At 61.6% G+C, this 56,574-nt stretch carries 53 protein-coding genes (2 of these 53 only partly in view); 24 read left to right on the plus strand and 29 right to left on the minus strand.

Features of this window, described 5'->3' with window-relative positions; genetic code table 11:
* On the plus strand, positions 1–209 hold the 3' end of the coding sequence (cysK, locus tag ACO08A_RS10490) for a cysteine synthase A (RefSeq protein ID WP_422041030.1). The gene continues 751 nt to the left of window position 1, outside the view; 209 of the gene's 960 nt are visible here — the last part of the coding sequence; its start codon lies beyond the left edge, outside the window; the stop codon is at positions 207–209.
* A 96-nt stretch (positions 210–305) separates the two neighbouring features.
* Here cysK and ACO08A_RS10495 read toward each other — a convergent pair whose 3' ends face one another.
* From ACO08A_RS10495 to ACO08A_RS10515, 5 genes are all read right to left on the minus strand, one after another.
* The gene (locus tag ACO08A_RS10495) at positions 306–2,105 is read right to left on the minus strand and encodes an NAD(P)/FAD-dependent oxidoreductase (protein WP_422041031.1); all 1,800 of its coding nucleotides are present in this window, start codon (positions 2,103–2,105) and stop codon (positions 306–308) included.
* A 155-nt stretch (positions 2,106–2,260) separates the two neighbouring features.
* The gene (locus tag ACO08A_RS10500) at positions 2,261–4,009 is read right to left on the minus strand and encodes a sigma-54-dependent Fis family transcriptional regulator (RefSeq protein ID WP_422041032.1); all 1,749 of its coding nucleotides are present in this window, start codon (positions 4,007–4,009) and stop codon (positions 2,261–2,263) included.
* A gap of 116 nt (positions 4,010–4,125) precedes the next feature.
* On the minus strand, positions 4,126–4,719 hold the full coding sequence (locus tag ACO08A_RS10505; protein WP_422041033.1) for a GNAT family N-acetyltransferase: 594 nt from the start codon (positions 4,717–4,719) through the stop codon (positions 4,126–4,128).
* 8 nt (positions 4,720–4,727) lie between these two features.
* A complete protein-coding gene (locus ACO08A_RS10510) occupies positions 4,728–5,045 on the minus strand; it encodes a heavy metal-binding domain-containing protein (protein WP_306145884.1) in 318 nt (105 codons plus the stop codon).
* A 100-nt stretch (positions 5,046–5,145) separates the two neighbouring features.
* The gene (locus ACO08A_RS10515; protein WP_422041034.1) at positions 5,146–6,672 is read right to left on the minus strand and encodes a YifB family Mg chelatase-like AAA ATPase; all 1,527 of its coding nucleotides are present in this window, start codon (positions 6,670–6,672) and stop codon (positions 5,146–5,148) included.
* 304 nt (positions 6,673–6,976) lie between these two features.
* Between ACO08A_RS10515 and ACO08A_RS10520 the strand changes: the two genes are divergently transcribed.
* Positions 6,977–7,240 carry a hypothetical protein gene (locus tag ACO08A_RS10520; RefSeq protein ID WP_422041035.1) on the plus strand — a complete coding sequence of 88 codons (264 nt, stop codon included), beginning with the start codon at positions 6,977–6,979 and terminating at the stop codon, positions 7,238–7,240.
* A gap of 105 nt (positions 7,241–7,345) precedes the next feature.
* Here ACO08A_RS10520 and ACO08A_RS10525 read toward each other — a convergent pair whose 3' ends face one another.
* A complete protein-coding gene (locus tag ACO08A_RS10525; protein ID WP_421980510.1) occupies positions 7,346–7,576 on the minus strand; it encodes a hypothetical protein in 231 nt (76 codons plus the stop codon).
* A 340-nt stretch (positions 7,577–7,916) separates the two neighbouring features.
* Between ACO08A_RS10525 and ACO08A_RS10530 the strand changes: the two genes are divergently transcribed.
* Positions 7,917–8,738, plus strand: coding sequence for a cyclase family protein (locus ACO08A_RS10530; protein WP_422041036.1), 822 nt, complete (start codon positions 7,917–7,919; stop codon positions 8,736–8,738).
* Between the two features lie 424 nt (positions 8,739–9,162).
* On the opposite strand, the gene polA is transcribed toward ACO08A_RS10530, so the two are convergent.
* The 3 genes from polA to ACO08A_RS10545 all read right to left on the minus strand — a co-directional run bounded on the left by polA (position 9,163) and on the right by ACO08A_RS10545 (position 14,435).
* Positions 9,163–12,138 carry a DNA polymerase I gene (gene polA, locus ACO08A_RS10535; RefSeq protein WP_422041037.1) on the minus strand — a complete coding sequence of 992 codons (2,976 nt, stop codon included), beginning with the start codon at positions 12,136–12,138 and terminating at the stop codon, positions 9,163–9,165.
* A 609-nt stretch (positions 12,139–12,747) separates the two neighbouring features.
* A complete protein-coding gene (locus ACO08A_RS10540; protein WP_422041038.1) occupies positions 12,748–13,779 on the minus strand; it encodes an acyltransferase family protein in 1,032 nt (343 codons plus the stop codon).
* Positions 13,780–13,913: 134 nt separating this feature from the next.
* On the minus strand, positions 13,914–14,435 hold the full coding sequence (locus ACO08A_RS10545; RefSeq protein ID WP_422041039.1) for an FxsA family protein: 522 nt from the start codon (positions 14,433–14,435) through the stop codon (positions 13,914–13,916).
* Between the two features lie 238 nt (positions 14,436–14,673).
* Here ACO08A_RS10545 and ACO08A_RS10550 point away from each other — a divergent pair, with 238 nt between their 5' ends.
* The 10 genes from ACO08A_RS10550 (at position 14,674) to ACO08A_RS10595 (ending at position 29,670) form a co-directional block, all read left to right on the plus strand.
* Positions 14,674–15,399, plus strand: coding sequence for a Tim44/TimA family putative adaptor protein (locus ACO08A_RS10550; protein ID WP_421980503.1), 726 nt, complete (start codon positions 14,674–14,676; stop codon positions 15,397–15,399).
* A 107-nt stretch (positions 15,400–15,506) separates the two neighbouring features.
* A complete protein-coding gene (locus ACO08A_RS10555; protein ID WP_422041040.1) occupies positions 15,507–16,628 on the plus strand; it encodes a murein transglycosylase A in 1,122 nt (373 codons plus the stop codon).
* Between the two features lie 3 nt (positions 16,629–16,631).
* A complete protein-coding gene (locus ACO08A_RS10560) occupies positions 16,632–17,201 on the plus strand; it encodes a Smr/MutS family protein (protein ID WP_422041041.1) in 570 nt (189 codons plus the stop codon).
* Between the two features lie 4 nt (positions 17,202–17,205).
* Positions 17,206–17,577 carry a helix-turn-helix transcriptional regulator gene (locus ACO08A_RS10565; RefSeq protein WP_319384897.1) on the plus strand — a complete coding sequence of 124 codons (372 nt, stop codon included), beginning with the start codon at positions 17,206–17,208 and terminating at the stop codon, positions 17,575–17,577.
* 201 nt (positions 17,578–17,778) lie between these two features.
* Positions 17,779–20,613, plus strand: a complete 2,835-nt coding sequence (locus tag ACO08A_RS10570; RefSeq protein ID WP_422041042.1) for a [protein-PII] uridylyltransferase — start codon at positions 17,779–17,781, stop codon at positions 20,611–20,613.
* A gap of 32 nt (positions 20,614–20,645) precedes the next feature.
* Positions 20,646–22,208, plus strand: a complete 1,563-nt coding sequence (gene murJ, locus ACO08A_RS10575) for a murein biosynthesis integral membrane protein MurJ (protein ID WP_422041043.1) — start codon at positions 20,646–20,648, stop codon at positions 22,206–22,208.
* 120 nt (positions 22,209–22,328) lie between these two features.
* On the plus strand, positions 22,329–23,408 hold the full coding sequence (trpS, locus tag ACO08A_RS10580; RefSeq protein ID WP_422041044.1) for a tryptophan--tRNA ligase: 1,080 nt from the start codon (positions 22,329–22,331) through the stop codon (positions 23,406–23,408).
* Positions 23,409–23,606: 198 nt separating this feature from the next.
* Positions 23,607–26,012: a response regulator gene (locus ACO08A_RS10585; RefSeq protein WP_422041045.1), complete on the plus strand. Its 2,406-nt coding sequence runs from the start codon at positions 23,607–23,609 to the stop codon at positions 26,010–26,012.
* A gap of 294 nt (positions 26,013–26,306) precedes the next feature.
* Positions 26,307–27,245 carry a GNAT family N-acetyltransferase gene (locus ACO08A_RS10590; protein ID WP_422041739.1) on the plus strand — a complete coding sequence of 313 codons (939 nt, stop codon included), beginning with the start codon at positions 26,307–26,309 and terminating at the stop codon, positions 27,243–27,245.
* Between the two features lie 145 nt (positions 27,246–27,390).
* Entirely contained in the window at positions 27,391–29,670 is a 2,280-nt protein-coding gene (locus tag ACO08A_RS10595; protein ID WP_422041046.1) for a transglycosylase domain-containing protein, read from the plus strand.
* Positions 29,671–29,673: 3 nt separating this feature from the next.
* On the opposite strand, the gene ACO08A_RS10600 is transcribed toward ACO08A_RS10595, so the two are convergent.
* The 8 genes from ACO08A_RS10600 to rph form a co-directional block, all read right to left on the minus strand.
* Complete coding sequence (locus ACO08A_RS10600) at positions 29,674–30,231, minus strand: AAA family ATPase (RefSeq protein ID WP_422041047.1); 558 nt, start codon at positions 30,229–30,231, stop codon at positions 29,674–29,676.
* Positions 30,232–30,254: 23 nt separating this feature from the next.
* On the minus strand, positions 30,255–30,689 hold the full coding sequence (locus ACO08A_RS10605; protein ID WP_422041048.1) for a hypothetical protein: 435 nt from the start codon (positions 30,687–30,689) through the stop codon (positions 30,255–30,257).
* Positions 30,690–30,773: 84 nt separating this feature from the next.
* Positions 30,774–31,511 carry a M48 family metallopeptidase gene (locus tag ACO08A_RS10610; protein WP_422041049.1) on the minus strand — a complete coding sequence of 246 codons (738 nt, stop codon included), beginning with the start codon at positions 31,509–31,511 and terminating at the stop codon, positions 30,774–30,776.
* A gap of 134 nt (positions 31,512–31,645) precedes the next feature.
* Positions 31,646–32,086 carry a DUF2852 domain-containing protein gene (locus tag ACO08A_RS10615; protein WP_422041050.1) on the minus strand — a complete coding sequence of 147 codons (441 nt, stop codon included), beginning with the start codon at positions 32,084–32,086 and terminating at the stop codon, positions 31,646–31,648.
* Between the two features lie 265 nt (positions 32,087–32,351).
* The gene (phaZ, locus tag ACO08A_RS10620) at positions 32,352–33,923 is read right to left on the minus strand and encodes a polyhydroxyalkanoate depolymerase (RefSeq protein WP_422041740.1); all 1,572 of its coding nucleotides are present in this window, start codon (positions 33,921–33,923) and stop codon (positions 32,352–32,354) included.
* 320 nt (positions 33,924–34,243) lie between these two features.
* Complete coding sequence (gene hemW, locus ACO08A_RS10625) at positions 34,244–35,407, minus strand: radical SAM family heme chaperone HemW (RefSeq protein ID WP_422041051.1); 1,164 nt, start codon at positions 35,405–35,407, stop codon at positions 34,244–34,246.
* 5 nt (positions 35,408–35,412) lie between these two features.
* The gene (gene rdgB / locus ACO08A_RS10630) at positions 35,413–36,051 is read right to left on the minus strand and encodes an RdgB/HAM1 family non-canonical purine NTP pyrophosphatase (RefSeq protein ID WP_422041052.1); all 639 of its coding nucleotides are present in this window, start codon (positions 36,049–36,051) and stop codon (positions 35,413–35,415) included.
* A gap of 12 nt (positions 36,052–36,063) precedes the next feature.
* Positions 36,064–36,777, minus strand: coding sequence for a ribonuclease PH (gene rph, locus ACO08A_RS10635; RefSeq protein ID WP_422041053.1), 714 nt, complete (start codon positions 36,775–36,777; stop codon positions 36,064–36,066).
* A 197-nt stretch (positions 36,778–36,974) separates the two neighbouring features.
* Here rph and hrcA point away from each other — a divergent pair, with 197 nt between their 5' ends.
* Genes hrcA through ACO08A_RS10650 form a run of 3 tightly spaced genes read left to right on the plus strand, consistent with a single transcriptional unit; the run spans position 36,975 to position 39,329 of the window.
* Positions 36,975–38,024 carry a heat-inducible transcriptional repressor HrcA gene (gene hrcA / locus ACO08A_RS10640; RefSeq protein WP_421980487.1) on the plus strand — a complete coding sequence of 350 codons (1,050 nt, stop codon included), beginning with the start codon at positions 36,975–36,977 and terminating at the stop codon, positions 38,022–38,024.
* Between the two features lie 46 nt (positions 38,025–38,070).
* Complete coding sequence (locus ACO08A_RS10645) at positions 38,071–38,874, plus strand: HesA/MoeB/ThiF family protein (protein WP_422041054.1); 804 nt, start codon at positions 38,071–38,073, stop codon at positions 38,872–38,874.
* A 47-nt stretch (positions 38,875–38,921) separates the two neighbouring features.
* Positions 38,922–39,329 carry a carboxymuconolactone decarboxylase family protein gene (locus ACO08A_RS10650; RefSeq protein ID WP_422041055.1) on the plus strand — a complete coding sequence of 136 codons (408 nt, stop codon included), beginning with the start codon at positions 38,922–38,924 and terminating at the stop codon, positions 39,327–39,329.
* 84 nt (positions 39,330–39,413) lie between these two features.
* Here ACO08A_RS10650 and secB read toward each other — a convergent pair whose 3' ends face one another.
* A complete protein-coding gene (gene secB / locus ACO08A_RS10655; RefSeq protein WP_422041056.1) occupies positions 39,414–39,920 on the minus strand; it encodes a protein-export chaperone SecB in 507 nt (168 codons plus the stop codon).
* Positions 39,921–40,096: 176 nt separating this feature from the next.
* Between secB and ACO08A_RS10660 the strand changes: the two genes are divergently transcribed.
* The 4 genes from ACO08A_RS10660 to ACO08A_RS10675 all read left to right on the plus strand — a co-directional run bounded on the left by ACO08A_RS10660 (position 40,097) and on the right by ACO08A_RS10675 (position 45,890).
* Positions 40,097–41,422, plus strand: coding sequence for an ActS/PrrB/RegB family redox-sensitive histidine kinase (locus ACO08A_RS10660; protein ID WP_422041057.1), 1,326 nt, complete (start codon positions 40,097–40,099; stop codon positions 41,420–41,422).
* A 97-nt stretch (positions 41,423–41,519) separates the two neighbouring features.
* Positions 41,520–42,077: an ActR/PrrA/RegA family redox response regulator transcription factor gene (locus ACO08A_RS10665; RefSeq protein ID WP_306145850.1), complete on the plus strand. Its 558-nt coding sequence runs from the start codon at positions 41,520–41,522 to the stop codon at positions 42,075–42,077.
* 100 nt (positions 42,078–42,177) lie between these two features.
* Entirely contained in the window at positions 42,178–44,004 is a 1,827-nt protein-coding gene (locus tag ACO08A_RS10670) for a hypothetical protein (RefSeq protein ID WP_422041058.1), read from the plus strand.
* Between the two features lie 194 nt (positions 44,005–44,198).
* Entirely contained in the window at positions 44,199–45,890 is a 1,692-nt protein-coding gene (locus ACO08A_RS10675; protein WP_422041059.1) for a methyl-accepting chemotaxis protein, read from the plus strand.
* Positions 45,891–45,987: 97 nt separating this feature from the next.
* Here ACO08A_RS10675 and coaA read toward each other — a convergent pair whose 3' ends face one another.
* Genes coaA through hisB form a run of 9 tightly spaced genes read right to left on the minus strand, consistent with a single transcriptional unit; the run spans position 45,988 to position 51,237 of the window.
* On the minus strand, positions 45,988–46,953 hold the full coding sequence (gene coaA, locus ACO08A_RS10680) for a type I pantothenate kinase (protein WP_421980480.1): 966 nt from the start codon (positions 46,951–46,953) through the stop codon (positions 45,988–45,990).
* Between the two features lie 40 nt (positions 46,954–46,993).
* On the minus strand, positions 46,994–47,317 hold the full coding sequence (locus tag ACO08A_RS10685) for a phosphoribosyl-ATP diphosphatase (RefSeq protein ID WP_422041060.1): 324 nt from the start codon (positions 47,315–47,317) through the stop codon (positions 46,994–46,996).
* Between the two features lie 23 nt (positions 47,318–47,340).
* Entirely contained in the window at positions 47,341–48,120 is a 780-nt protein-coding gene (gene hisF, locus ACO08A_RS10690; RefSeq protein WP_421980478.1) for an imidazole glycerol phosphate synthase subunit HisF, read from the minus strand.
* Entirely contained in the window at positions 48,117–48,860 is a 744-nt protein-coding gene (gene hisA / locus ACO08A_RS10695; protein ID WP_422041061.1) for a 1-(5-phosphoribosyl)-5-[(5-phosphoribosylamino)methylideneamino]imidazole-4-carboxamide isomerase, read from the minus strand. The genes hisF and hisA overlap by 4 nt, the downstream gene beginning before the upstream one ends.
* Positions 48,861–48,865: 5 nt before the next feature.
* The gene (locus tag ACO08A_RS10700; protein ID WP_319384869.1) at positions 48,866–49,153 is read right to left on the minus strand and encodes a DUF1330 domain-containing protein; all 288 of its coding nucleotides are present in this window, start codon (positions 49,151–49,153) and stop codon (positions 48,866–48,868) included.
* Between the two features lie 18 nt (positions 49,154–49,171).
* Positions 49,172–49,459 (minus strand): DUF1330 domain-containing protein, encoded by a 288-nt coding sequence (locus ACO08A_RS10705; RefSeq protein ID WP_422041062.1) that lies wholly within the window; start codon positions 49,457–49,459, stop codon positions 49,172–49,174.
* Positions 49,460–49,475: 16 nt separating this feature from the next.
* On the minus strand, positions 49,476–50,129 hold the full coding sequence (gene hisH / locus ACO08A_RS10710) for an imidazole glycerol phosphate synthase subunit HisH (RefSeq protein WP_422041063.1): 654 nt from the start codon (positions 50,127–50,129) through the stop codon (positions 49,476–49,478).
* Positions 50,126–50,629 carry a DUF2628 domain-containing protein gene (locus ACO08A_RS10715; protein ID WP_422041064.1) on the minus strand — a complete coding sequence of 168 codons (504 nt, stop codon included), beginning with the start codon at positions 50,627–50,629 and terminating at the stop codon, positions 50,126–50,128. The genes hisH and ACO08A_RS10715 overlap by 4 nt, the downstream gene beginning before the upstream one ends.
* Before the next feature lie 14 nt (positions 50,630–50,643).
* The gene (gene hisB / locus ACO08A_RS10720; RefSeq protein ID WP_421980472.1) at positions 50,644–51,237 is read right to left on the minus strand and encodes an imidazoleglycerol-phosphate dehydratase HisB; all 594 of its coding nucleotides are present in this window, start codon (positions 51,235–51,237) and stop codon (positions 50,644–50,646) included.
* Between the two features lie 177 nt (positions 51,238–51,414).
* Between hisB and ACO08A_RS10725 the strand changes: the two genes are divergently transcribed.
* Both ACO08A_RS10725 and pyrF read left to right on the plus strand, forming a co-directional pair.
* Positions 51,415–52,260, plus strand: coding sequence for an SDR family NAD(P)-dependent oxidoreductase (locus ACO08A_RS10725; RefSeq protein WP_422041065.1), 846 nt, complete (start codon positions 51,415–51,417; stop codon positions 52,258–52,260).
* Between the two features lie 69 nt (positions 52,261–52,329).
* Positions 52,330–53,058 carry an orotidine-5'-phosphate decarboxylase gene (gene pyrF, locus ACO08A_RS10730; protein ID WP_422041066.1) on the plus strand — a complete coding sequence of 243 codons (729 nt, stop codon included), beginning with the start codon at positions 52,330–52,332 and terminating at the stop codon, positions 53,056–53,058.
* Between the two features lie 82 nt (positions 53,059–53,140).
* On the opposite strand, the gene ACO08A_RS10735 is transcribed toward pyrF, so the two are convergent.
* Together ACO08A_RS10735 and rocF are read right to left on the minus strand one after the other, a co-directional pair.
* Positions 53,141–54,226: an ornithine cyclodeaminase gene (locus tag ACO08A_RS10735; protein ID WP_422041067.1), complete on the minus strand. Its 1,086-nt coding sequence runs from the start codon at positions 54,224–54,226 to the stop codon at positions 53,141–53,143.
* Positions 54,227–54,237: 11 nt separating this feature from the next.
* Positions 54,238–55,179 carry an arginase gene (gene rocF, locus ACO08A_RS10740; protein ID WP_422041068.1) on the minus strand — a complete coding sequence of 314 codons (942 nt, stop codon included), beginning with the start codon at positions 55,177–55,179 and terminating at the stop codon, positions 54,238–54,240.
* Between the two features lie 127 nt (positions 55,180–55,306).
* Here rocF and ACO08A_RS10745 point away from each other — a divergent pair, with 127 nt between their 5' ends.
* Complete coding sequence (locus tag ACO08A_RS10745; RefSeq protein ID WP_422041069.1) at positions 55,307–55,747, plus strand: Lrp/AsnC family transcriptional regulator; 441 nt, start codon at positions 55,307–55,309, stop codon at positions 55,745–55,747.
* Between the two features lie 83 nt (positions 55,748–55,830).
* On the plus strand, positions 55,831–56,574 hold the 5' portion of the coding sequence (locus ACO08A_RS10750) for a methylated-DNA--[protein]-cysteine S-methyltransferase (RefSeq protein ID WP_422041070.1). It continues 174 nt past the right edge of the window; the window shows 744 of its 918 coding nt (coding positions 1–744); its start codon is at positions 55,831–55,833; its stop codon lies beyond the right edge, outside the window.

Raw genomic sequence — 56,574 nt, forward strand, 5'->3', positions numbered from 1 at the left:
TCCAGACCGTTTCCAACGAGGATGCCTTTGCCATGGCGCGCGAAGTCGCAAGGACTGAAGGAATCCCCGTCGGCATTTCCTCCGGCGCGGCGTTGACCGCCGCGATCAGGATCGGCCAGGGTGCGGACATGGACGGCAAGACCATTGTCGTCATCATCCCGTCTTTCGCGGAACGGTACCTGTCGACAGCGCTGTTCGAGGGGCTTTGAAGCTCCAAAACACCTGCTCTCAATGAAGAAAACGAGGGGCGTTGCCCTCGTTTTCAAGTCTACGTGCCGAACTTTGCCGGCACATACGAATAAGCGTCACGACAGGTGATAGACTTCCTGGAGCCCGTAGACCGGTGTGTCGAGGCCTTCCATGCGCGCTTTCAGCTGAAGCGACAGGAACTGCGAATAGTGCCGTGACTGGTGCAGGTTGCCGCCGTGGAACCACAGCGCCTGCTGCTGGGTCGGTTTCCACATGTTGCGCTGTTCGCCTTCCCAGGGACCCGGATCCTTGGTCGTGTCGGACCCGAGGCCCCACACCTTGCCGACCCGATCGGCCATCTCCTGGCCCATCAGGTCGGCCACCCAGCCGTTCATCGAGCCATAGCCGGTCGCATAGACGATGACGTCCGCTTCCAGCTTACTGCCGTCGTCCAGAACGACACCGTCCTCGACAACCTCGGTCACCTGACCGCGTTTCAGCTTGATTTCACCGTCGATGATGAGCTGGCTCGCTCCGATATCGATGTAGTATCCGGAGCCGCGGCGCAGGTATTTCATGAAGAGGCCGCTGTCGTCGTCGCCCCAGTCAAGCCAGAAGCCCGCCTTTTCGAGCCCGTCATAGAAGTCCGCATCGCGTTTCTTCATCTCCGCGTAAGCAGGGATCTGGAACTGATGAAGAATGCGGTAGGGCAGCGAGGCAAAGATGAGATCGGCCTTTTCCGTGGTCATGCCCGCCCGGACCGCCTCTTCGGAGTAAAGGGCACCGAGCCCGACATCCATCAGCGTGTCGGACTTCACGATATGGGTCGATGAGCGCTGGACCATGGTGACATCGACGTCGTTCTCCCAGAGCGCAGCGCAGATGTCGTGGGCGGAATTGTTGGACCCAACGACAACCGCCTTCTTGCCGCGATAGGCATCCGGACCCGGATGCTTCGAGGAATGGTGCTGGTCGCCCCGGAATTTGTCCATGCCCGGAAACGCAGGCACATTCGCCTTGCCGGACATGCCGGTCGCCATCACCAGCTGCTTCGGACGCAGGACGACTTCCTCGCCGTCCCGGTCGACGACAATCGTCCACTCACCGGTCGCCTCGTCATAGCTGGCGGACTTGGCAACGGAGCGGGTCCAGTAATTCAGCTCCATGACCTTGGTGTACATTTCAAGCCAGTCGCCAATCTTGTCCTTCGGGCTGAAGATCGGCCAGTTTTCCGGGAATTTTATATAAGGCAGATGGTCGTACCAGACCGGATCGTGGAGGCAGAGGGACTTGTAGCGATTGCGCCAGCTGTCGCCGGGGCGGTCATTCTTTTCCACGATGATGGTCGGAACCCCGAGCTGCCGAAGACGCGCGCCGAGCGCGATGCCGCCCTGGCCACCGCCGATGATCACGCAATAGGGCTGCTTGCTGTAACCCAGCTCCGCATCTTCCCTCTCGCGTTCCTCCTTCCAGGTGGTGCGATGCTTGCCGGCGCCGTGTTTTGCGCCGAGCGGCCGCTGGAAGCCCTTCGGTTCCTCGTGGCCCTTGAGCTCCACCATGGTTGTCAGCAACGTCCAGATCTTGTCGTCCTTCAGGCGGATAAGACCGAAACAGCGCGCCAGTTTCGTCTCGAACTGGATCCATGCGGTGATCACACCGCCTTCCTCGGTCGGAACTTCACCTTCCGCAAGCGTCCAGTTGCTTGGGCCGACTGCACCGAGCTGGCTGGTGAGCATGTCGCGCACCTGGTCCTTGCCCTCGACGGTCTTCAGGTTCCAGGTGAAGGCCACGAGATCGCGCCAGTAGCAGTCATCCTGGAAAAGATTGACCGCGGCCTCGACATCGCCGGCCGCCAACGCATCGCCGAAGGTTTTGAGAAAGGTTTCGGTCTGGTGAACCAATGGTGTGTCTAGCATTTCGTTCCTCCCGTTCATTCATGGGGAGAAGAATTGCAGAGCCGGGAGGGCTTGCGCCATGGCGGACTTGGCAGTTTGGCCGAGGACGTGTCACAAAAGCGTTTTGATGTTGCGCGCGCAACAAGACGCAACACGGAAAGATCGGCGAGGGGCGCTCAGTTCGGGCGGACGAGCCCGGCCTTGCGCATCCGGCGCAGCACCGTGGAGCGGTTTACGCCCAGCCGCCGAGCGACCAGCGACATGTTGCCGTTGCAGGCTTCCAGCAGGGCCTCGAGGTCGTCGACTGGATCGGCTGCGGTCTGCTCCGACATGGCCGGCGGCGGCAGGTCCGGCAGATCGATCACGGAGCCGTCCGCCAGCGCCATCGCCACCTCGAGCGTTGTCGAGAGTTCCCGGATGTTCCCGGGCCAATGGCGGCTGTTGAGTTCTGCGCGGGCGGCGGGCGAGAGCCGGAAATCCTTTGGTGAGCGCCGCAAGAGGCGATCCGTGAGCCAGTCGAAATCCTTGCGGTGCCTGACCGGCGGAACGGAAATCACCGCACCGGCGAGCCGGAAGTAGAGTTCGGGCCGGATCGCCTTGAGACTGTCGGCGGTGACGTCATCCTGGCGCGCGGTGGCAACCACACGCAGGTCGCTGCGCGCTTCCAGAAGTGCCAGTAGGACGGACTGGCCATCATCGTCCAGACGTTCGATGCCGCGCAGAAAAAGCGTCCCTGCCGCTCCGTCTGCGATCGCATCGACCTTTTCCTTGCGCAGATCCGAGCAGCAGAGCGTGTGAAAGGAGCGATTGGCCGGGCCGAGGACATGGACGGCCCTGGCCAGTGTCTCCTTGCCTGTCCCGGTTTCGCCGGAAAGCAGGAGCGGCACCTGGGTCGCGGCCAGTTTCTCCACCTTCCCGGCCAGCTGGATCAGGGCCGGATCGGGACCGCAAAAACTGCGCAAGGGGCCGGACAGGGCTCCGATCGCGTGCGGCCGCGAAACACGGGATGTCTGCGGCGCGATTGCGTGGCCGTAAAGCCCGCGGCCATCGCGCAGTCTGAGCACCCTTTCCTCCGTCGGGCGGCCGCGCATGAATTCCGGCAGGTCGTCGATTTCCAGATCCATGTGCATGTCGATGCGGGTGCCGATGAGATCGGCCGTTCCGCCAGGCGAAAGAAACTCCAGAGCGCCGCGGGTCATGCCGGTGATGTGACCGCTTTCATCGAGCGCCACAGCGGCTTCGGGATCAACCTCCAGAAATTCCGATGATGTCGAAAACCGCAACACCCACTCTCGACGCGTCATCGCCATGAGGTTGGCCATTTCCACGCGGCGGGCGGATGCCTTCACAAGGTTCATCGCCAGGTTCTGGCTCGATTTCGGGCTGGGTGAGCGCAACAGCGAGATATCCAGCACGGCGGCAAGCTTGCCGCTGGTATCGAAAATCGGCGCGGCGGTGCAGGAAAGAGGGGTGTGTGACAGGCCGAAATGATCGCCCTGGTGAATGGTGACCGCTTCGCCAGTCACGATGCAGGAGCCGACGCCGCAGGTGCCCGCGAGATCCTCTGACCAGTCGGAGCCGAGATAAAGACCTGCGCGGCGCAGCTCTTCCTCGAAGCGGAGATCGCCGAAGAAGTCGACACTGATGCCCTTCGCGTCCGCCAGAAGCAGAACGTAGTTGTGCCCGGCGACCTGTTTGAACAGGGTTTGCAGGCCGGATCGCGCCGTTGCGATCAGGCGTTCGGACTGTTCCTGGTGCTCCTTGAGCTGCTGTTCGGTGACGACATGCGGCCCTTCCGGCCGCGTCGGATCCATGCCGTAGGTCTGCACACAGCGCCGCCAGCTTTCGGAGACAAGCTCATCCCTGCCGGTCTCCTGTCCCTTCAGGACCCGGTCGATTTCGCTGACATGTTCGACGTCGCGCATGCCATCCTCCCTTGGCATTGCGCGCCACGATAGCGCGACAAGGGGCGGACGCACAACATGTGCGAAGGTGCCGGTCTCATGATTGCAGCCGCGGTAACTGTCCTTTCGGCGCGGCTCTACGGGATTGGTCTTTCCATGCGCGTCGCGGAGGAAAATCCGAAGACATGCCTGAAGGGCCCCATCTGTGCCTCGGAAACGGGAATGAACCCCATGCGCTCGTAGAGGGCGCGGGCCCGGACATTCCGGTCGATGACATCGAGGCGGACGCGGTGCAGACCGTCCTCGGCGGCCTTGCGGAAGATCGCCTGCAAGAGCGCGGTGCCGACCCCCTTGCCGCGGGCCGCCTCGCTGACGAATATCCCGTCCATCAAAAGGGAGTCGGGCTCCGTCTCGCGTTCCAAAAGGTCCAGCAGCAATCCGCGCCAGAGGCCGCCGAAGCGGCCATAGACGGCAATCATCTGCGAGAGCGTTCCGCGAATGAAAGCACCTTCGCGGGTCTTGAAGCCGGCGAGGCCGAGGAGGGAGCCGTTGCGGGAGACCGCGCCAAAGGAAAAGGCGGGATCCAGCGCATCCTCGAGAAAGGTCAGCGCCTTGGTCTCCGGGTTCATGACCTTCTCCAGCTTGCCCCGGAAGGCGGACCAGAAAAGCGCGGCCGCAACCGGCCGCTGGTCATCCGGGAAACCGGGCTGAACCCTGAATTCAGAAGACATGCCGCTGACTAGCGGATCCAGACGGCCGTGCCGGTCGCACTGACCATCAGCATGGACCCGTTCTGTCCGACCGTCTCGTAGTCGAGGTCGACGCCGATGACGGCGTTCGCACCCATTGCCTGGGCCTGCTGGCACATTTCATCGACGGCGATCTTGCGGGCCTTGGCGAGCTCTTCCTCGTAGGCGCCCGACCGGCCTCCGACAATGTCGCGAATACCGGCAAACAGATCCTTGAAAAGGTTCGCGCCGAGTATGGCCTCGCCCGTCACCAGTCCCCTGTAGTCGAGATCCTTGCCCTGAATGGTATTCGTCGTCGTGACCAGCATGTGCTGTCTCCCTCCATTGATGACACGCTGAGACATGGGGCCATTCGGCCTCGTCTGCAATCGGATTCTCGCCTGCGGTGCCGGAATAACGAAACTTACCCTAGGCCGCCTGCCGCGACAGGTCGCGTCCGCGATAACTCAACGCCTCTGCAAGGTGGATGCGGGAGACCCTGTCCTTGCCATCCAGATCCGCCAGGGTCCGGGCCAGCTTGAGCACCCGGTGGTATCCGCGGGCGCTCAGCTGAAGCTTTTCGGCGGCATCGCGCAGGAAGGCCAGGCCCAATTCGTCGGGCTGCGTCATGGTTTCGACCACCGACGCGGGCGCCTGGGCGTTTGTCCGGCAGATCACGCCGAGATCGAAGAACCGCCGTTCCTGGATCCGGCGCGCCTCGGCAACCCGCGCGGCGACGCTTTCGGACGGTTCGGCCTCGGCCGGGCCGATCAGGTCGGCCGCAGTCACGGCCGGCACGTCTATCCGGAGGTCGATTCGGTCCAGAAAGGGTCCGGAGACGCGAGCCTGGTACTCGGCGGCACACCGCTCTCCGCGGCGGCAGACGTGGCCCGGTTCGCCAGCATTGCCACAGCGGCACGGGTTCATGGCGGCGATCAATTGAATGCGGGCGGGATAGGTGACCCGATGGTTGGCCCGGGCAATCACCGCTTCACCCGTTTCCAGGGGCTGGCGCAGGCTGTCGAGCACCTGCGGGTTGAATTCGGGCAGTTCGTCGAGAAACAGGACACCGTTATGGGCGAGCGATACCTCGCCGGGTTTTGCCCGGAGGCCCCCGCCGATGAGTGCCGCCATCGACGCGGAATGGTGCGGCGACCGGAACGGCCGCTTGTCGGTGAGTTTTCCTTCCGCCAGTTCCCCGGCAAGCGAGGCGATCATGGACACCTCCAGCAACTCGCGGGGTGTCAGCGGCGGCAGGATGGACGGCAGGCGGCTTGCGAGCATGGACTTGCCCGATCCGGGCGGACCGGTCATGAGCAGGTTGTGACCGCCGGCGGCGGCGACCTCCAGGGCACGGCGCGCGCTTTCCTGTCCCTTGACCTCGGCCAGGTCGGGCAGGTTCCCGGCGTTGCCGTGCAGTTTCGCCGCCGGGCGCGACAGGACCTGTGTGCCCTTGAAGTGATTAGCGAGCTGTATCAGGGAGCGCGGGGCGAGAATGTCCATGTCCGCATCGGCCCAGGCGGCCTCGCCGCCACTGGCCTCGGGACAGATCAACCCCTTGCCGAGCCCGTTTGCGCCCATCGCTGCCGGAAGAACACCGGCCACGGGGGCGAGCGTTCCGTCGAGACCCAGTTCGCCGAGCACGGCATATCCGTCCAGAAATTCTCCCGGGATCGCGCCGATCGCCGCCATCACGCCCAGCGCGATGGGCAAATCGTAGTGGGAGCCTTCCTTGGGCAGGTCGGCGGGAGCCAGATTGACAGTGACGCGTTTGGCCGGAAGCGCCAGACCGGACGCAGAGAGTGCCGCGCGGACACGTTCTCGGCTTTCCGCGACAGCCTTGTCCGGCAAACCGACGACGTTGAAGGCGACCATGCCCGGACCGACGTGAACCTGCACGTCGACGGGAACAGCCTCGATCCCCTGAAAGGCGACCGTCGTGACCCGGCTGACCATGCCCCCTCCTCTACCTAAAGGTGTATTGGGAAGGAAACACAATAATTGCAGCAGTTCAAGAACAAATATGGAACGCCCGGATCCCTGCTTCGCCTGTGCCCGGACTACGCACGAAAAGGGTGGCAGCGTTCCTGTCCCCAGCGAGGCCGTTCATGCGCGTTGCGCGCCTGTCAAGTGTGACCCGGCGCACAAAAGCGTCGGGTTTTGACGCAAGGGCAGTCAACAGGTGACACCCGTCACACCGAATTTCGCCGGCAGGCCCCATTTCTGTTTCAGCGCAACCCGCTCAACAGGAGGAAATGACATGCCGTACTTCAACGATCACACTGTAAACGTATCATTCGACACCGACACGGACGACATGGGCCTGTCAGCCCACCGGTTCGGTGACGTTGACGCCATCATGGACACCCTGAGCGACGATCTCCGTGATGTTCTCGATCAAGTCGATCTCGATTTCGGGGATGACGGGTCTGACGACTTTGACCTTCTCGAGGATGATGATTGGTCAGATTTTGGTGTCGAAGCGCTGGAAGGCGACGATCCCTACAACGATATCGCGATCTGAGGGTCGGTTCAGAATGTCCGCCATGGCGCCACGCTGCGTCCGCCCGTCGTCGGCGGCATTCATCTCCTGCGGCCGGAGACGTCCGGACCGCAAGTGTCTGTTGCTTCAGGACGCGTAGATGCGGAAGGTGCGCCCCGAACCCGAATATCCGTCTGCGCCTGCCAGAACCTTGTCGAGATATGCAGGCATCTCAAAGGTTTCGCTCACGGACAGGCCGTTGGTTTCGAGCCATTCCGAAACCAGCTCGATCATCCTGTCAGGATCTTTTTCGAACATTGCCCTGCAAAGCTCGGTGTCGATCTGAAGTTCATCGTTCGTCGCATTTGAAACGATCATGGGTACACCACTTCGGATTTTCTTATCTAAGCACCGCACTATAATGCCTGCCGACTGCAATAAAAACCAGAACTATGCGGCTCCGCAGCCGCACAGGATCAGAAAAGGGTGTTGTGCCTGTGTTGGTGCACCGCACCGAACCCGGGACCTGGCGAAGCGCGCGCCTTGACCCGGCACCTCCCGCCCGCCCGATCTCCGCCAAGCGAAACACAGCGGCACGTTCATTGAGGGTCCGCTCGCATCAAGTCCGCCGGTGAACCGGACATTAACAATTTTTGACTCGCATTTTCCCCGGGCGAAAGGCAGCATTCCCCTTGGTAAACAACGGGAAGGACATGCCATGTGCGATCTATGCGTCATCAATTCGGTCAAGAACCGCATGCTGTCACGGCGGGATTTCTTCAAGGCGACGGCCGTCGGCGCCGGGCTTGCCGCAACAGCCGCAGCGACGGGCGCCATGCCCGCGATGGCGCAAACGCCTTCCAAGATCACCGACATGACCCACGAGCTTTACGAGACCTTCCCGACGTTCGGGGGAGAGCAGCAGTTCTTCAAGGAAAAGCTCGTTGATTTCGCCAAGGACGGCTACAACCTCTTCAACCTCACCTACAATGAGCATACCGGTACCCACATGGATGCGCCCTTGCATTTTTCCGAAGATGGCCAGTCCGTCGCGGAAATACCGGTCGAAAACCTCGTTGCTCCGCTCTGCATCATCGACATCAAGGCCAAGGCGACCGAAAACGCGGATGCCCAGGTGACCCCGGACGACCTCAAGGCGTGGATTTCGGCTAACGGGGACATTCCGGACGGTGCCTGTGTCGCCATGAATTCCGGGTGGGGCGTTCAGGTTCCGACGGACAAGTTCCGCAATGCCGACGAGAACGGCGTGATGCATTTCCCCGGCTTCCACATCGAAGCCGCGCAGATGCTGATGGACGAGGCGAACGTGGTCGGACTTGCGGTGGACACGCTGTCGCTCGACTTCGGCCCGTCGCCTGATTTCGCCGTGCACTATGCCTGGCTGCCCAGCAACCGCTGGGGCATTGAATGCATCGCCAATCTCGACGCGCTCCCGGCAAGCGGCGCAACGCTGATCGTCGGCGCTCCGAAATTCCGGGGCGGCACGGGCGGACCGTCGCGGGTGATGGCGATGGTTTAGGTCCCTTTTGGCGGTTTCACCGCCGTGTCGTCCAGGGCGTGGCCCGGGACCCGAGATTGTTTTGCTTTGATGCGGTTCGCGCAGTGTCATCCGGGATGCCTCCGGTGGAGGTGACGCAGGATGCCGGTTTCCACAAACCCCCTCATCCTGAGGAGAACCAAAGGTCCGTCTCGAAGGATCGGCGGCGGGCGCAGGCGTGAGTCGCCCATCCTTTGAGACGCGCGAATGCGCTCCTCAGGATGAGGTCAGGTGGCGGTCACCACCCCCTGTTCGTCATTCCGGACAAGTGCAGCGGAGATCCGGGACCGGAGAGCCGCTGCATTTCCATCGCCAAAGAAACCGGTGGCTCCCCGATCCCGGCTCGCGCTCCGCTTGGCCGGGATGACAATCCTTTGGGACAACGCTTAAAACCGAAGCAACTGAACTAGTGCGCCTCATCCCAGTTGTCGGCCGCGCGGGCGTCGACTTTCAGGGGGACGGACAGCTTCAGCACCGGTTCGCAGGCGTTTTCCATGACGTCCCGGATGACCGGCAGGGTGTCATCGACTTGGGCGTCGGGAACCTCGAAGATCAGTTCGTCATGCACCTGCAGCAGCATCTGCGCGTCGAGCCTGGCATCCGCCAACCGGTCTTCCATGCGCACCATGGCGCGGCGCAGAATGTCGGCGGCGGAACCCTGGATCGGTGCGTTGATGGCCGCGCGCTCGTAGAAGGAGCGCATGTTCGGGTTCTTGGTGTTCACCTCAGGATAATGCGCCTTGCGGCCGAAGATGGTGTTCACGTACCCGTCCGCGTGCACCTGCTTCTTGGTGGCTTCCATGTAGTCGCGAATGCCGGGGAAGCGCTCGAAATAGGTCTTGATATAGTCCCCGGCCTCGCCGCGTGAGATGCCGAGCTGGTTGGCGAGACCAAAGGCGGAAATGCCGTAGATGATGCCGAAATTGATCGCCTTGGCCTGACGGCGCACCATCGGATCCATGCCTTCGATCGGCGTTCCGAACATTTCGCTTGCGGTCATGGCGTGAATGTCGAGCCCGTCCTCGAACGCCTTTTTCAGCTGCGGAATGTCGGCGATATGCGCCAGCACGCGCAATTCGATCTGGCTGTAGTCGGCGGAAACGAGCTTGTGCCCCTTGGTCGAGATGAAAGCCTGGCGAATCTTGCGGCCGGCTTCCGTCCTTACCGGGATATTTTGCAGGTTCGGCTCGGAAGAGGACAGGCGGCCCGTCGTGGTCGCCGCCAGCGCGTAGGACGTGTGCACGCGACCCGTTTCCGGGTTGATGTAGCCGGGCAAGGCATCGGAGTAGGTGGATTTCAGCTTGGAGAGCTGACGCCAGGCAACGATCTTGGACGGCAGTTCGTGGCCTTCGGCGGCCAGATCCTCCAGCACCTGCGCCGAGGTCGACCAGGCACCGGTCTTGGTTTTCTTGCCGCCGGGCAGCCCCATCTTGCCGAAGAGAATGTCGCCCAACTGCTTGGGCGAGCCGATGTTGAAATTTTCGCCCGCAAGTTCGTAGATCTCCGATTCCAGCCCGGCCATGCCCTGCGCAAAATCGCCGGACAGCCGCGACAGCATCTGCCGGTCAACAGAAATGCCGCGCTTTTCCATGCGCGCCAGAACGGGCACCATCGGGCGTTCCAGCATTTCGTAGACGGTCGCCATGCGGTCGCTGGCAAGGCGCGGCTTCAGGATCATCCAGAGACGCAGGGTCACGTCCGCGTCTTCCGCCGCATAGGCGGTCGCCTTGTCGATCGGCACCTTGTCGAAGGTGATCATGGACTTGCCGGAGCCGCAGACCTCCTTGAACGGGATCGGCTTGTGACCGAGCCAGCGTTCTGAGAGCTCGTCCATGCCGTTGCCGCCCTTGCCGGCGTCGACTGTGTAGGACAGCTGCATGGTGTCGTCCCAGGGGCTGATATCGATGCCGTAGCGGGTCATCACCAGCCAGTCGTACTTGAGGTTCTGCGCGATCTTGAGAACAGACCTGTCCTCCAGCATCGGCTTCAGGACCTCAAGCGCCTCCTTCAGCGGGATCTGGTCAGGCAGCAGGCCGCCGCCGCCCAGAAGATCGCCCTCGCCGTCGACATGGGCAAGCGGCACGTAGCAGGCCTTGCCCGGTTCGCAGGACAGCGACAGGCCGACAAGTTCCGCCTGCATGGCATCGAGGGACGTGGTCTCGGTGTCGAAGGCGACATAGCCCGTCTCGAAGGCGGCGTCGCACCATTCCTGCAGCCGTTCGACGGTCGTAACGGTTTCATAGGTGCTGGAATCGATCGGGATTGCCTTCACGGTTTCCGCGCGCGCATCGGCGACCGTCTGCGGCACCATCATGCCGTCCGGACCGGTCGCGTCGCCTGCAGCGGCCGCGCCGGCAGTGCCTGCTTCCTCGCGCTCGACCATGCGGCCCTTCTGGTCGGGAACGTCCCAGCCGGGAACCTGGAAATCGGCCGGTTCGACATTGGCGAGATCGGCCCCGGTTTCCTCTGCGACCCGCTTGGTCAGCGTGCTGAAACCCATGGCCTTCAGAAATCCGACCGCCTTGGGACCGTCGACATCGGTGACCGTCAGATGCGCAACCGGCACCTCGACCGGCACGTCCTGCTTCAGCGTCACCAGCTCCCTGGAAACCCGCGCCTGGTCGGCGAATTCGATCAGGTTTTCCCGGCGCTTGTTCTGCTTGATCGTGTGCGCACCGGCCAGCAGTGTCTCCAGATCGCCGAATTCGTTGATCAGGAGCGCCGCCGTTTTCAGTCCGATACCAGGAACGCCCGGAACATTGTCGACGCTGTCACCGGCAAGCGACTGCACCTCGATGACCTTGTCCGGCCCGACGCCGAATTTCTCGAAGACCTCCGGCTCGCCGAAGACCTTGTTCTTCATCGTGTCGATCATGCCGACCTTCGGACCGATCAGCTGCATCAGGTCCTTGTCGCCGGAGACGATGGTCACCTGGGCCCCCATGTCGGCGGCCTGGCGGGCATAGGTCGCGATCAGGTCATCGGCCTCGAAGCCTTCCTGTTCCACGCAGGGCACGGAAAAGGCGCGGGTCGCCTCGCGGATCAGCCCGAATTGCGGCACCAGGTCTTCCGGCGGCTCCGGCCGGTTCGCCTTGTATTCGGGGTAGATGGAATTGCGGAACGTCTTCGACGAATGGTCGAAAATCACCGCGAAGTGGGTCGGCTCGTCGCCTTCTTCCGGCGTCAGTCCCTCCTGCAGCAGCTTCCAGAGCATGTTGCAGAAGCCCGAGACCGCGCCGACCGGCAGGCCGTCGGGCTTGCGTGTCAGCGGCGGCAGCGCGTGATAGGCGCGAAAGATGAAGGTGGAACCGTCGACCAGGATGAGATGGTCGTCAGCGGTGAGGGCGGGGGCAGAATCTTGCGTCGACATGGCGCGGATCATGCCCGCACGCGCTTTCTGAGGAAAGGGAAAAATACGCTATGCAAGCCGACATCGCCCAGCCTCAAATTACCGATACTAAAAGTACCCGAAGGAGAGGCGGATCTGGTGAAAGTATGCAAACTATGAGACGGTCAGACCGTTACTCAGGACTTGAACCTTTCAAACTGAAGACGCCAAGGGCCTACGTTGCGGAAATTTCTCAAGTTTTTTTTCGGCTCCTTCCCTTTCGTCGCGTTTATGGTGTTTGTCTATTACTCCGTCGTTACGCCCGAGCCTTGGACCTTGAATCCTGAGCTCGACCACAAGTTTCTGCTCTATTGCATCCTGCCCGCGTCCTGCCTTGCGCTCGCGAAGACAATCACGTCAGCAGCGCCCTTGAGCAAATTCTCCAGGCGCGTTGCTTCGGTTCTCCTTTTTGCGGCGTTTTTCTCTTTCATGCCCGGCATGGTCGTATTCAAATCGATAATCGTCGATGGCTATGCCGTCTCGTTGAAAGACTTTTTGCTCCCCGGTTTCCTGCTCACAATGGCTGTTTCGTTTTTCTATGCCGGGCGTTGGTACGTTCGGAAGTTCCAGTCGGCAGACTTCGAAAAGGACTGAGAACCCCGCTCACTCCGCCGCTTGCGGTGCGCGCTTCCGGCCGAAGGTGCCGCCGAGATAGGCCCATTCAGGGCGCTTGAACAGGAACCAGCCGAGATTTGTCTTGCGGATCATCCAGTAGAGGATCATCGGGCTGACGCAGGCGATGATGGTAACGAGAAGCGAAGCCGTGCCGATATCAAGGATGCCGAGCTTCAGGAGGATGACGCGGGTCACGCCCATCGGGAAAAAGAACGCGAGGTAGATGACGATGGAATTCTCGCCGAAATGGCGCAGGAAGGTCAGGCGGCCCATCTTCACGATCAACGCACTGGTCAGGATGATGGCGCCGGCACCGGCCGCGCCCAGCGCAAGCGCAATCAGCGGAAGGTGCGCCCAGCCCAGATAGACCAGGCCGCCATTCACGACGCCCCAGCCGATGAGATAGGCGGCGCTCACGCCGATGCGCTCGCGCGCCCAGTCGGCCAGCTGGAAGATCTGCGGCGCGAAGATGTATCCCGCGTAGAAATAGACGAAGCGGGAGGCGAATTCATCGACCAGCAGCAGACCGGTATGGATCGGCGCAATCTGCAGGAGCGCACCAATGCCAAGCATCAGCTGCCAGGGCACGCGATAGTCATGCGCGAGTTTGCAGACGACGAAGAAGACCGGCAGCATGTAGATGAACCACAGGGTTCCAAAGGGCTGCACGAAGCTCAGAAAATAAAATTCCAGCGCTCCCGCCGTGCCCATATCGCCCACGAAAACCGGTGCCTTTACGGCAAACTGGATCGTCATCCAGAGCACGTAGAAGTAAGCGAAGTGGACGACCTTGCGGTCGAGATAGAGTTTCCAGTCGCGCGTGATCACGTTGGCAAGGAAGAGACCCGATATCAGGAAGAAGTCAGGCATGCGGAACGGAGCCGCAAAGGCGACGACGGCGTGCATCCAGCCGTTTTCGCCGGCGGCGGCTTCCACGCCGAGTACCGAATGCATCATCACGACGAAGATGATGCAGATGCCCTTGGCCGTATCGACCCAGTCGACGCGCGCGGATCTCATGGTTTGCACCTTCCGTTCCAGGCGGTTTTCACCGCAAACAGAAGGTCAGACGTAACCTCAACTGGTAAATATTACGCATACAGCCTGTGTCACGTTTTAGTGACCCGGCTTTTAGTCACCCGGGCGTTTCCGCGTCAGGACTTTGCGTCGTCCGGTCCCTCGCGCCACGGGCTGATTTTCGGCTGGCCGCTGCCGGACGTTGCGTCAGAGCCGGGCTCTTCCTTCTCCGACCAGTCGCCCTGGTCAAGGTCGACAACATGCTCGTCGCGCCGGCCCTGAGCCGCACCGCCCTGCACGATCACCACGTTCGACCGGGACACAATGAAGTTTGCCAGTGCCGAGCGGACGGGCGGAATGAAAAGGAGAAGTCCGATCGCATCGGTCACGAACCCGGGAATCAGCAGGAGAATGCTCGCCAAAACGATCATCGCGCCCTGCATCACCTCGTTGCCCGGTGCGCGCCCGGCATCCAGCTCGCTCTGCATGCGCATGAGCAGCGACAGACCCTGTTGGCGCAGCATGATCGTGCCTGCCATGGCCGTTATCACCGTCAGGAGAATGGTCGGCAGCACGCCGATCAGTCCGCCGACCCAGATGAAAACCGCAATTTCAATCAGGGGCAGCAAAATGAGCGCGGCAATGATATAAAGTCCCACGGGACCTCCATCGTCTGATAAGTTATTTTAAGGCAATCTAGACATTCGATCACAGAAATGCGAGCAGCCGCGCGCAGGAAAGATAACCATTGCGGAATTTTCAGTCTTGCCCTCGGGTCTGGATGCTGGTTCAAGAGCCCCCTAAATAAGGTGGTAACAGATATCGAGAGCAGGCGGCTTTCAGCTGAACATGCAAGAGGCGGCTTCAAATGCCTCCAAAGGGTAGCCGGAACGTAAGATGAATGAAATTTTCGACCCACTCAATCTCGTCCTCATGGGACTTGCGGTTTTTATTCTGTTCAGACTGAGATCCGTTCTCGGCAAACGCACGGGCAACGAGCGGCCACCTTTCGACCCGTATTCCAAGCCGGAACAGACGAACGATCAGCCAAACGGCCAGGACAATGTCATTCCCCTGCCGAACCAGGGTGACCAGCCCGCCGACATGATGGCGGAGCAGCAGCCCCAGGGCGGCGATGTGGTGATCGACAAGGTCGCTCCGGAAGGCTCGGCGCTCAACAGCGCGCTGAAGCAAATCCTGTCGGTCGACCGCAGCTTCGAACCCGTCGAGTTCCTCGGCGGTGCCCGCGCGGCCTATGAGATGATCGTGATGGCTTTCGCCGACGGCGACAAGAAAGCCCTGAAGAACCTTCTGTCCCCCGAAGTCTTCGACGGTTTCGTGAGCGCAATCGATGACCGGGAAAAACGCGGCGAGACGATCGAATCAACCTTTGTCGGCATCGACAAGGCGGAAATCGTCGAGGCGGCCCTGAAGGGCTCGGTGGCCCAGGTTACGGTGAAGATCCACAGCCAGCTGATTTCAGCGACGCGCGACAAGGCGGGCGAAGTGGTGGACGGCGATCCCGCCAAGGTCACCGAAGTGGTGGATATCTGGACTTTCGCGCGCGACACCAATTCGCGCGATCCGAACTGGAAACTGGTTGCGACCGAATCCGCCGAGTGACGATGACGCGAACGGTCCGGTGGGCGGGGATCAGCGGGCCCTGCCGGTTTTCCATCTATTTGAGAGGCGCGGCTCTGGCCGCGCCGCTTTTCTTTGCAGGAGCCGCCATGGCAACGCCGCAAAGCCCGGAGCTGCCCGATCATTTCGAGAAAGTCGACTTCCGTGACCTGGCAGGCTGGGAAGAGGACGACCAGCACCCGGCACTCGCCGCATTCCAGCGGTTTTGCAGCAATTCCGTTTCCTTCGGCGCGACCGACCTCCCCGGCCATGATCCTGCAAACTTGGCCTCGCTCTGCAATGTTGCGGCAGGACCGAACATGGCAACGCCAGCCGGTGCGCGGGAGTTCTTCGAGACCCGTTTTACCGCCTACCGGATCACCGAACCGGGTTTCGTGACCGGGTATTTCGAACCGGAAGTCACCGCCTCCCGCGTCCGCACGGACGACTTTTCCGTCCCGCTTCACCGCAAACCGGACGGCCTTGAGGCTGTCACAACGGAAAACAGGCCGGCGGAATGGCCGCCGGACCTCAGCCACGGACGCCGAACGGACAAGGGTCTTTCGGAAATGCCGGACAGGGCCTCGATCATGGCGGGCGCGCTGGATACTGAAAATCTGGAACTGGTCTGGCTCGCCGACCCGGTCGACGCCTATTTCATTCACGTGCAGGGGTCGGCGCGATTGCGCCTGACGGACGGCAGCGTGATGCGCGTCGGCTATGCCGGCAAAACGGGGCATCCCTATACCGGCATCGGAAAGCTTCTGGTCGAACGCGGCGAGGGGACGCCGGAAGACTTCACCATGGCCGGCCTCAGAACCTGGCTGACACGCAATCCGGAGAGGCGCGACGCGCTCTTTGGCGAGAACCGGTCATATATCTTCTTTCGCGAGGTTCTGGAGGCCGGACCGGACGATGGCCCTGTCGGCGCGGCGGGCCTGCCGCTGGTTGCCGGCCGCAGCCTGGCGATCGATCCGGCACATCTTCCCTACGGCGCCTTTGTCTTCGTCGAAGCCGGCTTCAAGGACCCGGACAAGGACGGCCGTTCCTTTGCGCGGCTGATGGTTGCCGACGATACCGGCTCGGCCATCAAGGGACGCGCGCGCGGCGACATCTTCACAGGGTCCGGTCCCTGGGCCGGCGAGATTGCCGGCGACATCCGGCACAGGGCGACTTTCACGGTTCTGGTTCCCCATCCGGTCCGCTCCGGAGCAGAAACGGTGTCGGACTGAACGATGACGAAGCGGGGGAAAAAGGGCAGCCTGTCACCTGAAGACCGGGAACTCTGGGGCAAGGTCGCCAAGACGCTCACACCTCTTGATCCGGAGCGGGTCAGGATCCTTCAGGATGAACTTGAAAGCGCGAAGGAAGACAAGCCGCGCGCCGCGGTGAAAACGCCTCGCACATCAACAGCCATCAAGGCTCCCGCGCCGGAAAAGAAAGCGCCCGACCTGCTGCCGCTACACCAGCTGGAGACCCGGTACCGCCGGAAGATCGTCAGGGGCGTCCGGGCCATCGATGCACGGATCGACCTGCACGGCCTGACACAGTATCAGGCGCATGACCGGCTGCGCGGATTTCTCTACCAGGCGCAGGCCCGCAGTCACAAAGTTGTGTTGGTCATTACCGGCAAAGGCGGGGGGCCGGGACAGGCCTATATGGACGAACGCGGGATTTTACGCAGAATGGTACCCCAGTGGCTTGCCATGCCGGATATGCGTTCGGTGGTCCTGGGTTACGAGGAGGCCCATGCGAGCCACGGTGGAGCAGGGGCGCTCTACGTCCGGATACGAAAAAGAAGGTAGGACCGTGACACCGCTAGGGGCAAAAATTCGGGAACTCAGGGCGAAGCGGGGCGTCTCCCTGAAGGAAATGGCGGCAGCACTTTCCGTCTCCAGCGCTTACCTTTCCGCGCTCGAGCACGGCAAGAGAGGCAAACCGACCTGGTTTCTGGTGCAAAGGATCATCACCTATTTCAACGTGATCTGGGATGAAGCGGAAGAAATCCAGCGCCTGGCGGAACTGTCGGACCCACGGATCACGATCGACACGGCCGGCATGCATCCCAAGGCCACGGAACTTGCCAACCAGCTCGCCCTGAAAATCAATGTCTTGTCGGAAGACTCGCTCGCCGGTCTCCTGCACCAGCTCCGGGTGGCTGCAGCGAAAGACGACGTTTGAACCGGATTGGAAAGCTCTCCTGCCGCGACCACGGTTGCAGACTGCTCCGCAACACGGGCAGATACCACCGGGGCAGCCAAGTTTTCCCATGCGGAAGCCGTCTCTTCAGATTTACGTGTCCTTATGGTGCGATCCCTATATAACCAGCACTCGTAACCCAACCTGACCTTCTGATTTGCCGAACGGATTGCCGAAAAGACAATGCATGCCAGCCAGGAAGAACTCGCCGGACTGATCGACGCGGACGACCTTCGATCCCGCCTGAAGGCACTCACGAGCGATCACGACGGCGACGGATCGGACAGCAAGGTCAGATCGGCCGTCCTGAGCCTTTTGAAGACCGAGGTGAAGACGGCGCGTGACCGCGTCCAGGAAAAACTGAACGAAGACGGCGGCGGCCTGCTGTGCGCGGCCCGCCTCTCCCACGTTCAGGACGAGCTGATCCGGGTGATCTACGACTTCGCCGTTTCGCATGTCTACCGGGTCAAGAACCCGTCCGCAGCCGAGCGGATGTCCGTGGCGGCCGTCGGCGGATACGGCCGCGGGACACTCGCTCCGGGGTCGGATATCGATCTCCTTTTCATCCTGCCCTACAAGCAGACCCCGTGGGGTGAACAGGTTGTCGAGTATATCCTCTACATGCTCTGGGATCTGGGCTTCAAGGTCGGCCACGCGACCCGGAACATCGATGAATGCATCCGGCTCAGCAGATCGGACATGACGATCCGCACGGCGGTCCTCGAAGCCCGCCACATCTGGGGCGACGCGCCCCTCTTCGAAGATCTGACCAAGCGGTTCGGCACGGACGTCGTGAACGGAACCAGCTCCGAGTTCATCGCGGCGAAACTGCTGGAGCGCGACGAACGGCACCGGCGCCAGGGAACATCGCGCTATCTCGTCGAACCCAACATCAAGGAAGGAAAAGGCGGGCTTCGCGATCTCAACACGCTTTTCTGGATCGCCAAGTATCACTACCGCGTCGACAAGCAGTCGGAGCTGGTCAAGAAAGGTGTCCTGACACGCTCCGAATACACCCGGTTCGCAAAGTCGGAGGATTTTCTGTGGGCCGTGCGCTGCCATCTGCATTTCCTGACCGGACGTCCCGAGGAAAGGCTGGCGTTCGAGTTCCAGCGCGAAATCGCGATCCGGCTCGGCTATACGCAGCATCCGGGCATGCGCGACGTGGAACGCTTCATGAAGCACTACTTCCTTGTCGCCAAGGATGTCGGCGACCTGACCCGCATCATTTGCGCGGCGCTGGAGGAAGAGCACGTCAAGGAGCCGCGCGGGAAAGGCTTTTCCGGCATGATGCGCCGCCTGCGCAGCGGACGCGTCACCGATTCCGTCAAACCGGTCAAGGGCGCGCCAGGCTTCATCGTCGAAAACAACCGGCTGAACGTCACCAACGACAAGATCTTCGAAACCGCGCCCGCCAACCTCCTCAGGGTGTTCCAGCTCGCGGAAAAGCATGACTACAACCTGCATCCGAAGCTGACCCGGCTAATCCGGCATTCGCTCAAGCTGGTCGACAGCAGCCTCAGGAACGATCCGGAGGCCAACCGGCTGTTCCTGTCGATCCTGACGTCGCGCAACAAGCCGGAAACGATCCTGCGCAAGATGAACGAGACCGGGGTCCTGGGCAGGTTCGTGCCCGATTTCGGCAAGGTCGTCGCGATGATGCAGTTCAACATGTATCACCACTATACCGTCGACGAGCATCTGATCCGGTCCATCGGGGTGCTGGCGGAAATCGAGCGCGGGAATTCCGGTGAAGATCACCCGTTGTCGACAGACCTGATCCTGACGCTGCAGAACCGCAAGGTGCTTTACGTGGCGATGTTCCTGCACGATATCGCGAAAGGCCGCCCGGAGGACCATTCGGTCGCCGGTGCGAGGGTTGCCCGCAAGGTCTGTCCGCGTTTCGGATTGAACGAAGCGGAAACCGAAACGGTGGCATGGCTGATCGAGCATCATCTCGACATGAGCACGATCGCGCAGTCGCGTGACCTGAACGACCGCAAGACCATTACCGATTTCGCCCAGACCGTGCAGTCGCTCGAACGGCTGAAGATGCTGCTGATCCTGACCGTCGCAGACATTCGCGCCGTCGGCCCCGGTGTCTTCAACGGCTGGAAGGGGCAGCTTCTGAGAACGCTGTTCTACGCAACGGAGCCGCACCTTTCCGGTGGGCATTCGAAGATGTCGCACAAGGAGGCCGTCGAATCGGCCAAGAACGACCTCGTGGCCAAGCTCGATCACTGGAGCAAGAAGGACAGGGCCGCCTATCTCAAGCGGCATTACCCGGCCTACTGGCTGAGGACCGAGCCGGAACGGCTGCTGACACATGCCGAACTGCTGCGCAAGGCGGACAAGGACGGCAAACGGCTCGCTTTCGACGTTATCCCGCGCGCCTTTGAGGGCGTGACCGAGCTCAACATCATGGCGCCCGACCACCCGCGCCTTCTATCCATCATCGCCGGTGCCTGTTTTTCGACGGGCGCCAACATCGTCGACGCGCAGATCGATACGACCACGGACGGGTTTGCGCTTGATACCATCTTCATCGGGCGCGAATTGCCCGACGATGATGACGAACGCCGCCGGGGCGAGCGGATCACCCGGCTGATCCGCACGACTCTCAGGGGTGATGAACGTCTTCCTGAACCGGTGACCAAGAAAAACACGATGAAAAGCCGCGTGAAGGCCTTCAAGGTGGCAACAGAAATCCTGGTCAACAACGCGCTTTCGGACGAATACACGGTTCTGGAGATCTCCGGCCTCGACAGACCCGGACTGCTGTATGACCTGACGCGCTCCATCGCGACGCTCAATCTCAATATCGGCTCTGCCCACATCTCGACATTCGGCGAAAAGGCAGTCGATGTATTTTACGTGACCGATCTGACCGGGCAGAAGATCTCCAATATCGGGCGCCAGGAAATCATCCGCGAACGCCTCACCGATGCGGTCAAGGGACGTTTGGAACTGGATCCGGCCGCGCCTGTCTCCCGTAAAGTCCAGCGTCAGGCGTCCTGAATGTCGGATATCATCCCGGGAGCGCTGCCTGAATGAGCCTTGTCCGCAACTTCACCACGGTCGGTGGTGCGACCATGCTGAGCCGGGTCCTCGGGTTCGTGCGGGACGTGTTGCTCGCCGCGGCGGTCGGGACCGGGCCGGTTGCGGATGCCTTTGCCGTCGCCTTCCGCCTGCCGAACCTGTTTCGAAGGCTGTTTGCGGAAGGCGCCTTCAACTCCGCCTTCATTCCCCTGTTCGGCCGGGCGGTGGAAGAGGAGGGCGACGAAGGCGCCCGGCGCTTTGCCGGGGAAATCGGTGCGGCGCTGCTGTTCTGCCTGCTGGCCCTGACGGCGGTCGCGCAGATCTTCATGCCCTTCGTCGTCCTGGGGCTGGCGCCAGGTTTCAGCGCCGACAGCGCCAAGTTCGACCTGACCGTCCTGATGGCGCGGATCGCCTTTCCCTACCTGATTTTCATGTCGATGCTTGCCTTCCTGGCGGGGATCCTGAACACATATCAGCGCTTTGCCGCCGCCGCCTTCGCGCCGGTCATGCTGAACGTGGTCATGAGCATCGTTCTCGGCAGCATCCTGGTCGCAGGCGTGGAGGACAACACGGAACTCGGGATCATCCTGAGCGCGGGCGTGACTTTCGGCGGGATCGTTCAGCTGCTGGTGGTTGTCGCCGACCTGAAACGGCTCGGCTTCAGGATCCCGGTTTTCCGGCCGCGCTACACGAAATCCGCAAAACGCCTGCTTGTTCTCGGAATTCCCGGGATCATTGCAGGCGGCGTCACCCAGCTGAATATCGCGGTCGGCACGATCATCGCCTCGCTGCAGGACGGTGCAAACGCGATGCTCTATTTCGCCGACCGGCTTTACCAGTTGCCCCTTGGCGTGATCGGAATCGGTATCGGCGTCGTCCTGCTGCCCAGCCTGACCCGCCAATTGCGGGCCGGCGAGGTCAGCGCCTACCAGGTGAGCCTCAACCGCGCACTTGAAATCTCCCTTGTTCTGACATTGCCGGCCGCAGTCGCACTGGCCGTGGTTCCCCATGAGATCGTGTCCGTTCTGTTCCAGCGGGTGCGGTTCGACGCCGCTGCCGTTGACGGAACCGCCGCCGCACTGATGGCGTTTTCCTTCGGCCTGCCGGCCTTCGTGCTCAACAAGGTTTTCTCTCCCGGCTATTTTGCGCGCGAGGACACGAAAACGCCGATGAAGTTCGCCGCCGTCGGCATGGCCGTGAATGTCTGCCTGTCCCTTGCCCTGTTTCCCGTCTTCAAGCATGTCGGCATCGCCCTTGCGACGACGATCGCGGGCTGGGTCAACACGGGACTGCTGATCGTCGTCCTTTACAAGCGCGGCCATTTCGTCCCCGATTTCGCGCTTTTGCGGCGGCTGGTCCTGGTGCTGGTCGCTAGCCTCTTGATGGGCGTGGCCATTCACTTCGCAGCCATCGCGCTCGAACCGTCGCTCCGCGGGTCCTGGCTGATCGTCCGCGCGGCAAGCCTTGGCCTGCTCGTGCTGACCGGCGTGGTAACCTTTGCGATTTTCGCACAGGTGAGCGGCGGCGCGGATCTCATAGGCATGTTCCGGACGTTGACACGGCGCAACACCTGACAGGCAAACAACGATTATCGCGCAATACCGCTTGCATCCTTGGCCCGGCAGGCTTACACCCGGCGCGCCCAAAGTTTCACAGCGCCCTTCCAACCGGCCGCACCAATAAAGGGATTCAGAATGACGGCGTTCCAGCCCCGTGTCTTTTCCGGCGTCCAGCCAACCGGCAATCTCCACCTCGGCAACTACCTTGGAGCGGTGTCCCGCTGGGTTCCGCTGCAGGACCAGATGCCGACGATTTTCTGCGTCGTCGATTCCCATGCCATAACGGCCGGGTTCCCGGATCCGGAAGAACTCAGCAACGCAACGCGCGAAGTGACCGCCGCCTACATGGCCGCCGGTATCGATCCGGACAAGTCGATCATCTTCAACCAGTCGCAGGTGCGCGAACACGCCGAACTTGCCTGGATCTTCAACTGCGTCGCGCGGATCGGCTGGCTCAACCGGATGACCCAGTTCAAGGAAAAGGCCGGGAAGAACAAGGAAAACGCCTCCGTCGGACTGTTCGCCTATCCGAACCTGATGGCCGCCGACATCCTCGCCTACCGTGCAACGCATGTTCCGGTCGGCGACGATCAAAAGCAGCACCTAGAGCTGACACGGGACATTGCCGCGAAGTTCAACAACGACTTCGGCGACCGGATCAAGGATCTCGGGATCGGCGTTCCCAATCCGACACCGTCTCCCGAGTTGCCCGAACAGCTGTACTTCCCCCTGACGGAACCGATGATCGCCGGGCCGGCGACCCGGATCATGTCCCTGCGTGACGGCACGAAGAAGATGTCCAAGTCGGATCCCTCGGACCTGTCGCGCATCAACCTGACCGACGATGCCGACACGATCGCCCGCAAGGTCCGCAAGGCAAAGACGGATCCGGACGCTCTGCCGAGCGAGGTCGACGGCCTGGAGAACCGCCCGGAAGCCGACAACCTTGTCGGGATCTTTGCGGCGCTGAACGGCTCGTCAAAGGAAGACGTGCTGAAGGAGTTCGGCGGACAGCAGTTCTCGACCTTCAAACCGGCCCTGTCGGACCTCGCCGTCGGCAAGCTGTCGCCGATGACGGACGAAATGCGGCGGCTGATGGATGACAAGGCCCAGATCGATTCGGTCCTGAAGACCGGCGCGGAAAAGGCATCCGCCATCGCCGAGCCGGTGCTGAAAGACGTTCGCAAGATCATCGGCTTTCTGGACGTGCGATAAGACAACGCCTTGCCCCGCAAGACCCGGCGGGGCAAGGCATGTTTCCCGCCCAGGCAGAGCCATTCAGGCCACTTGCGTTTCCGGCGCAAAGCGCTTTCGCCGCATGCCGGAATTCCACGCCACATGCGCTCAGTGAAACGGTTTCTAAAAGTTTAAGCTGCACTCTCCCGGGATTGACCCATTTGGAGAGACCGTCCCTTGGCACGTCAGACCGGCAACCGGACCCGAAGCGCTGAAACCGCCCCCCTGGAAACAGAGCAGACATCGCGCATTTCCGGCAACCGCCGCATGCTTCCGGACGAAGCCGAGCCGGACCTGAGCGCGACCGACGCCTCCCAGGAGGAGATAACAGGACCCGACGTGGGACCGGGCCGCCGCGCGACCGACAGGCCCGTCTCTGCGCCGGCCAAGGCCCTTCAAAATCTGGCCGTCGCCGGTCTCGTTTTGGGCCTCGGGGCGTCACTTTTCCTGGTTGCCGGCGATGGGCTCACGCGATTTCTGGGGGTCGGCCTTGCCTTTTTTGCCGGCGGGCTGGCGCTCTGGCGCCTGTTCGCAGACGACATGCACCGGTCCGCTGCCGCGGTCCAGTCGAAGGACGCCAAGATCAGACGCCTGATGGCGCGGATCGAGGAGCTTGAGGACAAGGCCTGGGAACTGGGGGAATCCGACGAGCGGCATGCAAGCATTCTTGCCACGCTCGGGGACGTGGTCGTGCGGCGGGACGCGGAGGGCATCATCCAGTATGTCAATTCCGCCGCAGAGGACGTGTTCGGAGACCTGCACGAGCTTGTCCCCGGCACCGCCATGAAATTGCCGCTGATCGACGCTGACGGCGTCCGCGAACAGGCTCCAGCCGACGTGACCCTGTCGGGACGCACGACCTTTCAGGATCTCCATATTCAAACCGCCCAGGGCCCGCGCTGGTTCTCGCGCATCGACATTCCCGTCCGGGACACGGCCACCGACAGGCAACTGGTGCAGACCGTGCTGCGCGACGTCACCGAGCGGCGGCTTATCGAGGAAGAGCTGCTGGCCGCCCGCCACTCGGCGGAAAACTCGAACGAGGCCAAGTCCCGCTTTCTGGCGACGGTCAGCCACGAAATCCGCACGCCGCTCAACGGCATTCTCGGCATGGCATCGCTGCTCAGGGACACGCGTCTCACGAAAGAGCAAGCCGCCTATATCGAGGCCCTGGAAACATCCGGCGAAACGCTGCTTCTCCTGATCGATGAAGTTCTTGATTTTTCCAAGGTCGAAGCCGGGAAACTCGAAATCCAGAACGCACCGGTCAAGGTCGGGACGCTCTCGGAAAGCGTTGTTGAACTGCTGGCTCCGAAAGCCCATGCCAAGGGCCTTGAAATCGGCACGATGCTCGACCCGCGCCTGCCGGCAACCGTGACCCTCGACGCAACCAGGGTCCGTCAGATCCTGTACAACCTGATCGGAAACGGCATCAAGTTCACCGACGAGGGCGGCATCTCCGTCGAAGTGACAGGGCGAAGCGACCCGTCTGGCAGCACATATCTCGATATCGATGTGCATGACACCGGCATCGGTTTCGATGCCGCCGAGGCGGAGCGCATCTTCCAGGAATTCGAACAGGTGGACCACGGTCCGGCGCGGAAATTCGGCGGGACCGGACTTGGGCTCGCGATCGCGCAGCGGCTTGCAGGTCTGATGGGCGGCGCAATCACGGCACGTCCGTCAGGCTGGGGCGGCGGACACTTCAAGGTATCGCTGCCGATTCCCGAGGCGCTCGGCAGCGAAATGGATCCCAGGTTCGACAGCTTCAGAAACAAGAAGATTGTCTTTGTCAGTGACAGCCGCATCGAGTGTCCGCTGCTGGCGAAGCGGCTCGAGTTTCACGCGGTAAACGTCTGCATTGAAGTCCCCGGAAGCGTCGACCTGGACCACACGCTTGCAGATGCGGACCTGATCGTTGTCGACAACGCGGCGGTTTCAGACGCGGGCGGCTGGCTGGCATCTGCGCGCCTGACAGGGTGTGACGCACCGGCAATCGTGCTGATTTCGCCCCCTGAACGCGACAGGCTGGTGCAGTTGCGTTCGGCCGGTTACGCCGCCTATCTGATCCGGCCCGTGCGCATAGAGACACTGATCCAGATTTTTTCAGGTTTGCTTGCCGACCAGACGGATGACTTTGCCTGGGACGCAAGCGCAGAGCCGGCCGACGACCACACGACGATACAGAACTTCAATGCTCCAGCGCGTCCGCTCCGGCTTCTCGTTGCCGAAGACAACGATATCAACCGCCTCCTAAGCGAAGCCCTGCTGCGCAAACTCGGGCATATTCCGGTCATGGTCGTCGACGGCGAAAAAGCCGTCGAGGAGGCGGCCAGGGAGCGGTTCGATGCCATCCTGATGGATTTGCACATGCCGGGCCTGGACGGTTTCGAAGCCATTCGGCAAATCCGGGCGAGCGAACAGGACCTCGGTCAAAAGCCGGTTCCTGTCCTGATGGTCACCGCCGACGTGATGCAGGACGCCCGCGACAAGGCCGCAAGGGTCGGTGCCGCCGGATATCTCACCAAGCCGCTCACGGTGGAATCGATCTCCGAGGCGCTGATCGCGATAAACCGGGACTGACGGGATGAGCCGGAACGGGTGAACAACGGTTGAGGCCGGGACCGATTCGCCGTCATCCCGCGGGAAATTTCACAAAATTCCCGGATTAAGTTAAGCTGGATGCGGCAGGTTTGCCGGAAAAACCCGGGTGTCATGCGGTTGTCGGAATAGTGTGTTCTACGGCACGGTCAACGCGCGCTGAACAGCGACGGGGTTTGTACTCCGGCGAAGAAAACCACACATAAAAGACAGGCCTTAACCTGTGAATTCTCGTTAGAGTGCCAGAACGGAATGCAAGAGGGTGGAATGTCGATCATGCGGCAGGGACTGTTTTCTCCGAGGAAGCTTGTACGCAGGTTCACGCCCGGATTTCGGACCGGGTCACCGGCGGCGGGTGCCGCCCGCCCTTCGCATCCGCAGCGAACCCCGGTCAAAACCGGGGACACGCTCGGGCGCATCGGATCGCTCGAAGTCCGCCTGGCCCGGAACTTCAAGGAAGTCAGAAAGGCGCAGCGGCTGCGCTATGACGTTTTCTACGAGGAAATGTCGGCGATCGCGGACGCGCATACGCTGGCAACCCGCCGCGATACGGACCCCTTCGATGCCTATTGCGACCATCTGCTCGTCGTCGACCACGCCTCCCTGAAGCGCAACAAGCTCGGCCGGCTGAAGCCGGAAATCGTCGGAACCTACCGTCTCCTGCGCCAGGAAGTCGCGGATCAGCACAGCGGCTTCTACACGGCGGGCGAGTTCGACATACAGAAACTTGTCGACGCCAATCCCGACAAACGCTTTCTGGAACTGGGGCGCTCCTGCGTGCTCAAGCCCTATCGCAACAAGAAGACGGTCGAATTGCTCTGGCATGGAATATGGTCCTATGTCCTGCGCCACAAGATCGACGTCCTTCTCGGCTGCGCCTCCATCGCCGGCACCGATCCCGATACGCTCGCCGAACGGCTTTCCTTTCTGCACCACAATGCCCGCGCGCCGGAAGAATGGCGCGTCCGGGCCGTGCCGGACCGCTATGTTGAAATGAACCGCATGCCCGCTGACGCCGTCGATGCACGTGCGGCACTGCGCGCGCTTCCGCCGCTGGTGAAGGGTTATTTGCGTCTTGGCGCGTTCATCGGCGATGGCGCGGTGGTCGATCAGCAATTCGGCACCACGGACGTTCTCATCATCGTGCCCGTAACGCATCTCAATACGCGCTACGTGAATTACTACGGCGCCGATGCCAGCCGGTATGGCGCCTGATCCGGTCTTCCAATAGAGCGGTCCTTCGCCGGGCATGGCGTAAGCCAGTTGGCGTCAAGCCTTAACGCCCCCTTAAATTGCCGCAATTTAAGATCATCCCGGGGAACCCGGCACGAGCCGGAATTGACGACGGGACGGATGATCAATGGCATCGCGGGCGAAACGCCAGCCAAGGATTGAACCGACATTCGGGGAAGACAGCAGCAGCCTGCTCGACCTGCGGCTCGGGCCGCAGGACAGGACCGCTGCGCCTGCGTCGAAATCCGGCTCCAAATCGAAAAGCCGCAAGGCCGGTTCCACGAGCCGGAAGAAAACCGGACCCAAAAAGTCCGCGAAATCGCAGAGCGGCAAATCCCGGGGCAGCACTGGCAACCGTCGCGGCGGCAGGTCCGGCGCGAAGCGGCGCAGCCGGAAACGCAAGTCGAGGATCCGGATCCCCGCTTTTGTCGGCAGGGTTTTCAAGCGGGGGGTCTACTGGAGCGCCGTTGCCGGGATCTGGTGCGTCATCGCGGCGGTTTGTGTAATCGGCTATTACGCCGCCTATCTGCCACCGACCTCGGAATGGCAAGTGCCGGCGCGGCCGCCCAACGTCAAGATCGTTGCGCTCAACGGCGACCTTCTGGCCAATCGCGGCGATACGGGTGGTGAGGCCGTGCGCCTGGAACAACTGCCGCCCTATCTCCCCAATGCCGTCATTGCCATTGAAGACCGGCGGTTCCGCTCGCATTTCGGGATAGATCCGATCGGCCTCGCGCGCGCGGCCTATACCAACTTCACGTCGGGCCGTGTGTCCCAGGGCGGATCGACGCTGACACAGCAGCTCGCGAAAAATCTGTTTCTGGAACCCGACCGGACGATAAAGCGGAAAATCCAGGAGCTGGTGCTCGCCTTCTGGCTGGAAGCGGAATATTCGAAAGACGAAATCCTGGAGATGTATCTGAACCGGGTCTATCTCGGCTCGGGCGCCTATGGCGTCGATGCGGCGGCGCGCCGCTATTTCGGCAAGTCCGCACGGCTGATGACGGTTGCCGAGGCGGCGACTATCGCGGGCCTGCTGAAAGCCCCGTCGCGGTATTCGCCTGCTCGCAATCCGGATCTTGCCGAGGACCGTGCGCAGCTGGTGCTGGCGGCGATGCACGAAGAAGGCTTCATCAGCTCGAACGAAGCCAAGACGGCCATCGCCGCACCCGCCAAGGCGATCCGGCGGCACACCACCGCGAGCGAAAACTACGTCGCGGACTATGTCATGGACGTGCTGCCGCATTTCGTCGGCTCGATCGAAGGCGACATCATTGTCGACACGACGATCGATGCCTCCATGCAGCAGGCCGCCGAAGGCGCGCTGCGGGCCACGCTTGCCGAAAACCGTCAGAAGCTCGGCGTCACCCAGGGCGCGATCGTGACCCTCGACACGGCGGGTGCGATCAAGGCGATGGTCGGCGGAGCGGATTATGCAGAGAGCCAGTTCAACCGGGCAGCCTACGCGAAGCGCCAGCCCGGATCGGCATTCAAGCCCTTCGTCTATCTCGCAGCGCTTGAAAACGGCATGACGCCGCAAACCGTGCGGCAGGATCAGCCGATCACCATCGGCGGCTGGTCACCCAAGAACTACACAAAGGAACACTACGGCCCGGTCACGCTGACCAGATCGCTGAGCCTGTCGATCAACACCGTTGCGGCGCGGCTGGCCCATGAGGTCGGCGCGGGAACGGTCGCGAGCACGGCGAAGCGCCTGGGCGTCACGTCCGATCTCAACAAGAACCTGTCGCTTGCGCTCGGGACATCGGAGGTCACACCGCTCGAGATCGCGTCCGCCTATGTGCCGTTTTCCAATGGCGGCTACGGCGTCCTTCCGCACATCATCCGGCGGATCAAGACCGTCGACGGCAAGACGCTCTATTCGCGATCCGGCGACGGACGCGGGCGCGTGGTTCAGCGGCGCGATGTCGGCAACATGAACCTGATGATGTCCGAAACGCTGCTGACGGGAACCGGGCGCAAGGCGCGGCTCGACAGCGGGCGCCCGGCCGGCGGCAAGACCGGGACGAGCCAGGATTTCCGAGACGCCTGGTTCATCGGCTATACCGGCAATCTGACCACTGCCGTCTGGTTCGGAAACGACGACAACTCACCCACGAAAAAGGCGACCGGTGGTAGCCTGCCCGCGGCAACCTGGAAAGCGGTGATGGATGTGGCGCATCAGGGCCTGCCCGTCGCTGATCTTCCGGGTGTGCCGAACCTGCCCGTCAGCGTGGCCGCACCGCGCAAGCCGCAGGAACAGGGCCAGCCGCAGACAGCAGTCAGCTCCGGGCGGCATCCGATTCCTCCCGGCTCCATCGGCGGCGGGGATGGCGGGGCAAGCGGCGGCAGCGGTGAACGGCGCGGGCCGCTCGGTCTCCTGCGCAACATCTTCGGTGGCGGTTAGGCCCTACGCGGTTTCCGGACCCGGTTCGATGCGCGCAGTCCAGTCAGATATGCGCTGCGCGGACTCTTGCGCAGACATCCCGGTTGTTTCCAGCTTCAGCAAATTCCCGGCATCAAGTCCCGCCAGCGGCTTTGCCTGTGCCTGATTTCGGCGCGCCATGTCCGGATCACGCGGTTTGCGCATCCCGTCTCGACCCGGATCACCGATACGGCGTATGTTCTCTTCCAGGTCGCAGGAAAGATGCACGACGCAGAAGGGCGGACGCGCTGTCCCGATCTGCTGCAGTTTACGCCACTCGGCCTCTCCCCAGTCGCTGTCGCCTGCGATCACCGTCGTGAACACGACCGGTGTTTCCTCGGGAAGTTTAAGCACCAGGTCGTGCGCGATTTCCTCCACGCGTTCAACAGCTTCGCGAAACGCGGGCGTCTTGAATTCCGTCAGCGCGAACGCGATGTTGTAAACCGAGTGAATATCAAGAAGTTTGCCGCCAAGGATGTCAGCAAGCGCACGGCCGATCGTCAATTTCCCGACGCCTGGATATCCATTCAAGACAATGATCATGAGACTATCGATACAGAAGCGGATCAGCAGTCGTGGCTGAAGGTGAAGACGAGCGTGTCCGTCTTGACCCGCCCGGTCGGGCGGCACTGGTTGTAGACTTCCCGCGTTCCGGTCACGGTCACCTGCAGCTGATCGCCCCTGACCGGGCCTTCAACATAATATTCCAGGGGCGAGCCGGGGCAGTATTTTGAAAAGACGCGGGCGGTCCCCGAATACCAGTTGCCGTTCTTGACGCCATTGAATAGCAGCGTGCCGCGCTGAACCCCGGCGGCCCTGAGAACATCGCGCGGAATTTCATAGGAAAGCCAGCGCTGATTTCCCTGCGCCTGAAGCCTCATGATGGAGCCATTATGGTTCCAACAGCTGTCCGCCAGTGCCGGGCCACTCACCGGCACCAGCAAAGCCGACAGCAAGGCTGCGCCGGAAACGGTTTTCATCGCTCTTGAGAAGAATTGCATGACGGGCTCCTGAACATCGTGACGCAAAGGAAGCATAAGTTTGCGAAGATGCCCAGCCATTCGAACAGCGACGCCCTGCCGACGTCAGCCGAAGCCATGAAGGCAGGTGCCGTTTTCCTTGAGCCAGACGCGCGCCGTCGGCGTCTGGGGAGCCAGTTCCTCACACAGGCGCCAGAACCGGGCCGAATGGTTCATTTCCTTCAGATGCGCGACTTCATGCGCGGCCACGTAGTCCAGGATTTCGGGGGGTGCCAGGATGAGGCGCCAGGAAAACGAAAGCTTTCCGTTGGACGCACAGGAACCCCAACGGCTCCTGGTATCGCGAACGCTGATTGCGGTGATCTTCCTGCCGATCCTGGCAGCGTGAAACTGCGCCCGGACAACCAGGTCCTTGCGGGCTTCGGACTTGAGCCAGTTCGTTGCCTTGCGCGGAACATGATCATCGGCACCTGGAACGAACAGGGCCGGCGCACCGTCTTCGTCGACACCCGCCGACACGAGACCACGCAAGGTGCCGGTCGGCAGGATGCGATGGTCGACACCGCGAAGAGGAAAGACGTCGCCAGGTGCGAGGCTGACGTGCTGCGGGCGGTCCTGCAGCCGCTCGACAAGCCAGCCGATGTGCTGACGGGCAAAATGCTCCGCCCGCCTCAGGTCGCCGCCCCTGGGCACCGTCAGGACGGGACCGGAACTGTCCGCCGGAAGACGCAGCAGATAGCGCTGCGCGCGCGGGTTCGCGCGCAGGCGAATCCGGACCGCTTTCGTGTCCGTTTCGATATCTATGTGGTCCGGCAAGTCTTTCTTGCCGCGTCGCAGAAGCATGTCACGCAGTCCGGTCGAATCACCTGGCGAAGAGTCTAGAGCTTTTTGGCTTGCTGAAAAATGACGAAAGCGGCGCTTGAAAAGCGCCGCTTCCGGTCAGGCCGTCCCGTGACGGATCTGGGAGGAGGAGTGGTTCAGGAAGGCGCTGCTTCGCTTCCGCCACTCGACCGGCCACGGTTGGCCATGAAACGATCGAATTCTTCCTGGTCGCGCGCCCGGCGCAATTCACGCAGGAAATCGTCGAAATCGGCGCGCATCGCATCCAGTTTTGCGCGCTCTTCCTCGAGGCGTTTCAGTTCACGCTCGCGGTAGTCATCAAACGCGACATTGCCGGTCCGGGCATAGGCAGTGGTGTTTGACATCTGATCGAATGCTCCCTTCAGCTGGCTTCCGCGCCATTGGTCCCTGGCGTCGCGCGCCATGCCCTCGAAACGGTCGCCCCACAGAATATAGGCCAGCATGGCGAGGCCGAGCGGCCAGAACGCCACAAACCCAAGCACCATCAGGCCGATGGTCACAGGCGTCCAGGCAGGTTTAATCATGCAACTCTTGGTCGTCGTCATCATCCTATCCATTTAAGACATCCACGCCCTTCAGGTGGGCATTGCGGAGGCCCGCTTCAAGGATTTGTGATGATCGTCACAAAAAGAATCGGCCTCGAAACAATATTGCAACCCGCATGAAAGAAGCCGCCAAGCTTTTGTTTTTATTATGGATTAGAGCGATTGATGGAATGCGCCCAGACGCCGTTCGCAAGATCCGAGAATTTCTGGTGCTGCGATCGTTTTCCGCCCGCACACATCAAAAAAGGCGCCGCGAGGGCGCCCTTTTCAAATCCGCTCAGCTGACCCTTTCGGAGAGCTTTCGGGCCTGCTCGATCCACTTGTCGCGTTCGATCCTGCCCCGGAAATCGAGCTTGCCGTCGAGCGCTTCGATCTGCTCAGCGGTCAGCCCGGCAATCTGCCAGAAATGGAAGATACCGGCCTCGTTGAGCGTCGATTCGAGCTTTGGCCCGACGCCGCTGATTTCCTTCAGGTTGTCCGCCGCCCCATCGGGTTTCGCGAGCAGGATATCCTCGAGCGGCCGCGGTGCGGGCGCCTTTTTCGCCTTGGGTTTGGCGGTGTTCTTGGCCCTTGCCTTTGCCGGTGCTTTCGGCGCTGCCGCTGCCTTGACCGGGGCCTCGGCCTTTTCCGGCGCTTTGACGGCTGGTTTCTTCGGCATGCCGGCACGGTTCGAACGGATAAAATCCATCACGCGCGGCGCGATTTCAGACCGCCAGCGCGATCCGTTGAAAACACCGTAGTGTCCGACATTCGGCTGCTCGTAATGCGCTTTCATGTCGTCCGGCAGGCTCGTACACAGGTCGTGTGCGGCACGTGTCTGCCCCCGGCCGGTAATGTCGTCCTTTTCACCTTCAACGGTCAAAAGCGCGGTCCGCCTGATCTTCGTGCAGTCAACGATCCGGCCATTGTGCTCCATCGTTCCCTCGGGCAGGGAATGCTTGATGAAGACCGTTTCAACCGTCTGCAGATAGAACTCGGCGGTCAGATCCATGACTGCAAGATATTCGTCGTAGAACTCGCGGTGTTTTTCCGCGTTGTCGCCGTCGCCTTCAACCAGATGCTGGAAAAACTCACGGTGCGCGGTCATGTGACGGTCAAGGTTCATGCTCATGAACCCGGACAGCTGGAGAAAGCCCGGATAGACATCGCGCATGAAGCCGGGATGCGGGAACGGAACCTTCATGACGACGTTGTTCTTGAACCAGTCAATGCCCTTGGACACCGCAAGATCGTTCACGGCAGTCGGCTCGACGCGGGTGTCGATGGGTCCGCCCATCAGCGTCATCGTGGACGGAACGTAGGGATCCTCGCGATCTTCCATGACGGCGACCGCCGCCAGCACCGGAACGGATGGCTGGCAAACGCCAAGCACATGCGCATCGGGTCCAAGGAAGTGCAGCATGGAAATGATGTAGTCTATGTAGTCGTCCAGGTCGAACTTGCCCTCCTGGATCGGCACCATGCGCGCATCGATCCAGTCGGTGATGTAGACGTCGGCGTTCGGCATCAGGGCGTCCACCGTGCCGCGCAGCAGGGTCGCGTAGTGCCCGGACATCGGAGCAACGATCAGGACTTTCGGATCGTTGCGGTGCGACGTGACACCGCGTTCAAAACGGATCAGGTCGCAAAAGGGACGGCTCCAGACAACGCTCTCGCGCACCGGAACGCGAACGCCGCCGACAGTGGTTTCCTTCAGGCCGAATTCCGGCTTGCCATACCGGCGTGTCGTACGCTCCAGAACTTCGCAGCCGGCAGCGATCTGACGGCCAAAACTCGTGTGGGTCCAGGGATTCAAAGGATTTTGAAAATAAAGCCGCATCATGTCGGCAACCGCCCGGTACGGTGCCATTGCTGCATGATTCAGCTCATAAAGATGATAAAACGGCAATGACGCGTCTCCCTGATTTACGAAGCCGCCGCCCGCCCCCTTGACGAAATTTGTATACATTCTTTCGCGGCCCGCTTGTTATGGCACCATCTATTGCATCGCAACAGGATAGCCAGCCGGGCAACCGCCTGCAATACTGCTATTTGCTATGTTAAACGGAAGCTAAGCCAATCAATGCATTGGAGAACTCGTTTCGGCGCCGAATATATTTGCGCTGCAAAAGCCAGATAGCTCATTTAAATCAATTTGGTAGAATTAAGGACGGCTCGAGCGTACCGGAGTCAGGCAGCCAGGTCCGCGACAACCGCATCAAGCACGAAAAAGCCTTCACGCGTCGCCCGCACCCGGTTTTCCCCGATTTCTTCCACCATTCCATGCTCCAGGAGCGCTTTCAGACGGCGCGGATCGACGGACCGGTGCGAGAACGTCTCGTAGCGGCCGAGGTCGATGCCTTCCTTGAGGCGCAAACCCATGAGCAGGAATTCGTCGCCCTGCTCCTCTTCGTTGAGACCGGCGTTTTCGATCAGTCCGTGGCCCGCGCGCTCGACATTTTCCAGCCAGGTCTCCGGATGACGCTCTGTCGACGTCGCCAGGCGGGTTGCGCCGGCGGTGACGCGCCCATGCGCGCCCGGACCGACGCCGACATAGTCGCCGTACCGCCAGTAGACCAGATTGTGGCGGCACTCCGCGCCGGGACGGGCATGATTGGAGACTTCGTAGGCGGGCAAACCGGCGTCGGCCGTCACCTCCTGGGTCAACTCGAAAAATTCGGCAGCCAGATCGGGTTCCGGCATGTCCAGCTTGCCCGCCTGATGCAGCGCATAGAAGGGCGTGCCGTGCTCGATGGTCAGCTGGTAGAGCGACAGGTGATCGGCGGCGAGCGAAATCGCCTCCTGCAACTCCGCCTCCCAGGCGGTCAATGCCTGGCCGGGGCGGGCATAGATGAGATCGAAGGAGAGCCGCGGAAATGTCGCACGGGCAGTCTCCACGGCTGCGCGGGCCGTGTCGGCGTCATGCAGCCGGCCAAGCAGTTTCAGATCCCTGTCCTGCAGCGACTGGACACCGAGCGAGACGCGGTTGACACCCGCCGCGCGATAACCCCTGAAGCGCTCCGCCTCAACGGAAGAGGGGTTGGCCTCCAGCGTGATTTCGACGGCGTCCTCCAATGTCCACCGGTCCGCGACCGCTTTCAGAAGACGCTCGACGGTTGCCGGTTCCATCAGCGACGGCGTTCCGCCGCCCAGAAAGATCGATTCGACCCTCTTTCCCTTGGTCAGTTCGGCAAAATGGGACAGCTCCCGTTCGAACGCGGCAGCGAAGCGGGCCTGGTCGACGGGCTGATGGCGCACATGCGAATTGAAGTCGCAATACGGGCACTTGGCCGCGCAGAACGGCCAGTGAATGTAGATCCCGAATCCAGCTTCGTTTGCCTTGTGCGCTGTCACGTCGGCTATCCCTTCAGGCAGCCTTCGGCAAACAGCGTGAACGCTCGGGCGCGGTGCGACAACGGCTCCCGGTCGTCCGACAGACCGTGTTTTTCTTCCGGGGACATTTCGCCGAAGGTGCGGTCGTGCCCGTCCGGGCGGAACATCGGATCGTAGCCGAAGCCCTCCGTGCCGCGCGGCGGCCAGACGACATCCCCCTCCACTTCGCCGCGGAAGTATTCCGTGTGACCGTCCGGCCAGGCGAGGCACAAAACGGCGACAAAGGACCCGCGGCGGTTGGTTTCCTGTCCGGACGAAACGGTCTGAAGCTTTTCCTCGATTGTCCGCATTGCCATTGCGAAGTCCTTGTCGGGACCCGCCCAGCGCGCGGAATAGATGCCGGGATCGCCCCCCAGGGCGGCGACGCAAAACCCGCTGTCATCCGCCAGGGACGGCAATCCGGAGCCTTCGGCGGCCGCGACCGCCTTCAGGGCCGCGTTTGCTTCGAATGTGGTTCCGGTTTCCTCGGGCTCCGGCAGGTCGAGCTCGCCTGCCGAGACGACATCGAAACCATACGGTGCAAGCAACTCGTTGATTTCTCTAATCTTGCCCTTGTTGTGGCTTGCGACGACAAGGCGGCCTGGTTCGAGTTTGCGATGGCTCATCGGCATGGCCCCTTACAGAATCGCCATTTTCTGCAGGTCCACAAGGCGGCCAATGCCCGCCTTCGCAAGACCGAGCAGCTGGGTGAACTCATCCTCCGAGAACGGTGCGCCCTCGGCGGTTCCCTGGATCTCGACGATCCCGCCGGATCCGGTCATCACGAAGTTCGCGTCCGTTTCGGCGGTGCTGTCCTCCGCGTAGTCCAGATCGAGCACGGGTGCGCCCTCGTAGATCCCGCAGGAAATCGCGGCAATGTGATCCTTCAGCACGTCACCGGACACCATGTCGCGCGCGCGCATCCATTCGATGCAGTCGCGGAGTGCCACCCAGGCACCCGTGATCGACGCGGTCCGGGTGCCGCCATCCGCCTGAATGACGTCGCAGTCCACTGAAATCTGGACTTCACCGAGTGCTTCGAGATCAACGACGGCGCGCAGCGAGCGTCCGATCAGGCGCTGGATCTCCTGGGTTCTGCCGGACTGCTTGCCGGCGCTTGCTTCTCGGCGCATGCGATCGCCGGTCGCACGCGGCAGCATGCCGTATTCGGCCGTGACCCAGCCCCGGTTCTGGCCGCGCAACCAGGGCGGTATGCGCTCTTCGAGGCTGGCGGTGCACAGCACATGCGTGTCGCCGAACTTGACGAGGCAAGACCCTTCCGCATGCTTTGAAACGCTGCGCTCCAAAGTCACAGCCCGGAGTTCGTCGGCTGCGCGTTTTGACGGACGCATGAAATTTCCTTTCGACTTTCCCTAGCGGATTACCTTCGCCTGGAAACGACCGTTTCCTGCTGATCTCCTGCGCCTTGTAGACCTCAAATTCGCCTGAGGTAAAGGGCCAGCTTCCCGTCGGGCCCATTTTGCGCCTATATCTTGGGTGTAAGACGAAAAACGTCCAACAATCGCAGTGTGCATTTGGAGAAGACACCTTGAGCCTCAGCGACCTCGACAAGAGATCCCGCGAGATATTCCGCTCGATCGTGGAAACCTATCTGGAAACCGGAGAGCCCGTCGGCTCCCGCAACGTGTCGCGCAACCTGTCCATGTCGTTGTCACCCGCATCGGTGCGCAACGTGATGTCGGACCTGGAACACTTGGGCCTGCTGCATTCGCCGCACACGAGCGCCGGCCGTCTGCCGACAGAGATCGGCCTGCGCTTTTTCGTCGACGCCCTGCTTGAGGTCGGTGATCTGACCGAAGACGAACGTCAGCAGATCGACGTTCAGGTCCGCGCCTCGAGCGAGGCGAACTCGACGGAACAGGTGCTGACCGAAGCCAGCCAGATGCTGTCCGGCCTGTCCATGGGTGCCGGTGTGGTCATGACACACAAGAGCGACATGCGCCTGAAGCATATCGAGTTCGTCCGGATCGAACCGCTGAAGGCGCTCGCCATTCTGGTGAGCGAGGACGGGTCCGTCGAAAACCGGATCATCGACCTGCCCGCCAATTTGCCGGCGTCCGCTCTCGTGGAAGCGACCAACTATCTGAATGCGCAGATCCAGGGGCGCACGCTCTCCGACATCAAGGGGGAGCTGGAAAAGGTCCGTGACGCCGATCAGGCCGAACTCGACCAGCTCAGCCAGAAGGTCATCAATGCCGGGCTCGCCGTCTGGGGCGGCGAGACTGCCAACGACCCCGCGACACTGATCGTCCGCGGACGCTCGAACCTGCTCACCGACCTGGACGCGGTCGAAGACCTGGAACGCATCCGCCTGCTTTTCGATGACCTGGAAAACAAGAAAGACCTGATCCAGCTGCTGGGTCTCGCCGAAACCGGCGACGGCGTGCGCATCTTCATCGGCTCGGAAAACAACCTGTTCTCGCTTTCAGGCTCATCGCTCGTGGTTTCACCCTACCGGGACAGCAATCAGCGCATCGTCGGTGTTCTCGGCGTCATCGGCCCGACGCGGCTCAACTACGCCCGGGTCATTCCGATGGTCGACTATACCGCGCGCCTGGTCAGCCGGATCCTCAAGTAGGCGCCACATACATATCTGTTCGAACCCGACTTCGCAGGACTTCAGCATGCTTTCGCCCGCAGAACTTGAACGTTACGCCCGTCATATCGTCATGCAGGAAATCGGCGGCGCTGGGCAGCAGAAACTCAAGAAGGCGCGCGTGCTCGTGATCGGGGCGGGCGGGCTCGGAGCCCCGGTCCTGCAATATCTCGCCGCTGCCGGTGTCGGCACGCTCGGCATCGTCGACGACGACACCGTGTCGCTGTCCAATCTACAGCGCCAGGTCATTCACGGCACCGACCAGCTGGGCGAGCCCAAGGTCGCGAGTGCGGCCGAAGCGATTGCCCGCCTCAATCCGAATGTCAACGTGGAGCCGCATCCCACACGGTTCGGCGGCCACAATGCGCTCGCCCTGGTGTCGGACTATGATCTTGTCGTGGACGGGTCGGACAATTTCGACACGCGCTACCTTGTCTCCGATGCCTGTTTCTTTGCCCGAAAGCCGCTGGTGACGGCGGCCGTCGGCCAGTTCGACGGGTCGATCACCACGCTCAAGCCCTTTGAGCAGAATGCCCAGGGCGAGGCCAACCCGACTTACAGGTGCCTGTTCCCGCGCAAACCGCGCGACGGTCTGCTGCCGACCTGCGCGGAGGCGGGCGTACTGGGTGCTCTGACCGGTATCATCGGCACCATGCAGGCGATGGAAGTGATCAAGGAGATCACGGGAACGGGCGAAGGCCTGGTCGGGCGCATGATCATGTTCGATGCAAGGAGCTTCCGGATGGAAACCATTTCCTACAAACGCTCCGCGAAAAACCCGCTCAACGGGTCCGACCCGAAAAGCTGGGCGGCGCTCCTGGAAGAGGCCTGAGGGTTCGGCGGTCAGGCAATCGGCACGACAATTCGGAGAAGGAAGCCATGGCGACTGTAAAACTGATGACGGATGCGGAAGCTGAAGCGATCCCCGAAGTCAAAGCCGTGTTTGACGACATCCGTGCGGTCCGCGGGTCCGATTTCATCAACAATGTCTGGCGGGCGCTGGCACAGGACCCGCCGGGGCTTGCGCGCACCTGGGCTCATGTCAAATCGGTGATGGCGGCGCCCGGCGCCCTCGACCCGAAGACGCGCGAGATGATCTATATCGCGGTTTCGGCTGCAAACGGATGCAGTTACTGCGTTCACTCCCATACCGCGGCGGCCCGCGCGAAGGGCATGAGCGACGAAGAACATGGTGAACTGCTGCAGATCATCGGACTGGCCGCGATGACAAACACGCTGGTCACGTCGCTGCAGGTGCCGGTCGATCCGGAATTCGAAGTCAGCTGAAAGCACCGTGACAACAACCGGTCAAGAAAAACCCGCACGGAGACAAGCTCCACGCGGGTCCTGAGCAAACCGGGATCGGGCCGATCAGTTCGGCTTTGCCGCGCCTTCGCCCTGTCCGGTGGCCTGCTGCTGCGCCATGTTCTGGCGGTACAGCTGGGCAAAATCGATCGGATCGAGCATCAGCGGCGGGAAGCCGCCGTTGCGGGTCGCTTCGGCGAGAATGTTGCGTGCGAACGGGAAGATCATCCGCGGGCATTCGATCATGACGAAAGGATGCATGTGTTCGGACGGAACGCCGGTCAGCTTGAAGAGGCCCGCATAGACCAGCTCGACATTGAACATGACCATGTCCGGGCGCTCGGCCTTGGCCGTGAGCGTCAAAACGACCTCAAACTGGTCATCGCCCATCTGCTGGGCACCCACATTGACATTGATGTCGAGCTTGGGCTGATCGCCCTGGGTCAGGGCACGGGGCGCGTTCGGGTTCTCGAAAGACAAGTCCTTGATGTACTGACCCAGGATATGCATGCCGGGTGCAGCAGCAGCGCCTTCCGTCTGCGGCTGTGCGCCGCCGTCATTCGTATCGGTCATGTTGTTTCATTCCGTTTCGCGGTGCTGATCTGTGATGAAGAATACCGGTATCCCTCAATATGGCCGCCGGCCCGCGTCATCCGAACAACCTTTTCAGCGGCTGGCTAACATCTCAAAACGGCGCGCACAAGTGCAATGGCCTTGTCAGGACCCGGATTCCGATTCAAAAGGGGATTATGACGGATGAAAGCGCGTCCAACATAACATTGACGCAAAGGCGCCTGAAGCTTGACACGCTGGTGCGCCTGCGCTGGCTCGCGGTCGGCGGACAGACCGCAGCCCTGCTTGTCGTCCATGTGGGCCTTGGCTACGAGCTCCCCGCCGGGCCCGCCTTCGCCATGGTCGCCCTCTCCGCCTGGCTGAACATTTTCCTGAAGATCCGCTGGCCGTCGGCCATGCGTCTTTCCGAACGCGCGGCCATCCTTCAGCTTGGCTACGACATCGTGCAGATGAGCGGCCTGTTGTTCCTGACAGGGGGGCTGGGCAATCCGTTTGCGTTCCTGCTGATGGCGCCGGTGATGGTGTCTGCTGCCGGGCTGTCCGCGCGCTACACCTTCATGCTCGGGGTCCTGGCAACGGTCTGCGCCAGCTTTCTGGCCGTGTTTCACTACCCGCTGCCCTGGCCCGACACGGAAGTCTTCAAGCTGCCCGTGATCTATTCGGTCGGAATCTGGATCGCGCTGGTGCTCACGCTCGGCTTCATGGCGGTCTATGCGTTCCGGGTGGCGGAAGAGGCGCGTCAGCTTGCCGATGCCCTGACCGCAACTGAACTCGTGCTTGCGCGCGAGCAGCACCTTAACGCGCTGGACGGACTGGCAACGGCCGCGGCCCATGAACTCGGGACGCCGCTTGCGACGATTTATCTTGTCGCCAAGGAACTGACCGACGAATTCGAAGCGCAGGACCATCGCGGCGAGGATGTCGCGCTGATCCGGTCTCAGGCCGAAAGGTGCCGCGAGATCCTTCAGAAACTCACCAGTCTTTCCAGCGAGGAAGACCAGACCTACCAGCGCATGCCGGTCGCCCAGCTTCTTGAGGACGTCATCGATCCTCACCGCGGGACCGGTGTTGCCATTCACTCGACACATGACGGCGAGGGGCCCGAACCCGTCGGGACACGGAATGCGGCAATTCGCTACGGCCTGGGTAATCTCGTTGAAAACGCTGTCGATTTCGCAAAATCGCGTGTCGATGTCTCGGCACACTGGGACGAAAACACGCTGTCGATCTCGATCCGCGACGACGGACCGGGTTTTTCCATGGATATCCTCGGCAAGATCGGAGACCCTTACGTGTCCGTGCGCGGCAGCAGGTCCCAGCAGAACGGCAAGAGTGGCGGGCTCGGGCTGGGGATCTTCATCGCGAAAACCCTTCTTGAGCGCACCGGCGCTAAGCTGCAGCTCGAGAACAAGGCACCGCCCGAAAGCGGCGCCCACATCCGCGTCAGCTGGCCGCGCCCGGTCTTCGAACGTCCTGTTGGAGTGGACGAAACGCCGTTTTAGCCCCATAACGACAACAAAAGCAGATTTTGTGGCGGGTCCCTTTCCGGAAGATCATCCATCCTGCGCAAGAAGACGTAAGAATAGACGGTAACGAGCCATGACGGACCAGATGACTTCATTCAACGGATCGGGAGACATGAGTCTTCTGATCGTCGACGACGACAAACCCTTTCAGCAGCGCCTGGCGCGTGCGATGGAAAAACGCGGCTTTGCAACGGAAACCGCCGACGGCGTTCAGGACGCAGCCGCCAAGATCCTGCGCATTGCGCCTGCCTATGCGATCGTCGACATGCGCCTTGAAGACGGCAACGGTCTGGATGTCATAGAGAAAATCCGGCAAAAACGCCCGGATGCGCGCGCGATCATCCTGACCGGCTACGGCAATATCGCCACCGCCGTGACCGCGGTCAAACTCGGTGCGATCGATTACCTCGCCAAGCCTGCGGATCCGGACGATATCGTCGCGGCGCTTGCGCGCAAGCCCGAGGACAAGGCGCAGCCGCCGGAAAACCCGATGTCTGCCGACCGTGTCCGCTGGGAACACATCCAGCGCGTCTACGAATTGTGCGATCGCAACGTGTCGGAGACGGCACGCCGCCTGAACATGCACCGCAGAACATTGCAGCGTATTCTTGCGAAAAGAGCGCCGCGCTGACAAAGGCCTGTGTTGAAACCGATTGCAGGGTTGCCCTTTCAGCGCCACTTTGCCTAAGTATTCACATAACGAATTTCTTGCGCTCCGACGGAGATCGTCCATGCGGCGTCTTGCTGCCTGCAGTTCAAACAAGCCTGTCATCAAATCCCGTCTGCTGGCGGCCTGCAGCTTCTGTCTTCTGACCTACAGTGCCAGCGCGTTTGCACAGTCGGTCCCGGAAACCGTGCGGATCAACGTGGAGCCGGCCGAACCCGGCATACGCTCCATCACGGTCGACAAGAAATACCGGCCCATCATCAGCCGAGACGACAAGGGCGTGGTGATCGATACAATGGGCAGCGACAACACCTTGCCCGGCTGTGACGTCAAACTGGAAGTCACGCTCGAAAACAGCCGCGTCCTGCATCGCGATGCCGATCTTTGCAGCGGAAACACGCTCGTCGTCGACGTGACCAGCGACGGAAAACCGGGTGCGACCGCCCGGGTCGTCGGCACGTCGTCCGGGGTTGCCGCGGGTCCCGTCGCCAATGCGCCCGCTGCGGCTGGTCAGAGCCAGACACAGACATCTTCCGCCGAGCCGGCAGTGCAGGGAACCGAAACCTCCATCGTGGAAGTCACACCGCCCGCGGACACCGGCGGACTGCCGCCGCTCGAGCAGGTCGAAACGCCGATTTCCAGCGGCGATCCGAACAGCGACACGGTCGCGTCGACCTCGCCAGGCGACTTCGAGACGACGATCCGCGACAGCCTGTCCGGCGGTGCGAACGCCCAGGCGGTCGTGGTCACGCCAAACGAGGCCCGGCAATGGGCCGCCGATCCCGGCGGTCAGCCCGGGTCGCCGTCGGTCATCGAGCACACGGTGCCGCAGACCGACGATCGGGACTTCAGGGCCGACTGCACGACACAAGCCGGATTTGCGAAGATCACGTTCCAGCAGGCGCCTGCCGGACTACAGGAAGGCATGCCGCAGGCGATCCGCATTTCCGCGGGAGATTATCTGGGCAGCTTCAATGCCTTCGGGTCGTCCAGCGCGAATTCCCAAGGCGTTTCCCTGCCGGAAGTCAATATCGAGATGACGGATCCGCTCTGGGAGGCGATGATCAAGCAGTCGGAACTGTCGATCTCGATCGAGGGACTGCCGGCCTATCAGGTTTCCCTGAAAGGCAGCGCCAATCCGGTCCGGCTGTTCGTGGCGACCTGCGCGCTACCGCAGCAGATCGTCGCTGACGGTGGCCAGGATCCGGGCGCGGACCTGTCTTGCAACGAACTGGGCCGCGTGCGGTCCGTCGAAGCGGTCCGCCCGGGGCAGATCGTGTTCCGCAATTCCGGCCGGGATGCCATCGAGGTCAGCTGGGTGGACTATCGCGGCGGCGAGCGTCCCTATGCCCGGCTTGAACCCGGTCAGGTGCTGGAACAGCAGACTTACGTTTCCCACGCCTGGACCGTGCGCGGTGCCACGGGCGAATGCCGGGGCATCTACGTCACACAGGCTCCCTACCGAGAAGTCGTCATCGGCGGCCAGGCCGGGTTCGGTGGTAATGGTGCAGGCGGGTTCGGCAACAATGGCGCCGGCGGTTTCGGGAACCAGGACGGTTTTCAGAATGACCCCTTCGCCAACAATGGCGGCGGTCCGGTTCCACCCGGCACCATCGGCGGCGGCAACCAGGGCGATTTCCAGCAGCAGGCGGCCCGTACCAATGTCGCGGACTATCTGTGCACGGCCGGCATCGACCTGAATGTGGTGTTCTCATCAGATGGCCAGTCGGCAACCGTTGCCGAAATGGGATATGGCGCTGTGACGCTGCAGCGGCTCGGCAGCCCGAATACCTTCCACTATGAGGGGCAGGGCCACACCCTGAAGGGCCAGCTGCAGAACGCGACATGGTCACGCCCGGGATTGCGCGACGTGTTCTGCGCGCGCAGGTGACGCTGGGGCAGAGTTGAAATCATGTCTTTCTACCCAAAGATGCAAGATTTTGTTTTTCTCGCTTAAGAAGAATGCACTGTAAAAACTGCTTAAGTATTTCCCCGAATTTTTTGTACCAAAGTACAAGTGCAGTGCAGCATTCCTTAACACTTGGCGACTAAGCTTATTCAAAGTTTAACTTTGGGTAGCACGGCATGTCATTTACACGTTGGCCTCTGGCCTGGAAAATCTGCACACCGGTTTTCGTAATCGCCATCTTTACCGTCGCACTGGCGGCGTTTTCGCTCGTCTCGCTGAAAGACGCGATGATGCAGGAGCGTCTCGTCAAGATCGAAGACATCTCGCATACGGCGAGAACGATCGCGGCGAGTTACCACAAAATGGCAGAAGACGGGTCATTGACGACGGAAGAAGCACAGAAGCGCGCGCTGGAAGCGATTGCGGCCATGCGTTTCGAGGACGGCACAAACTACATATTCGTTTTCGACAATAACTCCGTCACGCTTTCCCACGTGAACACGAAGCTGATCGGAAAAGATCTGTCCGACCTGAAGGATGCGAACGGCGTCCGGATCATTCCCGAGCTGGTTAAGCGCGCGCAGGCAGGCGGTGGCAGCCTTCAGTATCTGTGGCCGCGCGCCGGCAGCGACATCCCGATTGAAAAGTGGGGCTACGCCGTCGGCCTCCAGGACTGGGGCTGGATGCTCGGCACGGGGGTCTATATCGACGACCTTGAAGCTGCCTACTGGAACCAGGCTGTCCTGATCATCGTGCTCGCAGCCATTGGCGCGGTCATTGCCGGAACGATCGCCCTCTTCGCGATCCGCAGCCTTGTCGGCCCGCTCCGGTCCTTGACGGCCAACATGGCAACGCTGGCCGACGGCAATACCGATATCCGGATCGACGGCACCGACCGCGGCGACGAAATCGGCAAGATGGCCTCCGCCATGGAAGTGTTCGTGCACAACGAAACCGAGCGCCGCGCGCTGGAAGAGCAACAGAACGATGCGCAGGAAGATGCGGCCCGCAAGGGAACCGAGATCCAGCATCTCAGCGGCGAATTCGACCGCCAGATCATGGACATGCTGAACGTGATCGACGGATCGGTCCAGAACCTGCAGTCCGCCTCCTCGACCATGACCGATGTCGCGGCGCAGACGACCGAACAGAGCGGTCTTGTCTCCAACGCGTCGTCGCAGGCCTCACACAACGTCGAGACAGTGGCTGCGGCAGCAGAGGAGCTGTCCGCCTCGGTCAACGAAATCCGCCGGCAGGTCCAGTCCTCCAGCGAAATCGCGGCGCGGGCCGCCGGTGAAGCCGAATCCACCAACGAGCGCATGAACGGGCTGTCTGAATCCGCAAGCCGGATCGGTGAGGTGGTCACGCTCATTCAGGCGATCGCCGAACAGACCAACCTTCTGGCCCTTAACGCGACGATCGAGGCCGCCCGTGCAGGTGAGGCCGGCAAGGGCTTCGCCGTCGTCGCCGCCGAGGTCAAGGAACTGGCAAACCAGACCTCCAAGGCGACGGAAGAGATCTCGAGCCAGATCTCGGCAATCCAGGAAGAAACCGGCCACGCGGCCAGCGCAATTTCCTCGGTCACCGAGATCATCAACAACATGAATGAAATCGCGTCCTCGATCGCCGCCTCCGTCGATGAACAGGGCGTTGCCACGCAGGAAATCGCGACGAATGCGACGGAGGCTTCCCGGAGCACCGTTGACGTAACGACGAATATCGAAAGCGTTGCAACCGCGGCCGAGAACACTCGGGACACCGCTGAAAAGGTCGACCTGTCGGCCCAGGAGCTGCAGGGAAATGCCGGCCAGCTACGCAATCAGGTCGCCACATTCCTGGAAGAAGTCCGCAGACGCTCCGTCGCCTAAAAAGGCTGGCCGGAAACACGAATGCCCTCTCCCGTGCGGAGAGGGCATTTGCATGTCCGCATTTGTCGCCTCAGCGTCTTCGCCGGAAATCTTGAATTCAAACCTTGCGCAGCGCGACCTTTGAAATCCGGTGGCTGGCGTTCTTGGTCAGGATGAGGTCGGCGCGCGGACGTGTCGGCAGAATGTTTTCCCGCAGGTTGATCAGGTTGATGTCGTTCCAGATCCGCGTTGCGGTTTCGACTGCCTCTTCATCGTTTATGCGCGAATACTTGTGAAAGTAGGAACCCGGATCGCGGAATGCGGTTTCCCTCAGGCGCATGAAGCGGTCGACATACCACGTGCGCAGCAGGTCCTCGTCCGCGTCGATATAAACCGAGAAATCAAAGAAATCCGAGACGAACGGCACCGCACGCCCGTCCTTGGGCAGCTCCCGGGTCTGCAGCACGTTCAGGCCTTCGACGATCAGGATGTCAGGCTTGTCGACCGTGACCGCATGGCCCGGCATGACGTCGTAGTAGAAGTGGGAATAGACGGGCGCCCGGACATGGCGCTGACCCGCCTTGATATCGGACAGGAATTTCAGAAGCCGGGGGCGGTCGAAGCTTTCCGGGAAGCCCTTCTTGCTCATCAGCCCCTCGGCCTCGAGGATCGCGTTGGGATAGAGGAATCCGTCCGTCGTGATCAGGTCGACTTTCGGACTGGCGGGCCACCTTTCAAGGAGCTCGCGCAGGACGCGCGACGTCGTCGACTTGCCGACGGATACCGAGCCCGCGACACCGATGATGAAAGGCGTCTTGCCCTCGTGATAGCCGAGAAAATTCTGGGACGCCTGGTGAATGCCTATTTTCGCCTCGGCATAAAAGGCCAGCAGGCGGGAGAGCGGCAGGTAGATCGTCTCGACCTGCTGCATGGAAACCGGCGCATTGAGGCCCTGAAGCTGTTCGACTTCATGCTCGTCAAGCGTCATCGGGTGGTCGGCACGCAACCGCGACCACTGGCGCTCGGTGAACACCCGGTACGGGGACAAATCCATGTCCAGTGCGGTTGCGACTTTCTGGTCCATCGTCTCGCAGTTCCCGCTGCGCTTGCCTTGCGGCCGGTGCCTAGTCTTGGGGCCGGGAAGCCTTTTCTTCAAGTCCCGTCTGTCCCGTCCGCTTTGCCAATTCCGCCATGACATCGCTCAACGAGACATTGGATACATTCAGAACCACCAACAAATGATAAAGCACATCCGCGGCTTCCGCCGTCAGTTCTTCCCGATCCTGCTGCACGGCCGCAATCGCCGCCTCGACCGCCTCTTCTCCAAGTTTCTGGGCGCATTTCGCAACGCCCTTGTTCACCAGTTTGCGCGTATAGGACTTTTCATCGTCGCTCTGCGCGCGCGCTGCGACTATGGCATCCAGATCGTCCAGTGTGAACTTGGTCATTTGGCTAGAGCTCGTTTCAAAGGCTACGGGTCCAGGCGCATCGGCACGCCGGCATCGTTCATGTAGGCCTTGGTTTCCTGGATGGTGTATTCGCCGAAATGGAAAATCGAGGCGGCAAGCACGGCCGTTGCATGGCCGTCGCGCACCCCCTCGACCATGTGATCGAGCGTGCCGACGCCGCCGGACGCGATCACCGGCACCGGCACGGCATCGGCAATCGCACGCGTGAGCGCGATATTGTAGCCCGCCTTGGTGCCGTCCCGGTCCATCGACGTGACCAGAAGCTCGCCAGCGCCGAGTGCGACGACCTTTTTGGCGAATTCGACAGCATCGATGCCGGTCGGATTGCGTCCGCCATGGGTAAAGATCTCGAACTTTTCCGGCTCGCCGGGCGCATTCACCTGCTTGGCATCAATGGAAACGACAATGCATTGCGCGCCGAACTTTTCCGCCGCCTCGCGGACGAAATCCGGGTTCTTGACGGCGGCCGTGTTGATCGACACCTTGTCGGCCCCGGCGATCAGAAGCTTGCGAATGTCTTCGACCGTCCTGACACCGCCACCAACGGTGACCGGCATGAAACAGGCTTCCGCCGTGCGCCGGACGACATCGTAGATGGTGTCGCGGCCCTCGTGGCTGGCGGTGATGTCCAGAAAACAGAGTTCGTCGGCACCGGCGGCGTCATAGGCCTTGGCGGCCTCCACCGGATCGCCGGCATCGACCAGATCGACGAAATTGACGCCCTTCACGACACGGCCGTCCTTGACGTCGAGGCAGGGAATGACACGGGCCTTGAGGGTCACGATGCTTTCCTCCGCGCAGTCAGGATCAGGTCCATCGCCTCTTTCGGATCGAGGCGCCCGTCATAAAGGGCCCGACCGGAAATCGCGCCTTCCAGAATGGCGCAATCGGGTTCCAGCAGACGATGGATGTCATCGATCGAGGCGAGGCCGCCGGAAGCGATGACGGGAATGGAGACGGACCGGGCCAGTTCCAGCGTCGAGGGGATGTTCAGGCCCTTCAGAACGCCATCGCGGTCGATGTCGGTGTAGATGATCGCCGACACGCCGGCATTCTCGAACTGTTTCGCCAGATCCACCGCGGTGAGTTCGGAGGTCTCCGCCCAGCCTTCGACGGCGACATAGCCGCCCTTGGCGTCGATGCCGACGGCGATCTTGCCGGGAAACCTGCGGCAGGCTTCCTTTACCAGGTCCGGATCGCGCACGGCGACGGTGCCGAGAATGACGCGCGTGATGCCCTTTGAAAGCCAGGTCTCGATATGATCGAGCGTCCTGATCCCGCCTCCGAGCTGAACCGGGTTGCGCGTCGAAGCCAGAATGGCGTCGACGGCCGCGCCGTTGACGCTTTCGCCGGCGAAGGCCCCGTTTAGGTCAACCACGTGCAGCCACTCGAAACCCTGGGTCTCGAATGCTTTTGCCTGGGCACCCGGATCGTCGTTGAAGACGGTCGCCTGGTCCATGTCGCCGAGCTTCAGACGCACGCATTGGCCATCCTTCAGATCGATGGCGGGAAAGAGGATCATTCTCGTCAAATTCCTTCCACGATGACGATTTCGCCATCGGCAACTTTCTGGCGGATTTTCACCGCTTCCTGGTATTCCGGGGAGTTATAGCAATCGACCGCATGTTGAAAGCTCGGAAATTCGATCACGACATTGCGGGCTCGGCCCGGACCCTCGATCAGGTCGGCCTTGCCGCCGCGTGCAAGGAAATTGGCTCCGAACCGTTCAAAGGCGGGCTTGGCCGTCTCCACATATTGCGGATAGTTGTCCGGGTCGCGAACATCCACCCGTGCAATCCAGTAACCCTTGCTCACGTGTCTTCTCCCGTTTTCTCATGTGCCTTCGACAATGACGATGTCACTGTCGGAATATTGCTGTCTCAACTTCGCTGCCGCCTGGTATTCCAGTGAATTGTAGCAGTCCAGCGCTTTCTGGTAGTTCTCGAATTCAATCACGACATGACGTGCGCGCACGGGTCCTTCCGGGCCGGTCATGTCACCGCCGCGCACGAGGAAACGGGCGTCAAACCTTTCAAAGGCGATTGCATCCGCAGCGAGATATTTCGGATAGTTGTCCGGGTCCGTCACGTCGACATGAACGATCCAGTAGCCTTTTTTCATGTGAGCCTCCGCGTGATCACGGTGTCCAGTCTAGGAAATTAGCGATCAGACCGAGGCCCAGCCGCTGGCTTTTTTCCGGGTGGAACTGAGTGCCGATCATGTTGTCCCGCGCAACCATCGCCGTGAAGGTGCCCGCATAGTCGAACGTCGCCAGACGGTCGCCGTCGTCGGTGCAGGCGAAATGGTAGGAGTGCACAAAATAGGCATGCAGTCCCTTCGGACCGGTTTCCAGGCCCTTGAACACGGCATGACCATTCGCGTGGACGTTGATGGTGTTCCAGCCCATATGCGGGATCTTGAGACCCGGGTCCGACGGTTTCATTTCGGAAACATCGCCTGAAACCCATCCGAGGCCCTCGACGGTTTCGAACTCAAGGCCCCGCTCGGCCATCAGCTGCATGCCGACGCAAATGCCGAAAAAGGGTTTGCCCTGGTCGCGAACCGCCTCCCGCAGGGCTTCCGGCATCCCGTCGACGGCCCAGAGGCCGCGCTTGCAATCCGCGAAAGCACCGACGCCCGGCAATACGATCCGGTCCGCCTTGCGCACCCGGTCGGGATCGGCGGTGACGATGACATCGGGCATGTGCGCATGCGCGCGTGCGGCCCGCTCGAAGGCCTTTTCCGCCGAGCGCAGGTTGCCCGAACCATAGTCGATGATGGCGACCGTCATTGCCGCGCCTCCGGACCGAGTGTCAGGCCCACGACCCGTTCGCTGCCGACCCTTGGAACGATCGGTGCGCGGACAGGACGCGCAGGCGGTTGGGGTTGTGCAGGCTCCGGCGTCATCCGTACGACTTCCTTGTTCAGGAAGCGCAGTTCGGCTTCTGCAGGATTTGCACCATCGACGATGCCGACGACACGCCAGCCCTTGCGTTCCAGCGACCAGCGGCGCAGCGCCTGCGCCTCGAAGCCGAACAGGAGCGAAATCGTCAGGGCGAGGATGCCCGTTGCCTCACCGCCGAGCGACAGCGCGACGATTTCCATGATCAGCGTGAGAGCCAGATATCCCAGCAAAACCAGCCACATGCGGTGCACGAGCATCCAGATGAACGAAAACAAGAAGGCCAGCACGGAAAACCGGTCGGGAACGAACAGCAACCGGTCGCTCTCACGCGGGTCGCCCGCCAGGTCCTGAAACTCCGGCGGGGCCATGACAACATAAGTACTCATAATCCGGTCGTCCTTCAGCCGCCCAATTGGCCTTTGGTGGTCGGAATGCGATCCGCCTGGCGCGGGTCGATCTCGGCCGCCTTGCGCAGCGTGCGCGCGACCGCCTTGAAACAGGTTTCCGCGATATGGTGGCAATTGGAGCCGTAAAGATTGGCGACATGAAGGGTGATGCCGGCATTCATGGCAAAGGCCCGGAAGAACTCCTCGAAAAGTTCGGTATCAAAATCACCCACCTTGTCCCGGTCGAAAGTCACGTCCCAGACGAGGAACGGACGGCCGGACACGTCGAGCGCGCAGCGCGTGAGTGCCTCGTCCATCGCCAGGTGGGTGTCGGCATAGCGGGTGATCCCGGCCATGTCGCCCAGCGCGGTCGAAATCGCCTGACCAAGCGCGATGCCGGTGTCTTCGACGGTGTGGTGAAAATCGATATGGGTGTCGCCCTCGGCGCGCACCTTCATGTCAATGAGCGAATGGCGCGACAGTTGTTCCAGCATGTGATCAAAAAAACCGACACCGGTCTGAACGTCATAGGTTCCCGTCCCGTCGAGATTGATTTCGACGGAAATACGGGTCTCCTTGGTGTCGCGCGATACACTCGCCGTGCGCATAAGCTGTTGTCCTTGCTGTGGTTAGGAACCGGCGGTGTTGTAGCAGGGAGAGCCGCGTAAAGAAACCATGTCGTGCAAGTCGTTCGCAGTCGGCCCGGCGGTCCCAATGAATGTGTGCCGACTCTTTCGCGTTCCTGTGCCATGATCCGCCGAACGAACGTTTCAGGAGACAGTTTCATGTTCAAGGAATCCGTGTCGGAAGGCGGTCTCGCGGTGGTGACCGGAGCCGCGAGCGGGGTCGGTTTTGTCGCAGCGCAACGGTTCGCAGAGGCCGGCCTCGGAGTGGTTCTGGCGGATCTGCCCGGAGAGCGCCTGGATGCGGCGACGCAGGAGATCCAAAAGATCGCGGGCAGCAAGCCCGTTCTCGGCGTTCCGACGGACGTTTCAGACATGGCTCAAGTGGAAAGTCTCGCCAACGCCGCGTTTGAGGCCGGCCCGGTCGCCGTCCTCATGAACAATGCCGGGATCGGCATGTCCTCCAAAACCTGGGAGGCCTTTGACGCTTGGGAACGCATGATGGACGTCAATTTCTTTGGTGTTCTTCGGGGTGTTCAGGCCTTCACGCCGCGCATGATCGAGGCGGGCCGCCCCGCGGTCATCATCAACACCGGGTCCAAGCAGGGCATCACGACGCCACCCGGAAACCCCGGCTACAACGCCACGAAGGCGGCCGTGAAGGTGCTCAGCGAGCAGCTTGCCCACGAGCTGCGCGAAGCCGGCGCGCCGATTTCGGTCCATCTCTTCGTTCCCGGCTTCACCTATACCGGCATGACGTCGGCCTTCTTCAAGGAAAAGCCGGCATCGGCCTGGACCAGCGAGCAGACCGTCGACTTTTTTCTCGAACGGATGTCGGAAGGCGACTTCTATATTCTTTGTCCGGACAATGACGTTGATGCGACCCGCGACCAGCGCCGGGCCGAATGGGCCATCGGCGACATCATCAAAAACAGGCCGCCGCTCTCCCGCTGGCATGCGGATTTCAAGGACGCCTTTGCGGAATTCGAGAAAACGGGAAAGTCGTAGGCTGGTCACACGGCAACCGCAGTGATAAGGACAGGGCGTCATCCCGCCGCCCTGAAAGGAGCCCGCTCCATGCCGACCAGCCCGTTCGCCCCCAAGACCGCGCTTGACCGCCTGATGCTGCCCGTCGACGTCCCGACGATAAAGGACGCCGAAGCACTGGTCAGCCGGACAGAAGGCAGGGTCGGGGTCTACAAGATCGGCATGGAACTGCAGTTTGCCGGCGGGCTGGAATTTGCGCGCGAGCTGGCGGCAGACGGCAAGAAAATCTTTCTCGACGTGAAACTGCATGACATCGACAACACGATTACCCATGCGATCCGCAACGTCGCCAGGATGGGCATGACCTTCGTCACCCTGCATGGCTATCCGAAGACAATGCGGGCGGCCGTCAGGGGTCTGGCGGACGAGGGCAATCCGGCCCTGTGCCTGCTCGGCGTCACCGTTCTGACGTCCATGGACGAAGACGATCTGGTTGCTGCCGGGTATCGCGGTCCCGTCGCCGACGTGGTGGCTGCGCGCGCCAAGGACGCCAGGGACGCAGGGATGGGCGGCATCGTCTGCGCGGCGACGGAAGCACAGAAGTTGCGCGCGATCCTTCAGGACGAACTGGTGATCGTTACGCCCGGGATCCGGCCGAAAGGCAGTGCCGCCGGCGATCAGCGCCGGGTGATGACCCCGGAAGACGCGATTCGGGCCGGGAGCGACTATCTCGTTGTCGGACGGCCGATCTCCAAGGCGGACGACCCCGGTGCTGCTGCCGATGCCGTGGTTGCGGAAATCGAATCCGCGCTGCGCTGAGTGCGAATCATTCCCCGGATGCAAAAGGAAACGGCCACCGCTTTCACGGTGGCCAGTTGAAAGACGGCGGTCTTTTTCTGAGTTATGCCGCCTGATTGTCGCCGACAGCCGCTGACCGCAGCACCATGCCGTAGAGGTCGCGCGGATCGTCCGGGTCCGCGAGGAGGTCGAGCTTCTCGAAATGGCCCGTTGTCGGCAGAAGATCGCGGATGTAACGCAGGGCCGCAAAGTCCTCGATGGCAAAGCCGACACTGTCGAACAGGGTGATCTGATCCTCCGACGTGCGTCCCGCCGCCTTGCCGGCATAGACCCGCCAGAGTTCGGTCACCGGATGATCCTCGGCCAGCTGCTGCAGTTCACCCTCGACCCGGGTCTGCTCGGGCAGTTCGACAAAAATGTCGGAGCGCAGAAGAATATCCTTGTGCAGCTCCGTCTTGCCGGGACAGTCGCCGCCGATCGCGTTGATATGCACGCCGGAGCCGACCATGTTGTCGGTCAGGATCGTTGCGTATTTCTTGTCAGCGGTGACCGTCGTGATGATCTGTGCGCCCTCGATGGCATCTTCCGGGGTCTTGCAGATGGTCACGTTCAGCCCGGAATAGGCGAGGTTCCGCTCCAGGCGCAGGCTTGCCTTCACGTCGATGTCGTAGGCTCGGATATCCGTGATCCCGAGCATTTCCTTGAACGCCAGGCACTGAAAATCCGACTGCGCCCCGTTGCCGATGATCGCCATCGTGGTCGATCCCTTCGGCGCCAGATACTTCGCGGCCAGAGCCGAAGTGGCCGCTGTGCGCAGCGCCGTGAGGATGGTCATTTCGGTGAAGAGAACCGGGTATCCGGTCGACAGTTCGGACAGCACGCCGAACCCGGTCACCGTCTGCAGGCCCTCGCGCACATTCTGAGGGTGGCCGTTGACATATTTGAAGCCGAAGGTCTCGCCGTCGCTGGTGGGCATCAGCTCGATCACGCCCTGCGGGGCATGGGCCGGAATGCGCGGCTTCTTGTCGAAGCTCTCCCAGCGCAGGAAGTCCTGCTCGATATAGTCGGCAATGCCCTTGATTGCCTTTTCAACGCCGATCGTGCGGATGTTGCGCATCATGTCATCCACGCTCACGAAGGGAACAAAGGCAAGTTCGGACGGTTTCGGATTGTGATTGTGACGTATCATTGAAAAGCCCTCTAGAAGCTGCGTGTCGGACGGTCGAAGACGCGGCGCCCGAAAAGACTGCCGGTGAGGTCGACCATGAGGCGCGCGGTTTTTCCGCGTTCGTCCAGGAAAGGATTGAGTTCGACGAGATCGAGCGAGGTCACGAGGCCGCTGTCGTGCAGCAGTTCCATGACAAGGTGCGCTTCGCGAAACGTCGCACCGCCGGGAACCGTCGTTCCCACCGCGGGCGCGATTTCCGGGTCGAGAAAATCGACGTCGAGGCTGACGTGGAGAAGTCCGTTCTGAGCCCGGACCCGGTCCAGGAACGGTCGCATGAGGCCGGCAATGCCTTCCTCGTCGATCCGACGCATGTCGCTGACACCGACGCCGTGACTGAGCAGCATGTCGCGCTCGGCCGCATCGATGGACCTGACGCCGAGGATTTCGACATTCGCCGGGTCGACAGGATGGCGCAGGGGCTCCCCCAGCAGACCGTCGAAGCCCGGAAGGCCGCAAGCGAAGGCCAGTGGCGTTCCGTGCAGATTGCCGCTGTCGGTGCTGTCGAGGGTGTGGAAATCGGAATGGGCGTCCAGCCAGAGGACGAAAAGCGGACGGCCGCGTTCTGCGGCGGCCCGTGCCTGACCGGACAGGGTCCCCGCCGCCATGGCATGATCGCCGCCGAGATAGATCGGAACGAGAGCCTGCCGCCCGAGATCGGCGGCCTTGGCGTGGAGCGCGCGCGTCCAGCCTGCATAAGATCGGAAATTCCTCAGAACCGGGTTCGGCGAAGACAGGTCGCCAACCTCGGCCGGATAGAGATTGCCGAGGTCGCTCACCGTGTGGCCCAGCGCCTTGAGTTGTGCGACAAGCCCGGCCGTACGGAAGGCATCGGGACCCATCAGGCAGCCCCTTTGACCTGCGCCATCGTCAACGGGCGCGCCAACCAGCGCGATCTGTTTTGCGGTTACGTTCAAATCAGCCTCCAACCGAACCTTCTCCTTGAAATGTGCGGAGATCCGGTGGCGGAGTAAATCCGGTCACTTGAACAAATGAGTGATCAAATTTATCATTATGGAAAGCAAAACTATTCAAAGTGATCACATGGACGATCTGGATCTGCGATTAATCACGCTGCTGCGCCATGATGGACGCCGTTCGGTGTCCGATCTGGCAAGCGATCTGAAGGTGTCGCGGGCAACGGTCCGCGCGCGCATGGAAAAATTGCAGTCCTCCGGCGAGATCCTGGGGTTCACGGCTGTCCTGCGCGACGACTGGCGGGATCTGCCGATCCGCGCGGTGACGCTGCTGGTGGTCGACGGGCACAACACGGATCCGGTGATCCGGTCCCTGAGCGCGATGACGGAAGTGCGGGCCATCCATTCCACCAACGGCAAATGGGATCTTGTGCTGGATATCGCCACACGGGACCTGGCCGCCTTCGACGATGCGCTCAACCGGATCCGCCTGATCGAGGGCATTGCCGCCTCGGAGACCAATATCCTGCTCAACACCCGCAAGGGTCCGGCTGTCCTTCCGAATTAGAGCGATGGCCTCGCAAAACGGGTCGCATACCGGCGAAACGGCGCCTACACTTGCCTCAGAGTTGATCAGATGGCGAGTTCAAAATGACCAAGGCAATCGACCTTTCCAGTCTTGCCCCGGGACCGGAGCCGATCTCGGTGGGCAAAGAGGCGGCAGAAAACTATGCAGTCGTGCGGCAGACCCTGAAACGCATCACCCTGGACTGGCGTGAGCAGCCGACGCTGGAGATGCTTGCAAAGGAAGCCGGATTGCAGCCGATCCAGCTGCAGCGGGTGTTTTCGCGCTGGGCGGGCCTGACGCCCAAGCAGTTCCTGCAGGCGATCACGCTGGACCACGCGAAGGCGCTCCTGCGCGACTCCGCAAGCGTCCTCGACGCCTCCTACGAGGTTGGCCTCTCCGGCTCGTCCCGCCTGCATGACCTCTTCATCACGCATGAGGCCATGACACCGGGCGACTACCGGGCCCGCGGCGCAGGCCTCACGATCGCCTACGGATTTCATCCGTCGCCTTTCGGACAGGTCCTGATCATGGTCACGGACAAGGGTCTGGCCGGTCTCGGGTTCGCGGACCCGGGCGGAGAAGAAAGTGCACTACAGGACATGTGCGGCCGCTGGCCGGCGGCAAACTATGTCCACGACCAGGACGCGACCGGCACCTATGCCGCGCGCGTCTTCGATCCGGGACAATGGCACGAGGATCAGCCGCTCAACGTGGTGATGATCGGTACGGATTTCGAAATCCGGGTCTGGCAAACCCTCCTCAAGATCCCGATGGGACAGGCGGCAACCTATGCCGACGTGGCGGCCTCGATCGGAAAGCCCAAAGCC

The sequence above is a fragment of the Roseibium sp. genome (assembly GCF_965232425.1).
Classification (GTDB): Bacteria; Pseudomonadota; Alphaproteobacteria; order Rhizobiales; family Stappiaceae; genus Roseibium.

Excerpts from the sequence above, each read along its gene's own strand:
- ACO08A_RS10595 (WP_422041046.1), top strand. The coding sequence starts at position 27,391 with ATGGCATCGCGGGCGAAACGCCAGCCAAGGATTGAACCGACATTCGGG.
- ACO08A_RS10540 (WP_422041038.1), bottom strand. The coding sequence starts at position 13,779 with ATGAGATCCGCGCGCGTCGACTGGGTCGATACGGCCAAGGGCATCTGC.
- ACO08A_RS10495 (WP_422041031.1), bottom strand. The coding sequence starts at position 2,105 with ATGCTAGACACACCATTGGTTCACCAGACCGAAACCTTTCTCAAAACC.
- ACO08A_RS10555 (WP_422041040.1), top strand. The coding sequence starts at position 15,507 with ATGGCAACGCCGCAAAGCCCGGAGCTGCCCGATCATTTCGAGAAAGTC.
- hisB (WP_421980472.1), bottom strand. The coding sequence starts at position 51,237 with ATGCGCACGGCGAGTGTATCGCGCGACACCAAGGAGACCCGTATTTCC.
- polA (WP_422041037.1), bottom strand. The coding sequence starts at position 12,138 with ATGATCCGCGCCATGTCGACGCAAGATTCTGCCCCCGCCCTCACCGCT.
- rdgB (WP_422041052.1), bottom strand. The coding sequence starts at position 36,051 with ATGAGCCATCGCAAACTCGAACCAGGCCGCCTTGTCGTCGCAAGCCAC.
- ACO08A_RS10675 (WP_422041059.1), top strand. The coding sequence starts at position 44,199 with ATGTCATTTACACGTTGGCCTCTGGCCTGGAAAATCTGCACACCGGTT.
- ACO08A_RS10520 (WP_422041035.1), top strand. The coding sequence starts at position 6,977 with ATGCCGTACTTCAACGATCACACTGTAAACGTATCATTCGACACCGAC.
- ACO08A_RS10745 (WP_422041069.1), top strand. The coding sequence starts at position 55,307 with ATGGACGATCTGGATCTGCGATTAATCACGCTGCTGCGCCATGATGGA.
- ACO08A_RS10705 (WP_422041062.1), bottom strand. The coding sequence starts at position 49,459 with ATGAAAAAAGGCTACTGGATCGTTCATGTCGACGTGACGGACCCGGAC.
- ACO08A_RS10615 (WP_422041050.1), bottom strand. The coding sequence starts at position 32,086 with ATGGATAGGATGATGACGACGACCAAGAGTTGCATGATTAAACCTGCC.
- ACO08A_RS10515 (WP_422041034.1), bottom strand. The coding sequence starts at position 6,672 with ATGGTCAGCCGGGTCACGACGGTCGCCTTTCAGGGGATCGAGGCTGTT.
- murJ (WP_422041043.1), top strand. The coding sequence starts at position 20,646 with ATGAGCCTTGTCCGCAACTTCACCACGGTCGGTGGTGCGACCATGCTG.
- ACO08A_RS10660 (WP_422041057.1), top strand. The coding sequence starts at position 40,097 with ATGACGGATGAAAGCGCGTCCAACATAACATTGACGCAAAGGCGCCTG.
- ACO08A_RS10665 (WP_306145850.1), top strand. The coding sequence starts at position 41,520 with ATGACGGACCAGATGACTTCATTCAACGGATCGGGAGACATGAGTCTT.
- hisA (WP_422041061.1), bottom strand. The coding sequence starts at position 48,860 with ATGATCCTCTTTCCCGCCATCGATCTGAAGGATGGCCAATGCGTGCGT.
- ACO08A_RS10570 (WP_422041042.1), top strand. The coding sequence starts at position 17,779 with ATGCATGCCAGCCAGGAAGAACTCGCCGGACTGATCGACGCGGACGAC.
- ACO08A_RS10610 (WP_422041049.1), bottom strand. The coding sequence starts at position 31,511 with ATGCTTCTGCGACGCGGCAAGAAAGACTTGCCGGACCACATAGATATC.
- ACO08A_RS10550 (WP_421980503.1), top strand. The coding sequence starts at position 14,674 with ATGAATGAAATTTTCGACCCACTCAATCTCGTCCTCATGGGACTTGCG.
- ACO08A_RS10600 (WP_422041047.1), bottom strand. The coding sequence starts at position 30,231 with ATGATCATTGTCTTGAATGGATATCCAGGCGTCGGGAAATTGACGATC.
- ACO08A_RS10725 (WP_422041065.1), top strand. The coding sequence starts at position 51,415 with ATGTTCAAGGAATCCGTGTCGGAAGGCGGTCTCGCGGTGGTGACCGGA.
- ACO08A_RS10650 (WP_422041055.1), top strand. The coding sequence starts at position 38,922 with ATGGCGACTGTAAAACTGATGACGGATGCGGAAGCTGAAGCGATCCCC.
- hisH (WP_422041063.1), bottom strand. The coding sequence starts at position 50,129 with ATGACGGTCGCCATCATCGACTATGGTTCGGGCAACCTGCGCTCGGCG.
- ACO08A_RS10510 (WP_306145884.1), bottom strand. The coding sequence starts at position 5,045 with ATGCTGGTCACGACGACGAATACCATTCAGGGCAAGGATCTCGACTAC.
- ACO08A_RS10685 (WP_422041060.1), bottom strand. The coding sequence starts at position 47,317 with ATGACCAAGTTCACACTGGACGATCTGGATGCCATAGTCGCAGCGCGC.
- ACO08A_RS10735 (WP_422041067.1), bottom strand. The coding sequence starts at position 54,226 with ATGATACGTCACAATCACAATCCGAAACCGTCCGAACTTGCCTTTGTT.
- ACO08A_RS10530 (WP_422041036.1), top strand. The coding sequence starts at position 7,917 with ATGTGCGATCTATGCGTCATCAATTCGGTCAAGAACCGCATGCTGTCA.
- pyrF (WP_422041066.1), top strand. The coding sequence starts at position 52,330 with ATGCCGACCAGCCCGTTCGCCCCCAAGACCGCGCTTGACCGCCTGATG.
- ACO08A_RS10560 (WP_422041041.1), top strand. The coding sequence starts at position 16,632 with ATGACGAAGCGGGGGAAAAAGGGCAGCCTGTCACCTGAAGACCGGGAA.
- rph (WP_422041053.1), bottom strand. The coding sequence starts at position 36,777 with ATGCGTCCGTCAAAACGCGCAGCCGACGAACTCCGGGCTGTGACTTTG.
- ACO08A_RS10525 (WP_421980510.1), bottom strand. The coding sequence starts at position 7,576 with ATGATCGTTTCAAATGCGACGAACGATGAACTTCAGATCGACACCGAG.
- ACO08A_RS10670 (WP_422041058.1), top strand. The coding sequence starts at position 42,178 with ATGCGGCGTCTTGCTGCCTGCAGTTCAAACAAGCCTGTCATCAAATCC.
- ACO08A_RS10715 (WP_422041064.1), bottom strand. The coding sequence starts at position 50,629 with ATGAGTACTTATGTTGTCATGGCCCCGCCGGAGTTTCAGGACCTGGCG.
- coaA (WP_421980480.1), bottom strand. The coding sequence starts at position 46,953 with ATGGACCAGAAAGTCGCAACCGCACTGGACATGGATTTGTCCCCGTAC.
- phaZ (WP_422041740.1), bottom strand. The coding sequence starts at position 33,923 with ATGGCACCGTACCGGGCGGTTGCCGACATGATGCGGCTTTATTTTCAA.
- ACO08A_RS10500 (WP_422041032.1), bottom strand. The coding sequence starts at position 4,009 with ATGCGCGACGTCGAACATGTCAGCGAAATCGACCGGGTCCTGAAGGGA.
- trpS (WP_422041044.1), top strand. The coding sequence starts at position 22,329 with ATGACGGCGTTCCAGCCCCGTGTCTTTTCCGGCGTCCAGCCAACCGGC.
- ACO08A_RS10645 (WP_422041054.1), top strand. The coding sequence starts at position 38,071 with ATGCTTTCGCCCGCAGAACTTGAACGTTACGCCCGTCATATCGTCATG.
- ACO08A_RS10505 (WP_422041033.1), bottom strand. The coding sequence starts at position 4,719 with ATGTCTTCTGAATTCAGGGTTCAGCCCGGTTTCCCGGATGACCAGCGG.
- secB (WP_422041056.1), bottom strand. The coding sequence starts at position 39,920 with ATGACCGATACGAATGACGGCGGCGCACAGCCGCAGACGGAAGGCGCT.
- ACO08A_RS10605 (WP_422041048.1), bottom strand. The coding sequence starts at position 30,689 with ATGCAATTCTTCTCAAGAGCGATGAAAACCGTTTCCGGCGCAGCCTTG.
- ACO08A_RS10590 (WP_422041739.1), top strand. The coding sequence starts at position 26,307 with ATGCGGCAGGGACTGTTTTCTCCGAGGAAGCTTGTACGCAGGTTCACG.